Source organism: Shinella sp. M27 (assembly GCF_049199905.1).
In the GTDB taxonomy this organism is placed as follows: Bacteria; Pseudomonadota; Alphaproteobacteria; order Rhizobiales; family Rhizobiaceae; genus Shinella.
On the sequence record NZ_JBLZPK010000046.1, the window covers coordinates 70,163 to 116,009 of the forward strand.

Annotated in this window: 37 protein-coding genes; 17 read left to right on the top strand and 20 right to left on the bottom strand. The window is 64.4% G+C overall.

Features of this window, described 5'->3' with window-relative positions; translation table 11 throughout:
* Together dnaK and ACOZK4_RS18580 are read right to left on the bottom strand one after the other, a co-directional pair.
* Positions 1 to 1,789 (bottom strand): molecular chaperone DnaK (gene dnaK / locus ACOZK4_RS18575; protein ID WP_421593150.1); only part of this gene is annotated, 1,789 nt, incomplete at its 3' end.
* 247 nt (positions 1,790 to 2,036) lie between these two features.
* Positions 2,037 to 4,274, bottom strand: coding sequence for a transglycosylase domain-containing protein (locus ACOZK4_RS18580; RefSeq protein ID WP_421593151.1), 2,238 nt, complete (start codon positions 4,272 to 4,274; stop codon positions 2,037 to 2,039).
* A gap of 292 nt (positions 4,275 to 4,566) precedes the next feature.
* On the opposite strand from ACOZK4_RS18580, the gene ACOZK4_RS18585 reads away from it, so the two are divergent.
* The gene (locus ACOZK4_RS18585; protein WP_313530979.1) at positions 4,567 to 5,538 is read left to right on the top strand and encodes a flagellin; all 972 of its coding nucleotides are present in this window, start codon (positions 4,567 to 4,569) and stop codon (positions 5,536 to 5,538) included.
* A 102-nt stretch (positions 5,539 to 5,640) separates the two neighbouring features.
* Here the strand turns inward: ACOZK4_RS18585 and ACOZK4_RS18590 are convergent, their stop codons facing one another.
* The 4 genes from ACOZK4_RS18590 to ACOZK4_RS18605 all read right to left on the bottom strand — a co-directional run bounded on the left by ACOZK4_RS18590 (position 5,641) and on the right by ACOZK4_RS18605 (position 9,310).
* Positions 5,641 to 6,069 (bottom strand): BA14K family protein, encoded by a 429-nt coding sequence (locus ACOZK4_RS18590; protein ID WP_421593152.1) that lies wholly within the window; start codon positions 6,067 to 6,069, stop codon positions 5,641 to 5,643.
* A gap of 99 nt (positions 6,070 to 6,168) precedes the next feature.
* Positions 6,169 to 7,116, bottom strand: a complete 948-nt coding sequence (locus ACOZK4_RS18595) for a lysylphosphatidylglycerol synthase domain-containing protein (RefSeq protein WP_421593153.1) — start codon at positions 7,114 to 7,116, stop codon at positions 6,169 to 6,171.
* 201 nt (positions 7,117 to 7,317) lie between these two features.
* Positions 7,318 to 8,709, bottom strand: coding sequence for a M20/M25/M40 family metallo-hydrolase (locus tag ACOZK4_RS18600; protein WP_421593154.1), 1,392 nt, complete (start codon positions 8,707 to 8,709; stop codon positions 7,318 to 7,320).
* Between the two features lie 154 nt (positions 8,710 to 8,863).
* Positions 8,864 to 9,310 carry a MarR family winged helix-turn-helix transcriptional regulator gene (locus ACOZK4_RS18605; protein ID WP_421593155.1) on the bottom strand — a complete coding sequence of 149 codons (447 nt, stop codon included), beginning with the start codon at positions 9,308 to 9,310 and terminating at the stop codon, positions 8,864 to 8,866.
* 400 nt (positions 9,311 to 9,710) lie between these two features.
* Here ACOZK4_RS18605 and polA point away from each other — a divergent pair, with 400 nt between their 5' ends.
* The 8 genes from polA (at position 9,711) to ACOZK4_RS18645 (ending at position 21,277) form a co-directional block, all read left to right on the top strand.
* On the top strand, positions 9,711 to 12,698 hold the full coding sequence (polA, locus tag ACOZK4_RS18610) for a DNA polymerase I (protein WP_421593156.1): 2,988 nt from the start codon (positions 9,711 to 9,713) through the stop codon (positions 12,696 to 12,698).
* Positions 12,699 to 12,890: 192 nt separating this feature from the next.
* Complete coding sequence (locus tag ACOZK4_RS18615) at positions 12,891 to 14,090, top strand: glycosyltransferase family 4 protein (RefSeq protein WP_421593157.1); 1,200 nt, start codon at positions 12,891 to 12,893, stop codon at positions 14,088 to 14,090.
* A 62-nt stretch (positions 14,091 to 14,152) separates the two neighbouring features.
* Entirely contained in the window at positions 14,153 to 15,205 is a 1,053-nt protein-coding gene (locus ACOZK4_RS18620) for a glycoside hydrolase family 5 protein (RefSeq protein WP_421593158.1), read from the top strand.
* Positions 15,206 to 15,520: 315 nt separating this feature from the next.
* Positions 15,521 to 15,775 (top strand): acyl carrier protein, encoded by a 255-nt coding sequence (locus ACOZK4_RS18625; RefSeq protein WP_421593159.1) that lies wholly within the window; start codon positions 15,521 to 15,523, stop codon positions 15,773 to 15,775.
* Entirely contained in the window at positions 15,772 to 16,944 is a 1,173-nt protein-coding gene (locus ACOZK4_RS18630; RefSeq protein ID WP_421593160.1) for an acyl-CoA dehydrogenase family protein, read from the top strand. The genes ACOZK4_RS18625 and ACOZK4_RS18630 overlap by 4 nt, the downstream gene beginning before the upstream one ends.
* 4 nt (positions 16,945 to 16,948) lie before the next feature.
* Complete coding sequence (locus tag ACOZK4_RS18635; protein WP_421593161.1) at positions 16,949 to 17,863, top strand: amino acid--[acyl-carrier-protein] ligase; 915 nt, start codon at positions 16,949 to 16,951, stop codon at positions 17,861 to 17,863.
* Position 17,864: 1 nt separating this feature from the next.
* Entirely contained in the window at positions 17,865 to 18,818 is a 954-nt protein-coding gene (locus tag ACOZK4_RS18640; RefSeq protein ID WP_421593162.1) for a DUF1839 family protein, read from the top strand.
* Between the two features lie 11 nt (positions 18,819 to 18,829).
* Complete coding sequence (locus tag ACOZK4_RS18645) at positions 18,830 to 21,277, top strand: glycosyl hydrolase 2 galactose-binding domain-containing protein (RefSeq protein ID WP_421593163.1); 2,448 nt, start codon at positions 18,830 to 18,832, stop codon at positions 21,275 to 21,277.
* A 2-nt stretch (positions 21,278 to 21,279) separates the two neighbouring features.
* Here the strand turns inward: ACOZK4_RS18645 and ACOZK4_RS18650 are convergent, their stop codons facing one another.
* The 4 genes from ACOZK4_RS18650 to ACOZK4_RS18665 all read right to left on the bottom strand — a co-directional run bounded on the left by ACOZK4_RS18650 (position 21,280) and on the right by ACOZK4_RS18665 (position 25,955).
* Positions 21,280 to 23,043 (bottom strand): alpha/beta hydrolase, encoded by a 1,764-nt coding sequence (locus ACOZK4_RS18650; RefSeq protein ID WP_421593164.1) that lies wholly within the window; start codon positions 23,041 to 23,043, stop codon positions 21,280 to 21,282.
* A 39-nt stretch (positions 23,044 to 23,082) separates the two neighbouring features.
* Entirely contained in the window at positions 23,083 to 24,612 is a 1,530-nt protein-coding gene (locus tag ACOZK4_RS18655; RefSeq protein ID WP_421593165.1) for a lipopolysaccharide biosynthesis protein, read from the bottom strand.
* 73 nt (positions 24,613 to 24,685) lie between these two features.
* Positions 24,686 to 25,633, bottom strand: a complete 948-nt coding sequence (locus ACOZK4_RS18660) for a glycosyltransferase family 2 protein (protein ID WP_421593166.1) — start codon at positions 25,631 to 25,633, stop codon at positions 24,686 to 24,688.
* A 133-nt stretch (positions 25,634 to 25,766) separates the two neighbouring features.
* On the bottom strand, positions 25,767 to 25,955 hold the full coding sequence (locus tag ACOZK4_RS18665; protein ID WP_421593167.1) for a hypothetical protein: 189 nt from the start codon (positions 25,953 to 25,955) through the stop codon (positions 25,767 to 25,769).
* A 148-nt stretch (positions 25,956 to 26,103) separates the two neighbouring features.
* Here ACOZK4_RS18665 and ACOZK4_RS18670 point away from each other — a divergent pair, with 148 nt between their 5' ends.
* The gene (locus tag ACOZK4_RS18670; protein ID WP_421593184.1) at positions 26,104 to 26,685 is read left to right on the top strand and encodes an IMPACT family protein; all 582 of its coding nucleotides are present in this window, start codon (positions 26,104 to 26,106) and stop codon (positions 26,683 to 26,685) included.
* A gap of 257 nt (positions 26,686 to 26,942) precedes the next feature.
* On the top strand, positions 26,943 to 27,602 hold the full coding sequence (locus ACOZK4_RS18675; RefSeq protein ID WP_313532618.1) for a peroxiredoxin: 660 nt from the start codon (positions 26,943 to 26,945) through the stop codon (positions 27,600 to 27,602).
* Positions 27,603 to 27,772: 170 nt separating this feature from the next.
* Here the strand turns inward: ACOZK4_RS18675 and ACOZK4_RS18680 are convergent, their stop codons facing one another.
* From ACOZK4_RS18680 to gcl, 4 genes are all read right to left on the bottom strand, one after another.
* Positions 27,773 to 29,041, bottom strand: coding sequence for a glycerate kinase type-2 family protein (locus ACOZK4_RS18680; protein ID WP_421593168.1), 1,269 nt, complete (start codon positions 29,039 to 29,041; stop codon positions 27,773 to 27,775).
* A 165-nt stretch (positions 29,042 to 29,206) separates the two neighbouring features.
* The gene (locus tag ACOZK4_RS18685; protein WP_421593169.1) at positions 29,207 to 30,091 is read right to left on the bottom strand and encodes a 2-hydroxy-3-oxopropionate reductase; all 885 of its coding nucleotides are present in this window, start codon (positions 30,089 to 30,091) and stop codon (positions 29,207 to 29,209) included.
* A gap of 33 nt (positions 30,092 to 30,124) precedes the next feature.
* Positions 30,125 to 30,904, bottom strand: coding sequence for a hydroxypyruvate isomerase (hyi, locus tag ACOZK4_RS18690; protein ID WP_421593170.1), 780 nt, complete (start codon positions 30,902 to 30,904; stop codon positions 30,125 to 30,127).
* Between the two features lie 16 nt (positions 30,905 to 30,920).
* Complete coding sequence (gene gcl / locus ACOZK4_RS18695) at positions 30,921 to 32,708, bottom strand: glyoxylate carboligase (protein WP_421593171.1); 1,788 nt, start codon at positions 32,706 to 32,708, stop codon at positions 30,921 to 30,923.
* Between the two features lie 164 nt (positions 32,709 to 32,872).
* Between gcl and bhcR the strand changes: the two genes are divergently transcribed.
* Together bhcR and ACOZK4_RS18705 are read left to right on the top strand one after the other, a co-directional pair.
* Positions 32,873 to 33,700 carry an HTH-type transcriptional regulator BhcR gene (bhcR, locus tag ACOZK4_RS18700; protein WP_313531367.1) on the top strand — a complete coding sequence of 276 codons (828 nt, stop codon included), beginning with the start codon at positions 32,873 to 32,875 and terminating at the stop codon, positions 33,698 to 33,700.
* Between the two features lie 52 nt (positions 33,701 to 33,752).
* Complete coding sequence (locus ACOZK4_RS18705; protein ID WP_421593172.1) at positions 33,753 to 34,046, top strand: hypothetical protein; 294 nt, start codon at positions 33,753 to 33,755, stop codon at positions 34,044 to 34,046.
* On the opposite strand, the gene guaD is transcribed toward ACOZK4_RS18705, so the two are convergent.
* Together guaD and ACOZK4_RS18715 are read right to left on the bottom strand one after the other, a co-directional pair.
* Positions 34,047 to 35,387, bottom strand: coding sequence for a guanine deaminase (gene guaD / locus ACOZK4_RS18710; RefSeq protein WP_421593173.1), 1,341 nt, complete (start codon positions 35,385 to 35,387; stop codon positions 34,047 to 34,049). It lies immediately after the preceding gene.
* Entirely contained in the window at positions 35,384 to 36,625 is a 1,242-nt protein-coding gene (locus tag ACOZK4_RS18715) for a urate hydroxylase PuuD (RefSeq protein WP_313531362.1), read from the bottom strand. The genes guaD and ACOZK4_RS18715 overlap by 4 nt, the downstream gene beginning before the upstream one ends.
* A gap of 143 nt (positions 36,626 to 36,768) precedes the next feature.
* Here ACOZK4_RS18715 and ACOZK4_RS18720 point away from each other — a divergent pair, with 143 nt between their 5' ends.
* Positions 36,769 to 37,716 (top strand): LysR family transcriptional regulator, encoded by a 948-nt coding sequence (locus ACOZK4_RS18720; RefSeq protein WP_421593174.1) that lies wholly within the window; start codon positions 36,769 to 36,771, stop codon positions 37,714 to 37,716.
* Here ACOZK4_RS18720 and xdhC read toward each other — a convergent pair.
* The 4 genes from xdhC to uraH are packed head-to-tail and all read right to left on the bottom strand — an operon-like array spanning position 37,653 to position 42,755.
* Positions 37,653 to 38,537 carry a xanthine dehydrogenase accessory protein XdhC gene (gene xdhC / locus ACOZK4_RS18725; protein ID WP_421593175.1) on the bottom strand — a complete coding sequence of 295 codons (885 nt, stop codon included), beginning with the start codon at positions 38,535 to 38,537 and terminating at the stop codon, positions 37,653 to 37,655. The two genes, ACOZK4_RS18720 and xdhC, sit on opposite strands and share 64 nt — an antisense overlap.
* A 4-nt stretch (positions 38,538 to 38,541) precedes the next feature.
* Positions 38,542 to 40,896 carry a xanthine dehydrogenase molybdopterin binding subunit gene (gene xdhB, locus ACOZK4_RS18730; RefSeq protein ID WP_421593176.1) on the bottom strand — a complete coding sequence of 785 codons (2,355 nt, stop codon included), beginning with the start codon at positions 40,894 to 40,896 and terminating at the stop codon, positions 38,542 to 38,544.
* A 4-nt stretch (positions 40,897 to 40,900) separates the two neighbouring features.
* A complete protein-coding gene (xdhA, locus tag ACOZK4_RS18735) occupies positions 40,901 to 42,385 on the bottom strand; it encodes a xanthine dehydrogenase small subunit (protein WP_421593177.1) in 1,485 nt (494 codons plus the stop codon).
* 4 nt (positions 42,386 to 42,389) lie between these two features.
* Positions 42,390 to 42,755, bottom strand: a complete 366-nt coding sequence (uraH, locus tag ACOZK4_RS18740; protein ID WP_421593178.1) for a hydroxyisourate hydrolase — start codon at positions 42,753 to 42,755, stop codon at positions 42,390 to 42,392.
* A gap of 160 nt (positions 42,756 to 42,915) precedes the next feature.
* Between uraH and puuE the strand changes: the two genes are divergently transcribed.
* Genes puuE through ACOZK4_RS18755 form a run of 3 tightly spaced genes read left to right on the top strand, consistent with a single transcriptional unit; the run spans position 42,916 to position 45,835 of the window.
* Positions 42,916 to 44,334: an allantoinase PuuE gene (gene puuE, locus ACOZK4_RS18745; protein WP_421593179.1), complete on the top strand. Its 1,419-nt coding sequence runs from the start codon at positions 42,916 to 42,918 to the stop codon at positions 44,332 to 44,334.
* Between the two features lie 11 nt (positions 44,335 to 44,345).
* Positions 44,346 to 45,353 (top strand): allantoicase, encoded by a 1,008-nt coding sequence (gene alc / locus ACOZK4_RS18750; protein ID WP_313531351.1) that lies wholly within the window; start codon positions 44,346 to 44,348, stop codon positions 45,351 to 45,353.
* The gene (locus ACOZK4_RS18755; protein WP_313531349.1) at positions 45,350 to 45,835 is read left to right on the top strand and encodes an ureidoglycolate lyase; all 486 of its coding nucleotides are present in this window, start codon (positions 45,350 to 45,352) and stop codon (positions 45,833 to 45,835) included. Before alc ends, ACOZK4_RS18755 begins: the two co-directional genes overlap by 4 nt.
* The last annotated feature ends 12 nt before the right edge of the window (positions 45,836 to 45,847 follow it).

The window sequence follows — 45,847 nt, forward strand, 5'->3', positions numbered from 1 at the left end:
GACCGAGCTTCATGGAGACTTCCATGAGCGTGTTGGTCTTGGCCTTGATGTCTTCGGCGTCCGGCTCGGAGGCTTCGACGGCAGTCTTGAGGGCGGCGATGGCGTCCTCGATGGCCTTGCGGTCGTCTTCCGTAACCTTGTCGCCATATTCCTTGAGCGACTTTTCCGAGGAGTGGATCAGGCTTTCGGCCTGATTCTTCGCCTCGACGCCCTCACGGCGCTTCTTGTCGTTCTCGGCATTGGCTTCGGCATCCTTGACCATCTTCTCGATGTCGGCGTCGGAGAGGCCACCGGAAGCCTGGATGCGGATCTGGTGCTCCTTGCCGGTGCCCTTGTCCTTGGCCGAAACCTGCACGATGCCGTTGGCGTCGATGTCGAAGGTGACTTCGATCTGCGGCATGCCGCGCGGAGCCGGCGGAATGCCGACGAGGTCGAACTGGCCGAGCAGCTTGTTGTCGGCAGCCATTTCGCGCTCACCCTGCGAGACGCGGATGGTCACGGCCGACTGGTTGTCTTCGGCGGTCGAGAAGGTCTGCGACTTCTTCGTCGGGATCGTCGTGTTGCGCTCAATCAGACGGGTGAAGACGCCGCCCAGCGTTTCGATGCCGAGAGACAGAGGGGTCACGTCGAGGAGCAGAACGTCCTTGACGTCGCCCTGCAGAACGCCGGCCTGGATGGCGGCGCCCATGGCGACGACTTCATCCGGGTTCACGCCCTTGTGCGGCTCCTTGCCGAACAGCTGCTTGACGACTTCCTGCACCTTCGGCATGCGGCTCATGCCGCCAACCAGAACGACTTCGTCGATCTCGGCCGCCGTGACGCCGGCATCCTTGAGGGCTGCCTTGCACGGAGCGACGGTGCGCTGGATGAGGTCATCGACCAGAGCCTCGAACTTGGCGCGGGTCAGCTTCATCGTCAGGTGCTTCGGGCCGGACGCATCCGCCGTGATGAACGGCAGGTTGATTTCGGTCTGCTGCGAGGACGAGAGTTCGATCTTGGCCTTTTCAGCAGCTTCCTTGAGGCGCTGCAGAGCGAGCTTGTCGTTCTTCAGATCGATGCCCTGGTCCTTCTTGAACTCGGCTGCCAGGTACTCGACCAGGCGCATGTCAAAATCTTCACCGCCGAGGAAGGTGTCGCCGTTGGTCGACTTCACTTCGAAGACGCCGTCGCCGATTTCGAGAACCGAGATGTCGAAGGTGCCGCCGCCAAGGTCGTAAACGGCGATGGTCTTGCCGTCCTTCTTGTCGAGGCCGTAAGCGAGCGCGGCTGCGGTCGGCTCGTTGATGATGCGCAGGACTTCGAGACCCGCGATCTTGCCGGCATCCTTGGTTGCCTGGCGCTGCGCGTCGTTGAAGTAGGCGGGAACCGTGATGACGGCCTGCGTGACCTTTTCGCCGAGGTAGGATTCGGCGGTTTCCTTCATCTTCTGAAGGATCATCGCGGAGATCTGCGAGGGAGAATAGCCGGTGCCCTGGGCCTGGACCCAGGCGTCGCCGTTGTCGCCCTTGACGATCTTGTAGGGAACGAGACCCTTGTCCTTCTCGACGAGCTTGTCGTCGTAGCGGCGGCCGATGAGGCGCTTCACGGCGAACAGGGTGTTTTCCGGGTTGGTGACGGCCTGGCGCTTTGCCGGCTGGCCGGTCAGGCGCTCGCCATCATCGTTGAAGGCGACGATCGAAGGGGTCGTGCGCGCGCCTTCGGCATTTTCAATGACCTTCGCGTCCTTGCCGTCCATGACGGATACGCAGGAATTGGTCGTCCCGAGGTCGATACCGATTACTTTAGCCATGTCATTCTCTCCTTCAAGCGAACTGCCGGAACCCATTCAGGCATTCTGTTGGCAGCCCCTAATGGTATGGTCTTAGCGAAAGCATCGAACGGATCCGAAGCTTTGCGGGGTATATAAGGATGCCTCCAGACGACTGCAAGACATTGCCGCGCCGCAAAGCGCGCAAAATCAGCATGTCCGAGACGGATGAATGTTCCCCGGCGGCAATGTGGGGGCCTTCCTCACAGGCGTCAAGCCGGCAAGTGCGTCAGCCGCCCAGGAGAACGTCGAGAAGGGTCGTGCGCCGCGTGGCCGGCTGGCGCTGTTCGCCGACATCGGCAGGCGGCGTCATGCCGTCGTCGAGCGGGACCGAGCCGGTCTGATCGACAGCAACGGCCTGACCGTTTCCGGCGGGCCGTTCGTCCGTGCCGAGCGTGCGGGAGATGATGTCGAAGAGCTGGTCGCCTTCGGGCGCGGGCTCCGTGCCGCCGGCTGCCGGCAGCTCGACGCCGCCATTGGCCGTACCGAAAAGCGGCGAAGGCGAAAGACCGTTGTGGGCGGCGATCATGAACTGGCTGAAGGCCTTTGCCGGCAGCCCGCCGCCCGTCACCTTCTTCATCGACTTGCCGTCGTCGTTGCCGAACCAGACGCCGGTCGTCAGGTTGCTGGTATAGCCGACGAAGAGCGCGTCGCGGAACGACTGGGTCGTGCCCGACTTGCCGGCGACCGGCCAGCCGGGAACGCGGGCATTCTTGCCGGTGCCCTCGGTGATGACGCGCATCATCATGCCGTTCATCTGGGCGACGATATTTTCCGCCAGCACGCGCGGCGGGTTGTCGTAGGTATTTTCGTAGAGCACCTTGCCGTCGGCCGTGGAAATACGGCGGATGATGTGCGGCGTCGCCTTGTAGCCCCCGTTCATGAAGGGCGCATAGGCGGAGGTGAGTTCCACCAGCGTCACCTCCGACGTGCCGAGCGCGATGGAGGCGTTCGACTGCATCTCCGATTCGATGCCGAGGCGGCGGGCGAGCTTGATCACCTCGTCGGGGCCGACCTCCATGACGAGCTGGGCGGCGATGGTGTTGAGCGAATTGGCGAGCGCGGAGGCCAGCGTCACCTCGCCACGGTATTTCTGGTCGTAATTTTCCGGCGTCCACTTGCCGATCCGGACCGGCGCGTCGTTGCGGATGGAGAGCGGCGAGCGGCCGGCTTCCAATGCCGCCGCATAGACGAAGGGCTTGAAGGCAGAGCCCGGCTGGCGTTTGGCCTTGGAGGCGCGGTCGAACTGGCTTTCCGCATAGTCGCGCCCGCCGACCAGCGCGCGGATCGCGCCTGTGCCGTCGATCGAGACGAGGGCGGCCTGTGAGGCGTTCAGCTTGGCGCCTTCCTTGTCCATGACGGCGGTGATCGCCTCGTCAGCCTTCTTTTCGAGATCGAGGTCGATCGTCGTGTCGATGACGAGGTCTTCCTTGATGTCGCCGATCATGCCGGGAAGCTGGGCCATGACCATGTCGGCGGCATAATGCTGCGCGCCCGACCAGTAGCTTTTCGCCCGCGCCGGCGTCTGGGACATGGCGGTCTTGATCTCGTTTTCGGTGACGAAACCCTCTTCGCGCATCGCACCGAGCACCACCTGCGCACGGGCTTCGGCGGCGTCCGGGTCGCGCGCCGGGGACAGGCGCGACGGCGCCTTCAGGAGACCGGCGAGAAGGGCGGCCTCGCCGAGGTTCACGTCGCGCGCCGACTTGTTGAAGTAGCGCCGCGAGGCGGCCTCGACGCCGTAGGAATTCGAACCAAAGAATACGCGGTTCAGATACATCGCAAGGATCTGGTCCTTGGAGTATTTGTGCTCCAGCCAGAGCGCGAGCAGCACTTCCTGCACCTTGCGTTCCAGTGTGCGATCCGGCGAGAGGAACATGTTCTTCGCCAGCTGCTGCGTCAGCGTGGAGCCGCCCTGCACCATGCGGCCGGTGGTGATGTTGGTCAGCATGGCGCGGGCCAAACCGAGCGGGTCGATGCCGAAATGCGAATAGAACCGGCGGTCCTCGATGGCGATGACGGCCTGCGGAATATAGGGCGACATGTTTTCGAGCGACAGCGCCTCGCCGCCCGTCAGGCCGCGATTGGCGATCGTATCGCCGCTGACGGCGAGGATCTTGATGTTCGGTGGACGATCGGGTATCGACCAGCTCGTGGCGCTCGGCATGCGCGCGCCGTAATAGAGCACCAGTCCGCCGACGCCGATGGCGCCCCAGATGCCGAGCACGACACACCAATAGATGAGCCGGCGCACGAGACCGAAAAGGCCGCCACCGCCACCCGAGCCGCCGCGCCTGCGGCTTGCGCCGCGCTGGGGCTTCTCAGCCTTCTGCACCTTGCCGCGCGGCTTGCGCCCGCCGCCCCCTGCCACGCGATCACCGGCGCCGACATGAAATTCGTCGTCGTCTCGGCCCCCCGATGCCTGGAACGAGGGCTCGATGCGCTGGGATTTGCGATTGGCTGCCATGAACGGTCGGATATACCCTTGAAAACGTTGCGGTCCCTGAACCTTAAATGCGGCGATTTAAGGGGTGGTTAAGGAATGGCAAACGCCGCATCCCGGCTTTCACGCTTTCCACCGGTCCTTCGCCCGCCGCGAAAGAGCGGACATTTCAGAAAAACACACTCAAGACATCTCTAATCCATTGAGATATTTGGTAAAAATTGGGTGTTTCAGATTTCGTTAACCATAATCCCGCTTACTCGGCACGACCTTCCCGGCCCATGATGGGCACAATCCCCTTTTTGAATGATTTAATATGACCAGCATCCTGACGAATGCGGGCGCGATTTCCGCGCTCCAGACCCTTCGTGCGCTCAATTCCAGCATGATGGACGCGCAGGGCCGTGTTTCCAGCGGCCTTCGCGTGCAGACTGCCGATGACAATGCCGCCTATTGGGCCGTCGCGACCACCATGCGCTCCGACAGCATGGCGCTGGATGCGGTTTCCGATGCGCTCGGCATCAGCGAAAGCATCGTCAACACCGCCTATGCCGGCATGTCCTCAGCCATCGAGGTGATGCACCAGGTCAAGGCCAAGCTCGTGGCCGCCCATGAGGACGGCGTCGACAAGGTGAAGATCAACACCGAACTCGACCAGCTGAAGGACCAGCTGCGGTCGATCGCCTCCTCGGCCTCGTTTGCCGGCCAGAACTGGCTGCATATGACGGATCCGGCCGACCCGATGCAGAACGGTGTGAAATCGCTGCCCGCCTCCTTCGTGCGCAACGAAGCCGGCGGGGTCTCGATCACCAATATCAAGTTCGACATGACCGCCACCTTCGACACGGACCAGGTCTTCTACCTCGTCTCGGATGGCGGCTGCGACGGCATCATCACCAATTCCGGCTTTGCCACCATGCAGGGCTACAGCCAGGACTGGGTGCTGATCAGCGGCGCCAACCATGGCGGCCATCCGGAAATCACGCTGACGCCGGAGACGACGCGCGAGGAACTGGGAGAGATGACCGTGGTCGTCGATCTGATGACCGAGCGCATGGCGAAGGTCGCCTCGATGTTCGGCGCACTGGAGAGCCGAATCTCGCTGTCCTCGGCCTTCTTGGAGCATCTGAGCGACGCCATCGGACAAGGCATCGGCCGGCTCGTCGATGCCGACATGAACGAGGAATCGACCCGGCTCAAGGCCCTGGAAACCCAGCAGCAGCTGGGCATACAGACGCTTCAGATCGCCAACACCAATGCAGAAGGCGTCTTGAGGCTGTTCCAGTAAGTCCCCAGAGCAATTCCAGCAAATGTGTAAAGCGGTTTTGCATCCGGAATTGCGACCAATCCAAAGAGATCGGGCGGCCCAAAGGCCGCCCGTCTGAAAACCTTAGTAGTAAGGCGAGTAGCACTGGCGGCGGCCGCCATAGTTGGGCTGGAACGTGTTGTCGTAAGCCCGGTAGGACCGGTAGCGCGAATAGCACCATTCGGTGTGGCGCGGGTTGATGCCCTCGTAACGCGGCTCGGCATAGCTGTCATTGGCGATCGCCCCGCCGATGATCGCACCGGCACCGAAGGCAGCCAGCGGGTACCACCAGCCATCCGAATGGCGGCGATAGCCATTGCGATGGTACCGGTAGCCGCGATGACCGCCATGCCAGCCGCGGCGTTCGCGATACTGCACCTGTTCGACATCGCTCGTCTGCGATGCGCCGACCTTGGCCAGCGGCATGGCGATGGCCGGTGCCGAGACGAAGGTCGTGGCGAACATGGCGACGGCCATGGCAGCGGCAAAGCCGCTCTTGATCGTTGTCTTCATGTCGATCTCCCTTGATATCACTGTTTTACAGTGCACTAGACGGATCACACCATGAAAGAATTCGACTGAACCAGGGATGAACCAAAACTATCCGTTGTATCAGTCTTCGCCGCTGCCGAGCCGCGCGAGGAAACGCTGGCGCTCGTAGATCAGAATGACCACCAGCGCCATGATGAACGGAATGATGAGGTAGAACAGCCGGAAGACTGCAAGGGCCGCCAGAACCGTCGCCGGATCGATATCCGGCAGACCTGCGATGAAGACCAGTTCCAGAACGCCGATGCCGCCGGGCGCATGTGACAGCAGGGCAACCGAGAAGGAGGCGAGGAAGATGCCGAGCACAACGAAGAAGCCGGGATTACCCTCTGCCGGCAGCACGAAATAGATGATCGCGGCCGCGCCGATCAGTTCGATGGGCGCGATGAAAAGCTGGCGGAAGACCAGCGAGGGTTTGGGATATTCGAGCTTCAGCCAGCGCGTGTTGATCGGCCGGAAGCCGACAAGGCTGCCGATCACATAGAGCGCGACCAGCGCCAGGATGAAAATGCCGGTCGAAAAGGCCGCCTCGATCGGCAAGACATGGGAAAAGCGTGCGACGATTTCCGGCTCAAGCACCAGCACAAGCCCGAACAGCATCACCGTCCCGAGCGCGAAGGTGAACGAGCAGAAGGCGACGAGAACACCGACCTCCGAAGCCGTCAGCCCCTTCGACGTATAGGCCCGGTAGCGCACCAGCGCACCGGAAAAGACCGAGGCGCCGATATTGTGCGAGAGCGCATAGGTGGTGAAGGAGGTGATGGTGATAAACCACAACGAGATGCGGTGGCCGAGATGCTCCAGCGCCAGATGGTCATAGGCCGCCAGCGCCGCATAGGCGACGAGCGTCGCGCAGCAGGCCAGCAGCCAGCCCGAAACCGGAATGGCGTGGATGCTCGCCATGAACTCGTCGAGCGACAGGCCCCGAAGGTCCTTGTAGAGGATATAGATCGACAGAATGATGGCAGCAGTGCTGATCAACGGCCAGAAGAATTTCTTCAACCGCTTCATCCTGCCTTCCCCCGCATGCCCGGCGTCCCACCGCCGGGGCAGCAAGACTTTCCTGCATTCGCCCCGTAAAAAGCCATCTCGTTGTCCCCACCGTCCGGTCCTGTCATTCGCCCTTCGGCGACGCGGCCCTTTGTTCGGTCAGTGGACCAGCATTTCCGTTTCATCGGGTTAACGCTGGCCCAAATCGTCATCACATCTTGGTCAGCGCGCCGCGAGCGCGGAGAGAATGCGCACCCAGGAGCGGATGCCCTTCTCGAAGGAGCGCAGTTCGTATTTCTCGTTCGGCGAATGGATACGGTCATCCGAAAGCGCGAAGCCGACGAGCAGGGATTCCATACCCAGCATCTTCTGGAAATCGCCAACGATCGGGATGGAGCCGCCCATGCCGATGACGACGGCCGGCTTCGGCCACTCGTCGGACAAAGCCGACTTCGCCTTGGACAGCAGCGCCGAATCATAAGGCAGCTGGATGGCCGGCGAGCCGCCATGCGCGTGGAACGTCACCGAGCAATCCGCCGGGATTTTTGCACGCACATAGGCACGGAAGGCGTCGCGGATCTTTGCCGGATCCTGTTTGCCGACGAGGCGGAAGGAGACCTTTGCCGAGGCTTCGGCGGCGATGACCGTCTTGAAGCCCTCGCCGGTATAGCCGCCGGTAATGCCGTTCACTTCCGCCGTCGGGCGCGCCCAGGTGAGTTCCAGTACTGAACGGCCCTTTTCACCCGAAGGGATCGAAAGGCCGATCTCGCCGAGGAAGCCCTCCGCCGTCCTGCCCAGCGTTTCCCAGGCCGCCTTGATCTGCGTCGGGGTTTCCTCGACGCCCTCGTAGAAGCCGTCGAGTGTCACGCGGCCGCTCTCGTCGTGCAGGCCGGCGAGAATGGTCGAGAGGATATGGATCGGGTTGGCGGCGGCACCGCCGAAATAGCCGGAATGCAGGTCGCGATCAGCCGCCTTGATGACGACCTCCTCGCCGACGAGACCGCGCAGTCCCGCCGAAATCGCCGGCGTATCGGCATCCCACATGCTGGTATCGCAGACCAGCGCGAAATCAGCGGTCAGCTCGGCGGCATTGGCCTCGAGGAAAGGCTTCAGCGACGGCGAGCCAGATTCCTCCTCGCCTTCGAACAGGATGGAGACGCGGCAGGGTAGCGAGCCCACGGTTTCCTTGTAGGCGCGGCAGGCTTCGACGAAGGTCAAGAGTTGGCCCTTGTCGTCGGAGGTGCCGCGACCGGTGATGATGCGGCGGCCCTCGCCGGCATCGCGCACGGCCGGCTCGAAGGGATCGTGGTCCCAGAGGTTCAGGGGATCGACCGGCTGGACGTCGTAATGGCCGTAGAACAGGACATGCGGCGCATCGGGCCTGGCGCCATCGTGATGGGCCACCACCATCGGGTGGCCGGGCGTGTCACGCACCGTCGCATCGAAACCGAGCGAGCGCAGTTCCGTGACCAGCCATTCGGCTGCCCGGCGGCATTCCGGCTTGAAGGCCGGATCGGTGGAGATGGACTTGATGCGCACCAGCTCGAACAGGCGTTCGAGGCTCGCTGGAATGTCGGCGCTGGCGCGATCGAGGACGGGCAGGATGTTGGTCATGGCGAATTCCCTAAAACATGGTGCACAAAGCCGTTTGGCAGGCCTTGCGAGGACACCACGCGCAAATCAAATGACGTTCGGCGCGACATTAGACCGATCGTGTCGGGGAGGGCAAATCGTATGACGGTTGTGCGACGTCAGGCCTGATCAACGCTCAGTCCTGGAGCCGGGGATCGCGGCCGAGATTGGCCAGCACCATGCGCATATATTCGAGCAGCAGTTCGCGCTCGAAGCGCCTGAAGCCCCGAAACAGAGCATCTTCGGTTTCCGAGGCCGCCGCCATCGCCGTCTCGCGCAATGCCTTGCCGCGCGTCGTGAGATAGACGAGCTGCGCGCGCTTGTCCTTGGGGTGTTTCTTCCGCGAGATCAGCCCGTCGCGCTCCATGCGCGCCAGCGTGTTGGCCATGGTCGCCTGTTCGATGTCGAGCCTGTCGAGAAGTTCGCGCTGGGTGAGACCGTCGCCGCTCCACAGCTCCAGCAGGACCGGGAACTGGCCTGGCGCCAAGCCGCTGCCATCCGCCCGTGCCTGCAGCGCGCGGGAGGCTCCCTTCGCCAGGAGATTGGCGAGGTAGGCGGCCGAGTCCTTCCGGTCAAAATCCATGGGCGGAGGCTATGCCGGTTTTCGACAACTGGCAATGATGGATCGCAGGCAATGCAATCATCCCAAACGGGGTGCAACCACCCCAAAAGGAGAAGCCGCCGACGACAGGAGGCTTGTCGCGGCGGCTTCTCACGAAAGATGGACAAAGGCCCGGAGAGGGGGATGAGGCCTTTGTCCTTGTCTGGCGCGGCGGGGGACAGGCCGTGATGCCAGACAGCGGCTTGATCAGGTGCCGATGAGAGATATTTGTGGGTCCGAATGTGGCTTTTCAAGGGATAAGAGGCGCCGCCAGAATTACAAATTGGTAACGTTCGTGTGAGGCTTTCGAGAGCCTTGAAAGCCCTCCCCGGCCGCAATGAACGATGGACGCGGAAGGAAGCCCGCGCTATCCATTCACCCCATGAAAAAAGGTGATCATCTCTTCCTCGTCGACGGCTCCGGCTTCATCTTCCGCGCCTTCCACGCCATCCCGCCGCTCAACCGCAAATCCGACGGTTTGCCGGTCAATGCCGTCTCGGGTTTCTGCAACATGCTGTGGAAACTGCTCAAGGATGCGCGCAATACCGATGTAGGGGTCACACCGACGCATTTCGCCGTCATCTTCGACTATTCCTCTAAGACCTTCCGCAACGAACTCTACGACCAGTACAAGGCGAACCGGTCAGCACCGCCGGAAGACCTGATCCCGCAGTTCGGCCTGATCCGCCATGCGACGCGCGCCTTCAACCTGCCCTGCATCGAGAAGGAAGGTTTTGAAGCCGACGACCTGATCGCCACCTATGCCCGGCTTGCCGAGGCCGACGGCGCCGATGTCACCATCGTCTCCTCCGACAAGGACCTGATGCAACTCGTGACCGACAAGGTCTCGATGTATGACGGCATGAAGGACAAGCAGATCTCCATTCCCGAAGTGATCGAGAAATGGGGCGTGCCGCCGGAAAAGATGATCGACCTGCAATCGCTGACCGGCGATTCGACCGACAACGTGCCCGGCGTACCGGGCATCGGCCCGAAGACCGCCGCCCAGCTTCTGGAAGAATATGGCGATCTCGACACGCTTCTCGCTCGCGCCGAGGAGATCAAGCAGGTCAAGCGCCGCGAGAACATCATCGCCAACCGCGAGCTCGTGCTGCTCTCGCGCCAGCTCGTCACGCTGAAGACCGACACGCCGCTCGACACGACGCTGGACGAGCTGATCCTGCATCCGCAGGACGGCCCCAGACTCATCGCCTTCCTGAAGGCCATGGAATTCACCACGCTGACGCGCCGTGTCGCCGAGGACTGCGCCTGCGACGCCGCTGCCATCGACGCGGCAAATGTGCCTGTCGAATGGGGTGCGGAAGCGCATGGCCCGGATCTCGACAAGGGCGATGTCGCCGGCCCCGCGCTCGTGCTCGACGGCAACGAGACGGCGGCACAGGCGGCTGCGACGCTGCTGCCGACCGCCGGCGCGAATGGCGCGACACCCGCCTCGCTCGCCGGATCGCGCGCCGAGCGTTTTTCCGCCGCCCCCATCGACCATTCCACCTATGAGACGGTGCGCGATCTCGCCGCCCTCGACCGCTGGATTGCGAGCGCGCGCGACACCGGCCTCGTCGCCTTCGACACCGAGACGACCTCGCTCGATGCCATGCAGGCCGAGCTCTGCGGCTTCTCGCTCGCCATCGCCGACAATGCCAAGGACCCGACGGGCGTGAAAATCCGCGCCTGCTATGTGCCGCTCAACCACAAGACCGGTGTCGGCGATCTCCTGGGCGGCGGGCTTGCCGAGGGGCAGATCCCGATCCGTGCCGCACTGGAGCGCCTGAAGAGACTGCTGGAGGATCCGTCGGTCCTCAAGGTCGCGCAGAACCTCAAATACGATTATCTCGTCATGCGCCGCCACGGCATCACCGTGCAGAGTTTCGACGACACAATGCTGATGTCCTATGCGCTGGATGCCGGTGCCGGCACCCACGGCATGGATACACTGTCCGAACGCTGGCTCGGCCACAAGCCGATCGCCTACAAGGACGTCGCCGGTTCCGGCAAGGGCGCGCAGACCTTCGACATGGTCGATATATCCCGCGCCACGGCCTATGCCGCCGAGGACGCCGACGTAACGCTGCGCCTCTGGCACGTCCTCAAGCCCCGCCTCGCCGCAGAGCGCATGACGACCGTCTATGAACGGCTGGAACGTCCGCTGGTACCTGTTCTGGCGCGCATGGAAGAGCGCGGCATCACCATCGACCGGCAGGTCCTGTCCCGACTGTCGGGCGAACTCGCGCAGGGTGCGGCCGGCTACGAGGAGGAAATCTACGAGCTGGCCGGCGAGCGCTTCAACATCGGCTCGCCGAAACAGCTCGGCGACATTCTGTTCGGCAAGATGGGCCTGCCCGGCGCCTCCAAGACGAAGACCGGCCAGTGGTCGACCTCCGCGCAGGTGCTGGAGGATCTGGCCGCCCAGGGCATTCCGCTGCCGCGCAAGATCGTCGACTGGCGCCAGCTCACCAAGCTGAAATCCACCTATACCGACGCCCTGCCCGGCTTCGTCCATCCCGACACCAAGCGCGTGCACACGTCCTATGCGCTCGCCTCGACCACGACAGGCCGTCTGTCGTCGTCCGATCCGAATTTGCAGAACATTCCGGTCCGCACGGCGGAAGGCCGCAAGATCCGCACGGCCTTCATCTCGACGCCGGGCAACAAGCTGGTTTCGGCCGACTACAGCCAGATCGAGCTGCGCGTGCTCGCCCATGTCGCCGAAATCCCGCAGCTGAAACAGGCCTTTGCCGATGGCGTCGATATCCACGCCATGACGGCGTCCGAAATGTTCGGCGTGCCCGTCGAGGGCATGCCGTCTGAAGTCCGCCGCCGCGCCAAGGCGATCAATTTCGGCATCATCTACGGTATCTCCGCCTTCGGCCTCGCCAATCAACTGTCGATCGAGCGGTCGGAAGCGAGCGACTACATCAAGAAGTATTTCGAGCGCTTCCCCGGCATTAAAGACTACATGGATTCGACCAAGGCCTTCGCCCGCGAGCATGGCTATGTCGAAACCATCTTCGGCCGCCGCGCGCATTACCCCGAGATCAAGTCGTCCAACCCCTCGGTGCGCGCCTTCAACGAACGCGCCTCGATCAACGCGCCGATCCAGGGTTCCGCCGCCGATATCATCCGCCGTGCCATGGTGAAGATGGAACCGGCGCTCGCCACCGCGGGCCTTTCCGCCCGCATGCTGCTTCAGGTGCATGACGAACTGATCTTCGAGGTCGAGGACGGCGAGGTCGAGAAGGCTATCCCCGTCATCGTCGATGTCATGGAAAACGCCTCCATGCCGGCGCTTTCGATGAAGGTGCCGCTGAAGGTGGATGCACGCGCCGCAATGAACTGGGACGAGGCGCACTGAGCGAACCGGGCACCTCAACGCAGACGCGCGGCGGTTGCAATCTCTTAAGCCTGTTTGCGGAAGGCCGCGCGGCTTAACGCGGCCTTAACATCGCAGGCGCCTTGATCGGCGCGATTGGGCGCGATGGTGTCGCCCGGCAGCGTCGTCGCTTGAGCGGCTGCGGCGCTCGATCCCTTGCTACGGATGACCGCGATGAGCCCTGCCACCCTTGCCGCCTCGACTATTTCAGCGCCGCTGGCCGTGCAGGTCGTGCGCCAGTACATCCCGAACCGTGGCGGGCTGGAGGATGTCGTAGCGCAGCTGTCGCGCCAGCTTCTGTCGCGCGGTTTTCGCGTGCGCGTGGTCACGCTCGACCGGCTGTTTTCCGCCCCCGACAAGACCTTGCCGACGCGCGAGATCATCGATGGCGTCGAGGTCGTGCGCATCCCCTATTCCGGCAGCACGCGCTACCCGATCGCCCCGCAGGTCTTCCGCCACCTCTCGGACGCTGCGATCGTGCATGTGCATGCGATCGATTTCTTCTACGACGCGCTCGCCTGGGGCTGGCTGGCCCACCGCAAGCCGATGATCGCCACCACCCATGGCGGCTTCTTCCACACGGCGAAATTCTCCCGCCTGAAGACCGTCTGGTTCAACACGACGACGCGCCTTTCGGCACTCGCCTATCGCCGCATCATCGGCTGCAGCGCGCAGGATACCCGCACTTTCCAGGCGATTGCCGGCAGCCGTGTCGTGCGCATCGACAACGGCGCTGATACCCAAAAGTTCGGCGATGCCGGCGCCCGCGATGCCCGCCGCCGACTGATCACCGTCGGCCGCTTCTCCGTCAACAAACGCCTCGACCGGCTGATGGACGCCATGGTGCCGCTCGCCGCCGCCGACCCGGCCTGGCATCTCGACATTGCCGGCGTGCCCGGCGACCATTCCGCCGACGATCTGGCCGGCATGGTGCGCGCCCGCAGCCTCGACGCCAATGTCACCGTGCATATCGGCCTTCCCAACGAGGCTGTGCGCGGGCTGATCGGCGATACCTCGCTCTTCGCATCGGCCTCCGAATATGAGGGCTTCGGCCTCGTCGCCATCGAGGCGATGAGCGCCGGCCTCGTGCCGGTGCTGCACCCGAACGTCGCCTATACGGACCTCGCCGCCAGCCATCCGGAAATCCGGCTCTGCGATTTTGCCGACGCGCGCACGGCCGCCGACGGCATTGCAGGCGCCCATGCCATGCTGGCGCTCGATCCCGCCGGCTATCGCCGCGCGGCGATGGACGCGGCGGCAGCCTATTCCTGGGACCGCGTGGCGGATCGCTACGCAGACGTGTATCGTGCCACCCTTGGCGGGACCAAATACGGCGCGCCACACGGGCTTCTCGCGGAACGTCCCGGCGCATGACGCGTTCGGCCCCTTTGTTTTCACGCAGGTCCGGCAGCGCCAAGCCCGGAACGGAGACAGGCATGGTATCCTCGGGCCGCGCATCGGCACTCTCGAAACTGGTGGTGGCAGCCATGGTCTCGCTTGCGATCCCCGCCGAGGCGGGCGCCGCCTGCCTGCGCGGCGTCAATCTGGCTGGCGCCGAGTTCGGCAAGGGCCGCGGTACCTATGGCAAGGACTACGCCTATCCCTCCGCCGAGACGATCGCCTATTTCGCCGGCAAAGGGTTCAACGCCGTGCGCCTGCCCTTCCGGTGGGAGCGGCTGCAACCGCGCCTCAAGCGCGGCTTCGACAAGGCGGAGCGCAAGCGGCTTTCCGAGACCGTGAAGGCGCTGCGCGCCGCAGGCCAGACCGTCATCCTCGACCCGCACAACTACGCCTATTACGGCGACAACCAGATCGGCTCGGCCAAGGTGCCCGACAGCGCCTTCGCCGACTTCTGGAAGCGGCTGGCCGAAGACTACAAGAACGATGCCGGCGTGCAGTTCGGCCTGATGAACGAGCCCTATGACGTGACGGCGACGCAATGGCTCGCCTCCGCCAATGCCGCCATCGCCGCCATCCGCGCGACGGGCGCAAAAAACCTCGTGCTGGTGCCCGGCACGATCTGGACCGGGGCGCACAGCTGGGAGGCGGAGCGCGATGGCGGCGCCAACGGCACCGTCATGCTCGGCATCAAGGATCCCGCCGACAACCATGCCTACGAGGTGCACCAGTATCTCGACGGCGATTTTTCCGGCACCGCGGAAACCTGCGCGCGCCCCGACGATGCGGTGAAGGCCCTTGAAGGGTTCACCGACTGGCTGAAGCGCAACGGCAAGCGCGGCTTCCTCGGCGAGTTCGGCGGATCCGCCGACAAGGCCTGCCTCGACGGCTTGGCCCGCATGACGGCACTCGTCAACAAGGAACAGTCCGTCTGGACCGGCTGGACCTATTGGGCCGGCGGCGACTGGTGGCCGGCAACGGAAGCGCTCAATATCCAGCCGACCGCCGACGGCGACCGGCCGCAGCTCGCCGCCCTCATCGCCGGCGGCGGCCTGCCCGCAAAACCCGGCGCCTGCCCCTCCCTTCCCTGAGCTGATTTTTCAAGCCTCAACACCGGCTTTCCCACACGCTTTCAGAGTATGGCTAACGGAATGCCAACGACGCCCGCGCGTGCCATGACGATACAGGGGACGCCGCGCCGAACCCGTTGAAGAATCAGCGCTCTTCGGCCTTTCTTCACAAAGTCTGGAAAGGGACAGTTTCAGGCTGATCCGCCCCGCTTTTCCGCTTCACAAAATCTTATCCATGTCCCTTCAGCCGATCTTATCAACCGTCGGTTATGTCTTTTCCGAAGAATAAGCCGCGAGCCAGCCCACCGGCCGGCCAAGAAACCGATGGAGAAGAACATGAAGCAGAAGATCCGTGATATCCTGGGCAAACATGGCGGCCTCCCGGTTCCGGTCGAGACGCTCGCCGACGATGTCGATCTCTATGCGGCAGGCCTGTCCTCTTTCGCCTCCGTGCAGGTGATGCTCGGCATCGAGGAAGCCTTTGACGTCGAATTCCCCGACAACCTGCTCAACCGCAAATCCTTCCAGAGCGTGGACGCGATCACCCGTGCGGTTTCGAGCCTCGTCGGCAATGCGGAGGCCGCCGAATGACCCTCACCGTCGGTTCGAGCCTTGCGGAACGCGCCGAGCGCGTTTCCGCCGTGGCCGCAGCGCATGCCGACGATGTGGACGTCAAGGGCCGCTTCCCGCGGGAAGCCGTCGACGCGATGATCGCCGAACGGCTGTTGTCCATCCAGATCCCCGCCGCCCTCGGCGGCGAGGATACCTCCGTTTCGCAGATCGCGGAAGTCTGCTCGCTGCTCGGCCAGAGTTGCTCGGCGGCCGCCATGGTCTTCGCCATGCACCATATCAAGCTGTCGAGCCTCGTCTCGCACGGCGCCGGTGATGCCTGGCATTCCGGCTTCATGCGCCGCGTCTCCGACGAACAGCTGCTCCTCGCTTCGGCGACGACCGAAGGCGGCATCGGCGGCAACCTGCGCAACAGCATCTGCGCCATCGAGATCGACGGCGACACCTGCCGCCTGACGAAGGACGCCACCGTCATTTCCTACGGCGCCCACGCCGATGCGATCCTCATCACCTCGCGGGCGCACGCCGACGCTGCCTCGACCGACCAGGTCATGACCGTCTTCACCAGGGATCAGTACACGCTGGAGCAGACCCATGTCTGGGATACGCTCGGCATGCGCGGCACCTGCTCGGACGGCTGGCTGTTCAAGGGCGAGGCGCCGAAGGAACAGATCCTGCCAAAACCCTTCGCCGAGATCGCCGCGCAGTCGATGCTCGCCACCTCGCACCTGCTGTGGAGCGCGGTCTGGTACGGCATCGCCGTCAACGCGGTCGCCCGCGCCCAGGCTTTCGTCCGCGCCGCGGCCCGCAAGAGCCCCGGCCAGACACCGCCCGGCGCGCTGCGTCTCGCCGAAGCCTCCAACCTGCTGCAGCTCGTCAAGTCCAACACGATCGCCGGGCTTCGCGAATATGAAGCGGCCAAGGCGGATCCGGACCGGCTCTCCTCGATGGGCTTCGCGGTTGCGATGAACAACGTCAAGATCGCGTCTTCGGAAACGATTCTCGCCATCATCAACCAGGCCATGCTGATCGTCGGCATCATGGGCTACAAGAACGGCACGCCGTTCAGCCTCGGCCGGCACCTGCGCGATGCGCATTCCGCCCAGCTGATGATCTCCAACGACCGCATCCTCGGCAACACGTCCAACCTCCTGCTTGTTCACAAGCAGGACACCAGCCTGATCGGGTGACACCATGGATATGCAGACTTCGCTTCTCGACCGGCTCTTCGATTCGGGCCTTCTCATCGATACCGGCGTCGAAGGCCTTTATGGCCGCTCGGGCGCCTTCGAGGATGTGATCGCCCGCTTCGAGCGGCTGATCGATGCCTTCGGCGGCGCCGATGGTGCGGAAGCCATGCGCTTCCCGCCCGGCATGAACCGCGCACATTTCGAAACATCAGGCTACATGAAGAGCTTCCCGCAGCTCGCCGGCACCGTGCACAGCTTCTGCGGCGGCGACCTCGACCATATGAGCCTGCTGCAATGCATGGAAGTCGGCGGCGACTGGACGAAAGACCAGAAAGCGACCGACATCGTGCTGACGCCGGCCGCCTGCTATCCGCTCTACCCGACGATCGCCAAGCGCGGCCGCCTGCCGGCCAAGGGCGGCCTCTACGATCTGCAGTCCTACTGCTTCCGCCACGAGCCGTCGAACGACCCGGCTCGTCAGCAGCTGTTCCGCATGCGCGAATATGTCTGCATGGGCACGCAGGAGCATGTGACCGAGTTCCGCCAGACCTGGATGGATCGTGGCCTCGAAATGATGGCCAAGGTCGGCCTCGACGTGACGATGGACGTGGCGAACGACCCGTTCTTCGGTCGCGCCGGCCGCATGATGGCCAACAACCAGCGCGACCAGAACTTGAAGTTCGAGCTTCTGATCCCCGTCACCTCGGCCGCCAAGCCGACGGCCTGCATGAGCTTCAACTACCACCAGGACGCTTTTGGCGCGAAGTGGGGCCTGAACCTCGAAAACGGCGATGTCGCGCACACCGCCTGCGTCGGCTTCGGCCTGGAGCGCATCGCGCTCGCGCTGTTTTCCCGCCACGGCATGGATATCGCGCTGTGGCCGGCGGATGTCCGCAAGACCCTGGGATATCAGGACTGACATGGCTGCCGTCTTCGCCGGGGCCAATCCCGAGACCTACCGGCCGCATGCCCTGCACGACGCAGAGCGCATGTGGCCGGAGACGAATTGTTACGTCGACCTCTGGATTGAGGTGCTGAATGCGTTCGGCACGTCGCCGGAGGCCATGCTCGGCTTTTCGCTGACCCAGGATTTCGAGGGCGACCAGTTCACCTTCTTCAAGGTGCCGCTGGAAGACCTTGAAACGCTCTACGGTATCCGCGCGACGGAGCTCGCCATCTTCGACAAAGTGGAAAGCCACGTCGCGACCCAGATCGCCCGCGGCCGCCTCTGCCTTATCGAGATGGACAGTTTCTACATGCCGGACACCCGCGGCGTCGCTTACCGTCAGGAGCACGGCAAGACGACGGTCGCGATCAACCGGCTGGACCTTGAGAACAAGCAACTCGACTACTTCCACAATGCCGGCTTCTTCCGGCTGGAAGGCGAGGATTTCGACGGGCTGTTTCATCTGAACGACGCCCCCGACGATCTGCCCTTCCTGCCCTATACGGAATTCGCCAAGTTCCCGGAAAAGCGGCGTGACGAAGCGCATCTGCGCCGCGAGGCAAAACGCCTGCTCGCCTTCCATTTCGCCCGCCGCCCCCTGGAAAACCCGGTCGCGGCCTTTGCGAAGGTGTTTCCGAAGCAGGTCGAGGCGGTGGCGGATCGTCCTTTCGGCTTCTTCCACAAATACGCCTTCAACACGCTGCGCCAGCTCGGCGCCAATTTCGAGCTGGCCGGCAGCCATCTCGACTGGCTCGGTCTTGAGGGCGGCGACGCCGCGCGCAAAATCTCGGAAACGGCGAAGTCGGTGCAGTTCCAGCTCGCCCGCGCCGTGACGCGCCGGAAATTCGATCCGCTGGCGACGGCGCTCGACCCGGCAATCGAGGCGTGGGATACTCTGATGGCTGATTTGGCCACCCGCATCGACTGAAGGAAGACGAGATGTCCGAGACCGGAAAGGCGCTTTCCACCGGCTGGCGCATGGCGTTGACAGCGGCCAATGCCGCCGCCGACCCGGCCGCGCTGGAAAGCCTTTCCGATCTCCTCGACGCCCCCGTGCCCGGCACCGTCGCCGGTGCGCTGGAACGCGCCGGCCGCTTCGACCGCACCGCGCCCGAACCGCTCGATCATCTCGACGCCTGGTATGTGCTCGATCTCTCGGGCGAAGCGCCGGGTGAGGCCGTGCTGCATTTCGACGGCCTCGCGACGATCACCGAGATCTGGTGGAACGGCGCGCTGACGCACTCCTGCGACAGCATGTTCGTGCGTCACGCGCTTCCCGTCACACTGACCGGCAGCGACCGCCTCGCGCTTTGCTTCCGTGCGCTGAAGCCGCATCTGGAAAAGCGCGGCCCGCGTGCCCGCTGGCGGCCGCAGATGATCACGCCGCAGGGCCTGCGCCTCGTTCGCACCACCCTGCTCGGCCGTATGCCCGGCTGGTGCCCGGAGATTCACGCCGCAGGCCCTTGGCGACCCGTGCGCCTGTCACGGCCGACGCCCGCTGTTCCCTCCGATATCCGTCTCTCCGCCCGGCTTCTCGAAAGCGGGAAAGGCCAACTCGAAATCGGCTTCACGCTCGACAGTGCGACCGCACCGGTCGTGGAATGTGCCGGCGTTTCCGTCGAAGCGATCCCGAACGGCGACCACAGTTTCAGCGCCAGCCTCACCATCCCCGGCGTCGAGGCCTGGTGGCCGCGCACCCATGGGACGCCGGTCCTGCACGACATCTGGCTCATGGTGGACGGCACGCGTCAAAAGCTCGGCCGCACCGGCTTCCGCCGCATCGAGATCGACCGCGGCGCAGATGGCCGGGACTTTGCCCTGCACGTCAACGGCTCGAAGATTTTCTGCCGTGGTGCGGTCTGGACCAATGCCGATATCGTCGACCTGCCGGGCACGCGCGAGCGCTACGAACCGCTGCTGAAACTCGCCGCCGACGCCCATATGAACATGCTGCGCATCGGCGGCACCATGGCCTATGAGACGCCGGATTTCTTCGCGCTGTGCGACGAACTCGGCATCCTCGTCTGGCAGGACTTCCAGTTCGCCAATTTCGATTACCCGGCAAACGATCCGGCCTTCGTCGCGAATGTGCAGCAGGAAGTTTCGCAATTCCTCGACGCAACCGCCGCATCCCCATCGCTCGCCGTGCTCTGCGGCGGCAGCGAGATCGACCAGCAGGCGGCGATGCTCGGCCTGCCGGAAACCACCTGGGCCGGGCCGCTGACGCTCGACGTCCTGCCGGCGCTCGTTGCGTTGCACCGACCCGATGTGCCCTATGTCGAGAATTCGCCCAGCGGTGGGGCCATGCCCTTCGCGCCGAATGCCGGCGTCACGCATTATTACGGCGTCGGCGCCTATTGCCGGCCGCTTGAGGACGCGCGCCGCGCCGAGGTGCGTTTTGCCGCCGAAAGCCTCGCCTTCGCCAATGTGCCGGAGCAGGAAACGCTCGACGCACATCTGCCCGTGCCCGCCGTGCACGATCCGCGCTGGAAGGCCCGCGTGCCGCGCGACCGCGGCGCCTCCTGGGATTTCGAGGATGTGCGCGATCATTATCTCGGCCTGCTCTATGAGGAAGAGCCGGCCCGCCTGCGCCGCGAAGACGCGTCACGCTATCTCGATCTCTCCCGCGCTGCCGTCGCCGAGGTGATGGAAGCGACCTTTGCCGAATGGCGGCGCGAACGATCGACCTGCAACGGCGCGCTGGTCTGGACCTATCAGGACCTGCTGCCCGGCGCCGGCTGGGGCATCGTCGATGCGACGGGCCTGCCGAAATCCGCCTGGCATGCGCTGCGTCGCGCTTTCCGCCCCATGCAGGTCACGCTGTCCGACGAGGGCACGAACGGTCTCGACGTGCATGTGCGCAACGACAGCGCCCACGAACAGCAACTGACACTGGAGCTCGCCTGCCTGCGCCACGGCCGGCAGACCGTCGTCTCCGGCAAGCGCGACATGGTACTTGCCCCACATTCCGCCCTGACGCTGCCGGCGACCGACCTCTTCGGTGCCTTCTTCGACACGACCTACGCCTTCCGCTTCGGCCCGCCCGCCCATGACGTCACGGTCGCCCGGCTGGTCAATGGCGAGGGGCGAACGGTGGCCGAAGCCTTCCATTTCCCGCGCGGCCGGGCGAAGGCGATGGCGCCGTCGCTGCTTTCGGCGGAGCTGCGGCAGGATGCGGAGGGCTGGCTGCTCGATCTCTCGACGGATCGTTTCGTCCAGTCCGTCGCCATCGAGGCAGAGGGCTTTCTGGCCTGCGACAGCTGGTTCCATCTGGCGCCGGGCAGGATCAAGTCTATCAGGCTCTCACCGCGCACAGGCACTGACCCCGCGGCAAAGCCGCAGGGTACCGTCCGCGGCATCGGCGCGGAAACTGTCCTTTCCTTCTGAGATCAGCCGGCCTTCAGGGCCGCGTCTAGCAGCAGCGCGCGATAGGTCGCCTGCGCCTGTGGCGGCGACAGGTTGTGATCGGCGTCAGGGATCGTCTCGACCGTGACATTGCCGTGGTGCGAGAGACCCCGGCGTCCGAAATCGAGTTTTAAACGCTCCAGCCCGACATCGCCTTCGCTGTAGATCAGCAGGACGGGAACTTTGCGGACTGCGAGATCGTGGAAATCGCCATGCGCCGCCAGGCTCAGTCGGCCGGCGCGGGTGAAGCGGCCGAAAAGACCGGGGGCAAGCGCGACAAGCCGGCGAAGGATCTGTAGGCCGACATTGGAAAGCGCCCGGCCGAGATTGATCTCTCCGGCGAAAAGCCGGCGGAAGGTCGCGGGATCGAACAGGCGCTGGCGATAATCGTCGAGCGAGCGCGGATTGACCTTGAGCGCCTCATCCACCGACATGTCCGGATCCCAGCGGAACGTATAGGCATTGACCGGCACGACGGCGGCCACGCGACGGTCATCGACGGCGGTGCGGAAGGCAAGATACGCGCCGCTGCACCGCCCCGCCGCCACGACCGGCCCGAGACCCCGCGCGGCGAGAAGATCGAGCGCGGCGCGGGCGTCGGCAAGCTGCGTGTCGCTGTACTGCACCTGTTCGGGTGCGGCGGGCGCCGGCGGGCTGTCGCCGACATTCGCGGCATCGAAGCGCAGCGAGGCAATACCGTTTGCGGCAAGGCGCCGCGCCGTTTCCGTCACGCCCCGCGCCCAGCCGGCCTGCCGGTCATAGGCGGTGCCGAACAGTAGGACCGTAGCGCCGCGCCGCGGACCGTCCGGCAGGCAGAGCGTGCCGAACAGCCGGGTCTTGTCGCCGAACCGCAGCGGCTCCTCGATGAAACCGTCGCCGGCCAGATGGACCGCGCCCGGCAAAGGCTCCGATGCCTCCGCATTCGCGCCCTTGTAGGCGAGCTGCGCAAGCCATTCCGCAACGCCCTCGATCACCGCCAGCGGCTGGTGCGCCAGCGTGGGGTTGGAAACGAGATCGTCATAGCCGGAATAATCCAAACGGGAGACCGTGGTGCCCAGCGTGGCGAGATGAGTGGCGAATGCCGCATCCTTATCCCGCCCTGGCCGCTCCACGACGAGCGCCCTGGCGAAAGGCTGGGATTCCAGCCGCTCGAGATTGAGGCCGCGCACGGTCTCGGCGATCTTTTCCGGCAGCACGAGGCCGGCAATGGCGGTGCCCGTCGTAATACGCTGCTCCTGCCGCAGGCCCAGGCCTTCATCGACCATCTTCGACCAGGCGGAGAGTTCACGCAGGTAGAACCGGCCGCTGACGACCGGTGCCATCAGCACGGCGGCATCGGCGCCGAGCACCGTGCCCAGCCGTTCGGCAAAGGTGGCGCCGAGACCATGGCCGATCAGCACCAGCCGGCGGGCGCCGGAGAAGCGGCGCAGCGTGCGGGCGGCCTCGACGATGCTGTCATCCCAGGTGGCGAGACCGGCCGGCTCGACAAGATCGAGCGCGTCGCCGGTACCCGGATAATCGAAGCGCAGGCTGGCGAGGCCGAGCGCTGCTGCGCGTTCGGCGAGCAGGCGCCAGAGTTTGCGCGTGCACATCTCCTCGAAACCCCAGGGGCTGAGAAACAGCACGGCGGCATCCGAGAGCAGGCTACCGGCAGCCGGCGGCGTGTAGAGGCCGACGGTTCCGCCGAAGACGACGGGATGCGCCGCCTCACCGGAATGCCAGGCGGATCTGGTGACCTGCTCAGCCATTGCCTCGCTGTTCTCCTCGCTCCGATACATGCGTCCCCCTCATTCCCCCGCTGGCTGGGCGGCCGGTATCGGCACCACGAAGGCCAGCAGCCGGCGCGCGATGCGGCCGGGTTTCATCGGCAACGATTTCAGCATGCCGTCGATGACCGCGCCATCCTCCGGCGGCACGGCGCGCAGCAGGCGCAGCAGCGCCGCATAGGCGACGGCGCCGGCCAGAATGCCGGCAGCCACGCCGACAAAGCCGCCGATCTCCTCGGCGACCGGCCAGGCGGCGAGGCCGCAGCCCGCCCCCGCCAGCGCCACCTTGATCAGCACGCCCGGCAGCTGCGCCGACATGGCGCCGCGGCCGACGCCGGTCAGAAGCAGCACGGCGATGACGGCAAAGACCACGCCGCGCACGGTCGCCGCCCCCGCCCCGCCCCAGGTCGGCACGACGAGAAGGCAGCCCACGACCATCAGCGTGGCGCCGATGCCCGAGGCGGCAAGCCGGATTTTCACCCGGTCCATGGAATAGAGATATTGCGTGATGAGCTGGCCGAGCACATAGGCCGGAGACCCCGCCGCGAGGATCGCGACGACCAGCCCGGCCTCGGCAAAGGGCGCGCCATAGACCGCCGTCACCAGCGGATGGGCGATGGCCGCAAGGCCGAAGCATAGCGGAAAGGTGATATAGGCGAAGCTGCGAACCACGCCGTCGAACACGGCGACGTGCACCATGCCGCCCGAGGCTTCGCGCCGCTCGGCATAGTAGGGCAGCAGACTGCCCGTCAGCTGCACGGGGAGCTGCAGCGCCAGATTGGCGAGCGACAGCGCCACGGCATAATAGCCGACCTCGCCGAGCGAGCGGAAATGCTGCAGGAAGAACAGTTCCGGCCGGCTCAAAAAGATGGCGCTGACGACATATTCGAAGAACAGCACCGCCGAGGTGGCGAGCAGATAGCGGCGGCGGTAGCCGGCATTGTCTCGGCGCACGCCGAACAGGCCGAGCGTGTAGAGGAACTGCACGCACTGGCCGGCAATGTAACCGAACAGAGCCCCATCGATGCCGTAGAAGGCGGCACCGGCGATGACGAAGCTCATCTGAAGCAGGGAGGAGAGCGCCGTGATGCGGAAGAAGGTGCCGACGCGCTGTTCGCCGATCAGGAAATTCTTGGAAAACGATCCGATCGACTGGATGAGCAGTAGGGCGGCCGTGAGCACGACGATGCCGGTCGTGACATCCGTGCCGTATAGCAGCGGGGTCTTGAAGGAGAGACCGAAATAAAGCGCGACGAGCAGCAGCGTGGAGGCGATGACCGGCAGCGCGAGATAGGCTGCAAAGCCGCGCCGGCCCACCTCATCGACGCCGCGCGCCTTGAGTTGCGGCAGGAGGCGGAGAAGCAGCACGCCCGTGCCGAGCTCGGCGACCAGCGCGCCAGTGGCGCCGATCCACAGCGCAAACGCAATCGTGCCGTTCGCCTCCGGCCCGAGCAGGCGCGCCACGAGAATCGAACAGGCAAAGCCCGTCACCAGCAGCAGCATTCCCGCCGCCGCGTTCATGATCGAATTGGACATAATGCCCTTACTCATCGGTCGTTCCATCCGCCGCATGCGACCGCGGAAACGCCGCGGTTCTTCAGCGGGGAACCCTAGGACGAAACCCTTAAGATATCGTCGTTCCCGAGGGTGCCGAGCGCCAGCCGGACCAGCGTCCGGCGAGGATTTCCCGCGAGCGGCGGGCACGCGCGGAACGGCCGGTCAGCGCAAAAACCGCCATGCCGGCGATGGGGCGCAGGAGATGGGGCAGGTAGTCCACAAAGCGGTAACCATGTTTGCGCATGACATAGCCGAGGCCGGCGCCGTAGATGCGCATCTTGCGCGCACCGTCGGGCGTTTCGGCAAGCAGGCGGTCGTCAGGGTGGTGGCCGGCGAGCGCGGGGTCGTAGCGGCCCTTCGCACCGTTCGACAGGAGGTTCAGGGCAAGGTCCTGCACCTCATAGGCCCCCCAGGGCGTGCCGGAGCCGGGGCCGATGCGCGCATCGAAGCCGCCCGCCCTGGCGAAGGCTTCGCGGCGGACGAACAGCATCCATTCGATCAGCGTCGTCCAGACATTGTCCCGCACGATCGGCTGCGGCTCCAGCGAAAACCGCCCCATGATGGTCTCGCCTTCGGCATTGACGGCACGGCCGCAATAGAAATCCGCAGGTTCCGCGGCAGAGATGGCATCGAAACGCTTCAGGAGATCGGCAGGATACCAGCAGTCGTCGTCGGGAAAAATCAGCCATGTGCCGCGCGCCTCGGCGGCACCCAGATTGCGGGCGCGGCAGACGCCGGGACGGTCGGTCCTGAGATGGCGGATCATCAAGCGGTCGGCCCAGGCGGCAACGATGGGAACGAGCCGGTCGTCCTTGTTCTGATCGACGAGGATGACCTCGAAATCGCGCCGGCCGAAGGCGGCAAGCGAGGCGAAAAGTGCGTCCAGTTCACTGGAACGGCCGAGCGTGGCGACAACCATCGACAGGAGGAAAACCGGATCGTCCGGAAACATGAGCAGGCCTTGCAAACGGTCGATGATGGCGCCGACGGGGCGGTCTTCCGCCGTCTCACGCAATTTGTCTACAAAACCTTAACGCAGGATGAACGCTACTGGCGAAAGCCGGCCGATGCGTTCCGTTCCCGATCGGGTCGGCAAAACCCGACTACAGGAAATCATCCATCATTTCCTGTAGTCGGGTATTTGGCCGTCAGAAGAAGACATGCAGCGGCCACTGCACCGGGCGGCGGGCGGAGGAAAGGCGGCTGCCCTCAAGCGGCAGGCGCTCCTCGGTGATGTTACCGGCCGTCTCGGCCTGTGCGGATTGTTCATCCTTCGGCTGGAAGCCGACCGGATAGAGGTTGAAATAGCCAAGCGTCACGCCGCCGAGATACATCATGTGCAATTCCCGTTTTTAACGTCCCGGCAAGCATCATGGCGAAATCGTGGCGACTGTCAATAGTCTATAGAATTAGTGCATTATTCTGCGCTTGCCGGCGAGGCCTCCGAACGGCTAGGAGGCGGTAACCCGAATGGACGCCGCCCCCTTGTACACGCTGGACCAGACCGAGCATTTCGAGCAGGAGATCCGCAAGAGCCGGTTCCTGGCAATCGCCTGCCCGGTCGAGAGCGAGGTCGAGGCGAAAGCGCGGCTGACGGAAGTTTCCGACCTTTCGGCAAACCACAATTGCTGGGCCTGGCGCATCGGCCAGGCCTATCGGTTCAGCGACGACGGCGAGCCGAGCGGCACGGCGGGCAAGCCGATCCTGCAGGCCATCGATGGCCAGGCGCTCGATCGCACGCTGGTCGTCGTCACGCGCCGGTTCGGCGGCATTCTTCTCGGCAGCGGCGGGCTGATGCGCGCCTATGGCGGCACGGCATCCCTTTGCCTGCGGGCGGCGGCCAAAACGGAATATGTCGAGCGCGCGGCGCTCTCCGTCTCGCTCGGCTTTTCCGATCTGGCACTGGTCAAGGCACGGCTTGCGGCGCTGCCGGGCTTGATGATCGACGACGAGGTTTTCCATGACAGCGGTGCGCGTCTGTTCTTCCGCATTCCCTCGGAGCGGGCGGAAGAGACACTGCGGCTGATCGTCGATCTGACAAGCGGACGCGCCGAAATCGGCGAATAGGGCCGTTTTGCCTGTCCGGTAAAATAAAATCGCCTTTCCACCCGGAGGCGGCTTGGCGGAACGGTTTGGCGCAGAGCGCGGGACTTGCCGAAAGCCGTGTTTGCGGCAGCGAGAACGGCGCAAAGATGCGCTCGCCGGTCCCCAGCGGCGGCACCCTGCCGCTATAGGCAAGCCGGGATTTTCGGTCTATCTAACCGCCCGGATACACGTTTCGCGGGCTCTGCCTGCGGCCCCGCACGACAGAGAGGACCACCCCCATGAGCCTTCGCATCAACGACATCGCTCCTGATTTCACCGCCGAAACCACCGCCGGCACGATCAATTTCCATGAGTGGATCGGCAATGGCTGGGCCGTGCTCTTCTCGCACCCCAAGAACTTCACTCCGGTCTGCACCACCGAGCTCGGCGCCATGGCCGGCCTCGAAGGCGAGTTCCGCAAGCGCGGCGTCAAGATCATCGGCATCTCGGTCGATCCGGTCGAAAGCCACGGCAAGTGGAAGGCCGACATCCGCACCGCCACCGGCTTCGACGTCGACTATCCGCTGATCGGCGACAAGGACCTCGCGGTCGCCAAGCTCTACGACATGCTGCCGGCCGCTGCCGGTGATAGCTCGGAAGGCCGCACGCCCGCCGACAACGCCACGGTTCGCTCCGTCTTCGTCATCGGCCCGGACAAGAAGATCAAGCTGATCCTCACCTATCCGATGACCACGGGCCGCAACTTCGCAGAAATCCTGCGCGCGATCGATTCGATCCAGCTCACCAGCAAGCACCAGGTCGCCACGCCGGCCAACTGGCAACAGGGCGACGACGTCATCATCACGGCCGCCGTTTCCAACGAGGACGCCATCGCCCGCTTCGGCTCGTTCGATACGGTGTTGCCTTACCTGCGCAAGACCAAGCAGCCGGCCGCTTAAAGTTCACGCCTTCTCCTCCGTCATGCTCGGGCTTGACCCGAGCATCCGCCCGCTGCGGGTGGGGCGTCGATCCTCGCGTCAAGCCCGAGGATGACGTTGGTGGGAGGCAACGGAAAAGGGAAAACATCAAAACAAAACAGCCCCGGCAAGCCGGGGCTGTTTTGTTTGGGCTATTGAATGAGGATCGCCCTGAAGTCGTTGACATTCGTCCCGGTCGGCCCCGGCACGAAGAGGTCACCGAGCGTGTCGAAAACCGTCCAGCTGTCATTGCGCGAGAGGTACTCGGCGGCGTCCTTGCCCTTGTCGGCGAGGCGCGCGACGGTGGTGCCATCGGCGAAGGCGCCGGCATTGTCTTCCGAACCGTCGATACCATCCGTATCGGCAGCAAGGGCGTAAAGTCCTTCGAGGCCGTCGGCCGCGCAGGCGAAGGACAGCAGGAACTCGCCGTTGCGGCCGCCCTTGCCCTTGCCCTTGATCGTCACGGTGGTTTCGCCGCCCGAGAGAATGACGACGGGCTTCGTGAACGGCCGGTCGCGGCGCACCACTTCGGCAGCGATAGCGGCATGCACGCGGCCAACTTCGGAGGCCTCGCCCTCGATGGCATCGGAGAGGATGACAGCCTCGACGCCGGCCTTGCGGGCGGCTTCGGCGGCGGCTTCGAGCGACACGGCGGCGGAGGCGACCAGCTTCACCTCGTTGCGGGCAAAACACGCGTCGCTCGGCAGCGGCGGCTCGTCCTTGCCGTCGCGGATATGGCGCATGATGGCTTCGGGCAGGTCAAGGCGGTAGCGCTCGATGAGGCGCAGCGCGTCGGCGCGTGTGGTTGCGTCGGCAATGGTCGGGCCGGAGGCAACGAGCGCCGGGTTGTCGCCGGGAATATCGGAAACGACCAGCGAAACGACGCGCGCCGGGTGCGCAAGGGCGGCAAGCCGGCCGCCCTTGATACGCGAGACCTGCTTGCGCACGGCGTTCATGGCGCTGATCGGCGCACCGGAGGCCAAGAGCGCCTTGTTGACGGCGATCTCGTCGGCCAGCGTCAGGTCACCGGCGGGTGCGGGCAGCAGGGCCGAGCCGCCGCCGCAGACCAGCGCGACGACGAGGTCGTCTTCGGTGAGGCCACGCACGGCGGCCATCAGCCGGCCGGAGGCGAGCAGGCCGCTGTCGTCAGGCACCGGATGGGCAGCTTCCAGAACCTCGATGCGTTCGCAGGGCACGGCATAGCCGTAACGCGTGACGATCACGCCGGTCAGCGGCGCATCCCACAGGCGCTCGAAGGCCCGGGCCATCTGCGCGGCACCCTTGCCGGCACCGATCACCACCGTGCGGCCCTTCGGCTTTTCCGGCAGATTGGCAGCCAGAACCTTGTCCGGATCGGCCGCGGCGACGGCAACGGAAAACAGGGTTTCGAGAAAGGCGCGCGGGTCTGCGATAGCGGGCATCGGTTCCTCCAAATCTGCGGTGCGCAGGTCTTATAAAACATAACCCCTCATCCGCAAGCCGGCGCCGTCCCTCGAATGAGTAACGACGCGGCGGGATGAGGGGCCATGTCTCCTCCTCCAGAAAGGGTGACCGGGCGGGGCTCCCCTCCCCGCCCGGTCAGGCCGTCATGCGACGGCGTGGTTCGCCATGCGCTCCAGCGCCGTGACGAGACCTGAGTGATCGAGGCCGGCATCGCCATGGGCGGCGCACTGGTTGAAGAGTTCCTGCGTCGAGGCGGTGTTGGGCAGCGAAACGCCCAGCGCCTTGGCGCCCTGGAGAGCCAGGTTGAGGTCCTTCTGGTGCAGCGAGATGCGGAAGCCAGGATCGAAAGTACGCTTGACCATGCGGTCGCCATGCACTTCGAGAATGCGCGAGGAGGCAAAGCCGCCCATCAGCGCTTCACGGACGCGGGCCGGATCGGCACCGGCCTTGGACGCGAAGACGAGGGCTTCGGCAACGGCTTCGATGGTGAGAGCGACGATGATCTGGTTGGCGACCTTGGTCACCTGGCCGTCGCCGCAATCGCCGACGAGCGTGATGTTCTTGCCCATCAGCTGGAAGAGCGGAAGCGCGCGGTCGAAGCTTTCCTGCGAACCGCCGGCCATGATGGAGAGCGAAGCATTCTTGGCGCCGACTTCGCCGCCCGAAACCGGACCGTCGACATATTCGGCACCGGTTTCACGGACCTTTTTGGCGAATTCCTTGGTGGCGATCGGCGAGATCGAGCTCATGTCGATGACGAGTTTGCCGGCCTTGAGGCCGAGGGCGACGCCGTTTTCGCCGAACAGAACGTCCTGCACTTCCGGGGTGTCGGGCAGCATGAGGATGATCGTGTCGACGGTCTCGGCCAGCGCCTTCGGGCTGTCGACGATCTTGAGGCCGTTATCGACGAGATCCTTGTGCGGCGGGATGAAGAACTTCGAGGTGATGACCGTGTGGCCGGCATTCTGCAGGTGGCGCGCCATGGGGGTGCCCATGATACCGAGGCCGATGAAACCGATATTTGCCATGATTTTGTCTCCCAATCTAAAAGTATTGCTTGTTCAGCGACCGACTTCAGCGAGCCAGCCGAGGCCTTCCTCGGTGGTCGTGCGCGGCTTGTATTCGCAGCCGATCCAGCCGTCGTAGCCGAGCGCGTCAAGCGTCTTGAACACGAAGGGATAGGCGATCTCGCCGGTACCCGGCTCGTTGCGGCCGGGATTGTCGGCAAGCTGCACGTGGACGATCTTCGCCTGGTGCTTCTTGAACGTGCCGATCAGTTCGCCCTCGGTGCGCTGCTGGTGGTAGAGGTCGTACTGGATATAGAGGTTGTCGGAACCGACTTCCGCGATGATCGAGGCCGCCTGGTCCGGGGTGTTCAGGTAGAAGCCCGGAATGTCGAAGTGGTTGATCGGCTCGATCAAGAGCTTGATGCCGTGCTTGCCGAGTTCGGCGGCCGCCAGCTTCAGGTTGGCGACGAAGGTGGCGCGCAGCACGCTGTCAGATACGCCGGCCGGCGCGATGCCCGACAGGCAGTTGATCTGCCTGCAGCCGAGCGTCGTCGCGTAATCGATCGCCTTGGCCACACCTTCACGGAACTCGTCAACGCGGTCGGGCAGGACGGCGATGCCGCGTTCGCCACCGGCCCAGTTGCCGGCCGGCAGATTGTGCAGCACCTGCGTCAGGCCATGTTTGTCGAGTTCGGCGCGGATCGCGTCCTTGTCGAAATCGTAGGGGAAGAGATATTCGACGCCCTCGAAGCCGGCCTTGGCGGCAAGCGCGAAACGCTCCATGAAGGGCGCCTCGTTGAAGAGCATGGTCAGGTTGGCCGCAAATTTCGGCATTTTCTTCTCCCTAAAATCAATCGAGCAGTGCGGCAAGCGTCGCGGTCGGCGCATCTTCACCGCGTTCGGCCAGTTCCTCGAACTCCACGACGGCGTTGATGTCAGCGCCCATGGCGATGTTGGTGACGCGCTCGAGGATGAACTCGATGACGACGGGAACCTGGTGTTCCTTCATCAGCTTCTCAGCCGTGTTGAAGGCTTCCTGGAACTCGTTGGCGCTGCGGACACGGATCGCCTTGCAGCCGAGACCTTCGGCAACCGCGACGTGGTCGACGCCGTAGCCGGCTTCCGAATCGCCCGTCGCATTGATGTTGTCGAAGGCGAGCGAGACCTCGAAGTCCATGTTGAAGCCGCGCTGGGCCTGGCGGATGAGGCCGAGATACGAGTTGTTCACGACGACATGCAGGTAGGGCAGCTTGTGCTGGGCGCCGACGGCCAGTTCCTCGATCATGAACTGGAAGTCGTAGTCGCCCGACAGAGCGACGATCTTGCGGTCCGGATCGGCGGCGCGGACACCGAGCGCTGCCGGCAGCGTCCAGCCGAGCGGGCCGGCCTGGCCGCAGTTGATCCAGTTGCGCGGCTTGTAGACGTGCAGGAACTGCGCGCCGGCGATCTGGGAAAGACCGATGGTCGAGACGTAGCAGGTGTCGCGGTCGAAGGCCTTGTTCATCTCTTCATAGACGCGCTGCGGCTTCAGCGGCATCTGGTCGAAATGCGTCTTGCGCAGCATGGTGCGCTTGCGGTCCTGGCACTCGCCGGCCCAGTTGGACCAGTCGCGCAGCTTGCCGGCAGCCTTCCATTCGGTCGCAACCTCGACGAAGACCTGCAGGGCAGCACCCGCATCCGAGACGATGCCGAAGTCGGGCGTGAAGACGCGGCCGATCTGGGTCGGCTCGATGTCGACGTGAACGAACTTGCGCCCTTCCGTGTAGGTCGGGATGTTGCCGGTGTGGCGGTTGGCCCAGCGGTTGCCGATGCCTAAGACGAAGTCCGAGGCGAGCAGCGTCGCATTGCCGTAGCGGTGCGAGGTCTGCAGGCCGCACATGCCGGCCATCAGCGGGTGGTCGTCCGGGATCGTGCCCCAGCCCATCAGGGTCGGGATGACGGGGACGCCGGTGATTTCGGCAAGCTCGACCAAGAGGTCGGAGGCATTGGCATTGATGATACCGCCGCCAGCGACGATCAGCGGACGCTCGGATGCGTTGAGCATCGTCAGGGCCTTTTCGGCCTGGGCGCGGGTCGCGGCCGGCTTGTAGGGCGTCAGCGGCTCGTAGGCGTCGATGTCGAACTCGATCTCGGCGAGCTGGACGTCGATCGGCAGATCGACCAGAACGGGACCGGGACGGCCCGACCGCATGGTGTGGAAGGCCTTCTGGAAGACATAGGGAACGAGGCCCGGCTCCATGACCGTGACGGCCCACTTGGTGACGGGGGCTGCGATCTTGGCGATATCGACCGCCTGGAAATCTTCCTTGTCGAGGCGCGCGCGCGGCGCCTGGCCGGTGACGCAGAGGATCGGGATCGAGTCGGCCTGGGCCGAATAGAGGCCGGTGATCATGTCGGTGCCGGCGGGACCGGAGGTGCCGATGCACAGGCCGATATTGCCGGCGCGGGCACGGGTATAGCCTTCGGCCATATGGCTTGCGCCTTCGACGTGGCGGGCAAGGATGTGGCGGACCGAGCCGCGGGCCTTCAGCGCCGAATAGAAGGGATTGATTGCAGCCCCCGGAACGCCGAAGGCGCAATCGATGCCTTCCTTCTCCAGAACCAGAACCGCTGCATCGACAGCACGCATTTTTGCCATGGGTTTTTCCTCCGTCTCTTGGGATGGAAGGTAGCGAATTCCGTTCGACGCGCAATCACAAAATGGAAATCAATCCCATCAGATGGAAATAAACATTTTCAACGAATCTGGAACAATCACCGCGAGCCAGATATGGAATGATGCGGCGACGAGGGAGAATGGCTATGGCGGAGCATCAGGAAAAGACACGCGGGCGGCCCGGCCGAAAACCGGCGGCAGATGCCGCACCGTCCTCCGTGCAGGTGCTGGATAGAAGCCTGAAGCTGCTGGACCTGGTGGCGCAGGCCGATGGCGCAGGCCTGACCGACCTTGCCGACCAGTCCGGCATGGCGCCCTCCACGGTACACCGTCTGCTGACCTCGCTTGCCCAGCACGGCATGGTGACCCATGACGGCGAGACCGGCGCCTGGACGATCGGCGTCAAGGCCTTCGAGATCGGCACCGCCTATCTGCGCTTCCGCAAGCTCGGCACGATCAGCCGTCCCTTCCTCAAACAATTGATGGAGGGCTGCGGCGAGACCGCCAATATCGCCATCGAGGACGACGGCGATGTGGTCTTCATCTCGCAGGTGGAAAGCCATGCGCCGATGCGCGCCTTTTTCCGTCCCGGCCGGCGCGGGCCGATCCATGCCTCGGGCATCGGAAAAGCGATCCTTTCCACCTGGCAGGATGCCCGCATCGAAGCGCTGCTGGCCGGCCGCACGCTCGCCCATTTCACCGACAAGACCCGCGACAGCGTGCCCTTGCTGCTCGCGGATATCGAAAAAATTCGCGCCCGCGGCTTCTCCATCGATGACGAGGAACACACGCTCGGCATGCGCTGCGTCGCCGCGCCGATCTTCGACGAATATGGCGAGGCCGTGGCCGGCATTTCCGTCTCCGGGCCGGCGGTGCGCCTGCCCGACAGCAAGGTCGATGCGCTCGGCCCGGTCGTGCGGGCGGCGGCGGAAGGATTGACGAAGGCGATGGGCGGGCGGGTGAAACGCGCTTGACTTCACCGGCACGAGTGCCAGTCTTGCGGCGATATCACGAAAGGATTTGCCGATGACCAAAGCCCGTTTTGCCGTTGCCGCCGCAGCGCTGTTTGTTGCAAGCCCGGCTTTCGCGAAAATCCCGCTCGTCAATGCCACTTGCCCCGGCAATATCGAGGTGCATGCCGACGAGGGCGGGCCGATCTATATCAATGGCAAGGAAGCGAAACTTCACGTCTTCAACGACAATTACTACGAGGCCAAGGGCCACGGGGTGACGGTCTCGCTCTCCATCAACCCGGATGGTTCGGCCGCCGTCTCCTATACGGGACACGGCGGCGCGAATGGTGTCTGCACCGTCAAATAATCAGGTGTTTTCGAGCAACCGGCTTGCCGCCGCTGCGCGCTTGCCCTTGCCCTTCATCGGCTTGCCGGCAATGTAGACCTCGGCGACGCAGCGGTCGTCGCCCATCGTCTGAAGGATGAACAGCTCCTCCAGCAGCGATTTCGCCGTGCGCATGCGGTATTCCATCGCCGACTTGCCGCTGGAATCCAGCACGACGATATCCGCGTCCGCGCCCGCATGCAGCGAACCGATCTCGTTCTCCAGGCCGAGCGCGCGGGCATTGCCGAGCGTCATGCGATAGAAGGAATTGAACGGCGTGAGCTTCTGGCCCCGGAGGTGCAGCACCTTGTAGGCCTCGTCCATCGTTTCCAGCATGGAAAAGCTGGTGCCGGCGCCGACATCGGTCGCGACCGACCAGCGGGCACCGGCCTTGTCGAACCGGTCGCGGTCGAACAGGCCCGAACCGAGGAACAGGTTCGAGGTCGGGCAGAAAACACCGACGCTGCGGGTTTCGGCAAGGACACCGATTTCGCGGTCGCTCAAATGGATGCAGTGGCCGAGCAGCATGCGCTCGTTCAGAAGGCCATAGCGGGCATAGATGTCCGTATAGTCCTTGGCCTTCGGATAGAGCGAGGTCGCGAAGGCGATCTCGTCGTGGTTCTCCGAAAGATGGGTCTGGACGTAGCAGGTCGGATGCTCGGCGACGAGCGCCTGGCTCATCTCCATCTGCTCCGGCGTCGAGGTGATGGCGAAGCGCGGGCTGATGGCGTAGAGCGCCCGGCCGCGGCCGTGCCACTTTTCGATCAGCGCCTTGGTCTCGTCATAACCCTGTTGCGGCGTGTCGCGCAGCGCTTCCGGCGCGTTGCGATCCATCATCACCTTGCCGCCGATCATGCGCATGCCGCGCGCTTCGGCCGCCGTGAAATAGGCGTCGACGCTTTCGGGATGCACCGAACAATAGGCGACGGCCGTGGTGGTGCCGTTCGACAAGAGTTCGTCCATGAAGCGGTCCGCCACGGCTGCCGCATGGGCGGCCTGGGCGAACTTCTGCTCCTCGACGAAGATATAGGTGTTCAGCCATTCGAGGAGCTGCGCACCGTAGGAGGCGATTGCCTGGGTCTGCGGGAAGTGCAAATGCGTATCGATAAGGCCCGGCAGAACGAGGTTCGGCCGGTGATCGGCCACCTCGACATCCGCGCCGGCAAGCTTGCTGATGTCAGCATAATCGCCTGCGTCCACCACCTTGCCGCCACGCACGAAGACGGCGCCGTCCTCGAAGTAGCGATAGGAGGCCGTGTCGTCGATGCCCTGAGGCTCGGCGACGAAGGTCAGCACCCGTCCGCGGATCAGGCGCTCGGTCATTGGGTCTTCTCCCCGCTAACCGCACTTTCATACCAGGCGACGAAGAGCTTGCGCTCCTCGTCCGAGACCTGGGTCACATTGGCCGGCGGCATTGCATGCGAACGGCCGGCCTGGAGATAGATTTCGCGGGCATGCTTGGCGATATCGCCGTCGGTTTCCAGCGTCACGCCCTTCGGCGGCGTGACCATACCTTCCCAGCCCGGCTCCTTGGCGTGGCACATGGCGCAGCGGCCCGCGATCGTATCGCGCACCTTCGGGAAGGCTTCCGCCGTCACGAAGGGCTGCTGGGCGGCCGAGAGCTTAGCATCGGCCGCTTCACCGGTCAGGATCTTCGGCACCGTGGAAAGCCACATGATGGCGACGAAGAGCAGGGCGGTGACGAGCCAGGTCCAGGTCGGATTGCCCGTGCCGGCGTGGGTCGTGTTGAAGTAGTGGCGGATCGTGACGCCCATCAGGAAGACCAGCGAGGCGATGATCCAGTTGAACTCCGTGCCGAAGGCCAGCGGATAGTGGTTCGACAGCATCAGGAACAGCACGGGCAGCGTCAGGTAGTTGTTGTGCGTGGAGCGCTGCTTGGCGATCTTGCCGTATTTCGGATCGGGCGTGCGGCCGGCGATGAGGTCGGCGACGACGATGCGCTGGTTCGGCATGATGATGAAGAACACGTTCGCCGACATGATCGTGGCCGTGAAAGCGCCGAGATGCAGGAATGCGGCGCGGCCGGTGAAGAGCTGCGTATAACCCCAGGCGACGACGACGAGGATGAAATACAGCGCCACCATCAGGCGCGTGTTGTCGTTGCCGAAGGGCGACTTGCAGATCAGGTCGTACATGATCCAGCCGAAGGCGAGCGAACCGAGCGAGATGGCGATGGCCACCGGCTTGGATACATTCAGCACGTTCGGATCGATGAGGTAGAGGTCCGCACCCGCATAATAGACGAGACAGAGCATCGCGAAGCCCGAGAGCCAGGTGGCATAGCTTTCCCACTTGAACCACACGAGATGTTCCGGCATCGCGGCGGGTGCCACGAGGTACTTCTGGATGTGGTAGAAACCACCGCCGTGCACCTGCCATTCCTCGCCATGCGCACCCGCCGGCAGGCCGGGATGCTTCTTCAGGCCGAGGTCGAGCGCCACGAAATAAAACGATGAACCAATCCAGGCGATGGCCGTGATGACATGCAGCCAGCGCACCGCGAACATGACCCAATCCCAGGCAATGGCGTATTCGTACATGGGGATACCCTCCTCCCGATCTTCACGGAAATGAATGCCATCAAGTCATTTTCTAGAAAATCCCGGTGAATCACTAACACTTTCAAAAAAAACTAAAAGATGACCCCCACTTTGCTCCGCACACCGATGTGGTAGAAAGGGCCATGTCCTATCTCGATAATGTGCGCGTCTTCGTTCGCGTGGTCGAACTCGGTACCCTCTCGGCGGCGGGGCGCGACCAGCGCGTCACCCCCGCGGTCGCCAGCAATCGCATTAAGGAACTCGAACGCCATCTCGGCGTGCGGCTGTTCAACCGCACCACGCGCAAGCTGTCGCCGACCGAGCACGGCCGGGTGTTCTACGAAGGCGCGGTGAAGATCATCGAGGCCGTCAACGAGGCGGAAGCCGCCATCGCCGACCTCTCGCGCAACCCGAAGGGGTCGCTGCGCATCACCGCCCCGCTCGGCATCGGCCGCCGGCTGATCGCCTCCGGCATTCCGGAATTCCACGACAAGTATCCGGATATCGAGGTGCGCGTGCGCTTGTCGGACCACAATGTCGATATCCTCGCCGAGGGCGTCGATGTCGCCTTCAAGCTGGGCGTGCTCGAGGATTCCAACCTGCGCATGCGCGGTATCCTCAAATGCGAGCGCGTGCTCTGCGCCTCGCCGGACTATCTTGCCCGCCGCGGCACACCGAAGAACGCCGATGCGCTGATCGCCGACAAGCACGAATGTCTCCTGCTGCGCTATCCCGGCTCGAAGGAATACTATTGGACGCTCGTCACCGCAGACGGTCCGCGCAAATTCGAGGTCGGCGGCCCCTATGACAGCGACGACGGCGACGTGCTGACGCAATGGGCGCTGGAGGGTCGCGGCATCATCAACAAGCCACTGTTCGAGGTGAAGGCGCATCTGACCGACGGCCGTCTGGTGGAGATCCTCAAGGAAACCCCGCCCGCCTCCGCCCAGCTCGCCGCCATCTACCCGCACAAGCGGTTTCAGGACCCGAAAGTGCGCCTGATGATCGACTTCATGGCCGAGCGATGTCAGCGGCTGATCGGCAAGCTGCTTGGCGAGGAGCCGGCGGTTGAAACGGCCGACGAGGACTGAGCCCCTTTTGCCGACCATGTCAGCGCCGCCGTCATGATCTCCGACGCGGCAAGCGTCGCGATGACGGCCGGGCGCTTGTCCTTTACCGCCGTGCCGCCGATCGGGCAGACGAGGTTTTCGAACAGATCGGGATGGCCGATTTCGCGCGACAGCCAGTTGCGGAATGTGGCGCGTTTGGTCTTCGAGCCGATCATGCCGACATAGGCGGCATCCGGGCGCTTCAGCGCTTCGGCGGCGATCAGGAAATCCAGTGCGTGGTCATGAGTCAGGATCACGAAACTGCTGCCGGCAGGCGCGTCGCGCACCACGGCCTCGGGCATCGCCGTCAGGCACGTCTCGATGCGCGGCACCGTCGAGGCGATGAGTTCGTCCTCGCGGGTATCCACCAGAATGACGCGGAGCGGCGCCAGCGACAGCGCCATGGCGAGCGCATCGCCGACATGGCCGGCACCGAAGACATAGACATGCGGGCGCGAGGCCATTTCGCGATCGCTGCGGGCAATGAGGTCACGCGCAATCAGCGGCGTCACCGCCGTGAAGGTCAATCCGACCCGGCCGCCGCAGCACTGGCCGATTTCCGGGCCGAGCGGCACGTTCATCGGCTCGGCGGCGACGTTGAAGCGCAGCGCCCGCCGCGCATGGTCGATCGCCATATATTCGAGCTGCCCGCCGCCGATCGTCGCGAAGATGCCGCGTTCCGACACCAGCATGAAGGCATCCGTGTCGCGCGGCGTCGAGCCCGCCGCGCCCGTCACTTCCACCAGGATCGAAGCCTGCGCCCGGCGCAGAAAGTCCCTGATATCTTCGCGCGCGGCGGGCATGGTCTCACCCTTTCTTCTGGGCCTTGAGCCGCTCGATGGCCATCAGCACGCATTCGGGCGTCGCCGGCGCATCGAGTTGCGGGCAGATCTTGTGATCGGCCACAGCCGCCACCGCGTCCGACAGCGCATGCAGCACGGCAAGGCCGAGCGGCAGCGGCGGCTCACCGACCGCCTTCGAGCGATGGACCGTCGGCTCGTAGGCCTCCGACCAGTCGGTGAGGTTGACGTTGAAGATTTTCGGGCGATCCGAGGCGAGCGGGATCTTGTAGGTGGAGGGCGCGTGCGTGCGCAGCCGCCCCTTGCCGTCCCACCACAGTTCCTCCGTCGTCAGCCATCCCATGCCCTGGATGAAGCCGCCCTCGATCTGGCCGATATCGATGATCTTGTTCAGCGAACGGCCGGTATCGTGCAGGATATCGGTGCGCTCGACGACATATTCACCAGTCAGCGTATCGACGGAGACTTCCGAACAGGCCGCGCCATAGGCGTAGTAGTAGAAGGCGTGGCCGCGACCCTTCGAGCGGTCCCAGTGGATCTTCGGCGTCTTGTAGAAGCCTGCCGCCGAGAGCTGGATACGCGCCATATAGGCCTGCTTGACGAGATCGTTGAACGCGATCTCGGCATTGCCGATGCGCACGCGGTTGGGCAGGAAGACCACCTGATCGCGCGGGATCTGGTATTTTTCCGCCGCGAAATCGATCAGCCGGTCCTTGATCTGGCGGGCGGCATCCTGTGCCGCCATGCCGTTCAGGTCAGCACCCGAGGAGGCGGCGGTCGGCGAGGTGTTCGGCACCTTGGCCGTCGTCGTGGCGGTGATCTTCACGCGGTCGAGATCGATCTGGAACTCTTCCGCCACCACCTGCGCCACCTTCAGGTGCAGGCCCTGGCCCATTTCCGTGCCGCCGTGGTTCATGTGCACGGAACCGTCCGTATAGACATGCACCAGCGCGCCGGCCTGGTTGGATTCCGTCTTGGTGAAGGAGATGCCGAATTTCACCGGCGTCAGCGCCAGGCCGCGCTTGACGAAGCGGCTGTTGGCGTTGAATTCCCGGATCGACTTGCGGCGGCCGGCATAGTCGGCGCTCTCTTCCAGCTCGGCGACGATGCGCTGGATGATGCAGTCCTCGACCTTCTGGTGATAGGGCGTGAGGTTACGCTCACCCTCCACGCCCATGGCGTCATAAAAATTCAGCTTGCGGATATCGAGCGGGTCCTTGCCGACGGCGAAGGCCACTTCATCGATGACGCGTTCCGCGCCGACCATGCCCTGGGGACCGCCGAAACCGCGGAATGCGGTGTTCGAGACCGTGTTTGTATGCAAGAGCGACGACTTGGCATGCACATGCGGGAAGAAATAGGCGTTGTCGCAGTGGAACAGCGCCCGGTCGCCCACCGGACCGGAGAGGTCGGCCGAGAAACCGGCCCTGAGCGCGAAGGTGTAGTCGATGCCGAGGATGCGACCCTCGTCGTCGAAACCGACATCGTAGTCGATGGCGAAATCGTGCCGCTTGCCGGTCGCGACCATGTCTTCATCGCGGTCGAGGCGAACCTTGACGGCGCGGTTGAGCTTCTTGGCGGCGATGGCGGCGAGTGCGGCGCACTGGTTGGCCTGCGTCTCCTTGCCGCCGAAACCGCCGCCCATGCGGCGCACTTCCACCGCAACCGCATTGCTCGGCACGCCGAGCGCATGGGCGATCATGTGCTGCGTCTCGCTCGGACCCTGCGTCGAGCAATGGACGAGAACCTCGTCATCCTCGCCGGGTATGGCGAGCGACACCTGCCCCTCAAGATAGAAATGGTCCTGCCCGCCGAGCCGCATGCGGCCCTTCACCCGGCGCGGCGCGCTTTCGAGTGCCGCGGCCGCATCACCGCGCTGCAGCGTCAGCGGCGGGAAGACCTGGGGATGCGTCGTCTGGTCGAGATCCCAGATATCGATATTGGCCGGCAGTTCCTCATATTCGATCCTGGCGAGCCGAGCGGCGCGACGTGCCTCCTCGCGGGTTTCCGCGATGACGCAGAAGATCGGCTGGCCGTGGAACTGGACCTTGCCTTCCGCCAGAACCGGGTCGTCATGCATGCCCGAGGGCGAGATGTCGTTGACGCCGGGAATGTCTTCATAGGTCAAAACGTCGACGACGCCGGGGGCAGCGCGGACGGCCGAGAGATCGACGGATTTCAGGAGGCCGTGCGCGACGGTCGAGAGGCCGAGGCCCGCATGCAGCGTGCCGGCCGGCTCGGTGATGTCGTCGATATAGACGGCGGTTCCGGCGACATGCTTGTGCGCGGAATCGTGGCGCACGCTCGCATGGACGCCGCCTTCGATTTTCTCGGCCTTGAGATCGGGGGTGTGCTTGTTCATGGGCTCACGCAGCCTCGTATCTGGACACTTGCGCGGTCGCCGCGCCTGACGTCGTTTCCGTGTAGAACCGCAGCAGCAGGTTTTTCGCCACCAGAGCGCGGTATTCCGCAGTGGCGCGCATGTCGGTCAGCGGGGTGTAATCCTCCGCATATTTCTCCATGGCCGCTTCCACCGTCGCCTCGGTCCATTTCTGACCGAGAAGCGCCTTTTCCACGGCGAAGGCACGCTTCGGCGTCGCCGCCATGCCGCCGTAAGCGATGGTGATGCCGGTGACGGTGCCATCGGCCGAAAGCGCCAGGCGGAAGGCGCCGAGCGATGCCGTGATGTCCTCGTCGCGGCGCTTCGTCACCTTATAGACGGCGAACTTTTCACCCGAAGCGGGCGCGGGCACATGCACCGCTTCCACGAATTCGCCCGGCTGGCGGTCCTGCTTGCCATAGGCGATGAAGTAGTCCTCGAGGCGAATGGTGCGCCGCGCCGTGCCTTTGCGCAAGGTCAGCTTCGCATCGAGCGCGATCAGCGCCGGCGGCGTGTCGCCGATCGGCGAGCCGTTGGCGATGTTGCCGCCGATCGTGCCCATGTTGCGCACCTGCTGGCCGCCGATGCGCTCGATGAGCGGACCGAGCGCCGGCACATGTCCGGAGAGCGTCTTCAGCGCTTCCGTATAGGTGACGCCGGCACCGATGGTGACCGTGTCGCCCGCAACCGAAATGGATTTCAACCCGTCCAGCCCGGCGATGAAGACGACGGGCGAGATGTCGCGCATATGCTTGGTGACCCAGAGGCCGACATCGGTGGAGCCGGCAACGACGGTCGCGGCAGGCGAGGCCTCCAGCACGGCGGCGAAATCGTCGAGATCGGCGGGAACGACGAAGCGGCTCTTGCCGTCGCCGATCTCGACGCGGGCGCCGTCCTTCAGTGCCTTGAGGCGTGCGATCATCTCGTCGCGCTCGACGAGCAGCGGGTCCTTGTCGGTCCCACCATAGCTGGAAATGGCCCGCGCCGCGCGCAGGATCGGCTCATAGCCGGTGCAGCGACAGAGATTGCCCTGCAGCGCCGTCTCGATCTCTCGGTCGCTCGGGTTCGGCGTCTGCATCCACAGCGCATAGAGCGAGATGACGAAGCCGGGCGTGCAGAAACCGCACTGCGAACCGTGATAATCGACCATCGCCTGCTGCACCGGATGCAGCTTGCCGTCGCGGGCGGCGACATGCTCGACCGTCACGACATGACAGCCGTCGAGCGAGCCCATAAAGCGGATGCAGGCATTGACGCCCTCATAGACGAGGCCGCCCGCGGGAGTGAGCCGGCCGACGAGCACGGTGCAGGCGCCGCAGTCGCCTTCGGCGCAGCCTTCCTTGGTGCCCTTGAGCAGTTTGGAGAGGCGTAGCCAGTCGAGCAGTGTCTGGTCGGGCGCGACGTCGTGCAGCGACACGTCCTGCCCGTTGAGGATGAAGCGCAGTTCGGATCGGATTTTTGGGGCCGCCATGGCATTAGCTCCCGCGGTAAGTGGAATAGCTGAAGGGCGAGACGAGCAGCGGCACATGGTAATGCGCCCCCTCGTCGGCAAGGCCGAAACGGATCGGGATAATATCGAGGAACAGCGGGCCATCGCCGGTGCGGCCGAGATAGTCGCCGGCATGGAAACGCAGTTCGTAGGTGCCGGATTTCATGGTCTCACCAGCGAGAAGCGGCGCGTCGCAACGGCCGTCGTCATTCGTCTGTGTGGTCTTGATCAGGTGGAAGGTTTCGCCTTCGACCCGGTAGAGATCGATGCGCAGGCCTTCCGCAGGCTTGCCGCGCGCCGTATCCAGAACGTGGGTCGTGAGCCGCCCGGCTCCCTGGCTATGAGACTGCATGTTTTCCTCCCGAGCACACTACGCCTGCCATCACTATCCGTCACCCTTTATCCACTGAAAAGCGGTGAGATCGTTCGAGACTTTCAAATTTTCCTGAGGAATGTAACGCGCAAATTTCAGGTTAGCATTTGGCAATCGAAAGCGTTTGGAGGAGCGTTCCATGCGATATTGCCGCGACATGCACGGATATGGTCAGACCCCGCCGAAGGCTCAGTGGCCCGGTGATGCGCGCATCGCCGTCCAGTTCGTCCTAAACTATGAAGAAGGCGGCGAGAACTGCGTGCTGCATGGCGACGCGGCTTCCGAAGCCTTCCTGTCGGAGATCGTCGGCGCCGCCCAATGGCCGGGCCAGCGCCACTGGAACATGGAATCGATCTACGAATACGGCGCCCGCGCCGGCTTCTGGCGCCTGCACCGGCTGCTGACGGAAAAGAACGTGCCCGTCACGGTCTATGGCGTGGCAACCGCACTGCAACGCTCGCCGGCGCAGGTCGCCGCGATGATCGAGGCCGGCTGGGAAATCGCCTCACACGGCCTGAAATGGGTCGAGCACAAGGACATGAGCCCCGAGGACGAGCGCGCGGCCATCGCCGAGGCGATCCGCCTGCACACGCTGGTGACGGGCGAACGCCCGCGCGGCTGGTATACCGGCCGCTGTTCGGTCAACACGGTGGACCTCGTCGCGGAGGCCGGTGGCTTCGACTATATTTCCGACACCTATGCCGACGACCTGCCCTACTGGTACGAGCACAACGGCAAGCAGCAGCTGATCATTCCCTATACGCTCGACGCCAATGACATGCGTTTCGCCACGCCGCAGGGCTTCAACAGCGGCGACCAGTTCTTCACCTATCTGAAGGATTCGTTCGACGCGCTCTATGCCGAAGGCAAGGCGGGTCACCCGAAGATGATGAGCATCGGCCTGCATTGCCGCCTGATGGGCCGTCCCGGCCGCGTCATGGCGCTCGCCCGCTTCATCCACTACATCCAGAGCCACGAGAAGGTCTGGATCCCCCGGCGCGTCGATATTGCCGAGCACTGGGCCAGGAACCATCCGCCGCAGCCGCAGGCCGAGCGCCCCTCGCAGATGCCGGAGGACGTTTTCGTCAAGCGCTACGGCGATATCTACGAACATTCCCCGTGGATCGCCGAGCGCGCCTGGGCGGGTGAACTTTCGCCGGCTAACGATACGGTGGTGGGGCTTGCCGCCGCGCTCGCCTTCCAGTTCCGTGCCGCAAGCGAAGAGGAACGGCTCGGCGTTCTCGTCGCCCACCCGGATCTCGCCGGCAAGCTGGCGCAGGCCAAGCGCCTGACGGCGAGCTCAACCGACGAGCAGGCCTCCGCCGGTCTCGACGCCCTGACGGACGAGGAGCGCGCTCGTTTTACCGATCTCAACGACCGCTATGTGAAGACGTTCGGCTTTCCCTTCATCATCGCCGTGCGCGACAACACCAAGGCAAGCATCCTCGCCGCCTTCGAAAAACGCATCGCCCATGGCCGCGACACCGAATTCGCCACCGCCTGCAAGCAGGTGGAACGCATCGGCTACCTGCGGCTCAAGGCGCTGCTGCCGGACTGAGAGATACGACCATGTCGACCGCCGCCCTGCCCGCCTTCGCACGCGGAACGATCAATCTTGCCTCAGCGGGTCTCGGGGCGAAGGGGCTTTGCGCGACGGACGAGTTCTTCGGCCCGCTGGCGCGTCTGCTCTCCGACGAGCCAGCGGTCTATCATCCCGGCGTCTATGACGCGCATGGCAAATGGATGGACGGCTGGGAAACCCGGCGGCGGCGCGGGCCGGGCCATGATCACGCCGTGATCGCGTTGGCGACCGCAGGCCGCATCCGCGGCTTCGATGTCGATACGGCTTTCTTCACCGGCAACTACCCGACGGCTTGCGCCATCGAGGGCTGTCTGGCGCCCGACGGCCCTAACGAAGCGTCGGAATGGGTGGAGCTTCTGGCACCGAGCCCGCTCGGGCCGAGCGCCCAACATTTCTTCGACTGCGCCGTGGACGGCCTCATCAGCCATGTCCGGTTGCGGATCTATCCCGATGGCGGGGTGGCGCGGCTGCGGGTCTATGGTATTCCCGCGCTGGCGCCCGCCGAAGGGCCGATCGATCTCGCTTCCGCGCTTTCGGGCGGGCAGGTCGTTGCATTTTCCAACGGTCACTACGGCCATCAGCGCTTGCTCGCGCCCGGCCGTGGCGTCAATATGGGCGATGGCTGGGAAACCAGCCGCCGCCGGCAGCCGGGTCACGAGTGGATCGTGGTCAAGCTTGCGGCACGCGCGACGGTCGAAAGCATCGTCGTCGATACCGCCCATTTCAAGGGCAACTACCCGGACGCCTGCTCCATGCAGGCCGCCGATCTGACGGGCACGACGGGGGACCTCCCCACCCTTGTCACCGCCGCGTCGATGTTCTGGCAGGAAGTCCTGCCCGAGCAGAAATTGGCCGCCGACCGTATCCATACGTTCGATGGCCATCTCGTGAAGCAGGCGGGTGCCGTGACGCATGTCCGCCTGAACATTCATCCGGACGGCGGCATCAGCCGTCTGAGGGTTTTTGGCCACACGGCCGAGGGAGGAAAGACATGAAGACCATCGAAATCAGAGAGCTGACCCGCGAGGCCTTCGCGCCCTTCGGCCAGGTCATCGAACAGGACGGCGCGCACAATTTCCCGATCAATGCGGGCAAGTGCACGCGCTTCCACGACCTCGCCAACATCGAGACGACGGGCGAGAAAGCTCGCCCGATGATCAGCCTGCTGCGCGGCGAACCCTATCCGCTGCCGCTGGAACTGAAGATGGTGGAGCGCCATCCGCTCGGCAGCCAGGCCTTCATTCCGCTTGGTGACGCCTCCTTCCTCGTCGTCGTCGCCGAGGAAACGGAAACCGGCCCGGCCGAGCCCATCGCCTTCCGCACCGCCCCCGGCCAGGGCGTCAATATCGGCCGCAACGTCTGGCACGGCATCCTGACGCCGCTCGACAAGACCTCGGATTTCGCCGTGGTCGATCGCGGCGGCGAGGGCGTCAACCTCGAGGAACATTTCTACCAGGAAACCTTCCTGGTCCGCTGATCCACCACCGGG

What these genes read in the sequence shown, in the direction of transcription:
- ACOZK4_RS18580 (WP_421593151.1), bottom strand. Translation starts at nt 4,274, where the DNA reads ATGGCAGCCAATCGCAAATCCCAGCGCATCGAGCCCTCGTTCCAGGCA.
- ACOZK4_RS18585 (WP_313530979.1), top strand. Translation starts at nt 4,567, where the DNA reads ATGACCAGCATCCTGACGAATGCGGGCGCGATTTCCGCGCTCCAGACC.
- ACOZK4_RS18590 (WP_421593152.1), bottom strand. Translation starts at nt 6,069, where the DNA reads ATGAAGACAACGATCAAGAGCGGCTTTGCCGCTGCCATGGCCGTCGCC.
- ACOZK4_RS18595 (WP_421593153.1), bottom strand. Translation starts at nt 7,116, where the DNA reads ATGAAGCGGTTGAAGAAATTCTTCTGGCCGTTGATCAGCACTGCTGCC.
- ACOZK4_RS18600 (WP_421593154.1), bottom strand. Translation starts at nt 8,709, where the DNA reads ATGACCAACATCCTGCCCGTCCTCGATCGCGCCAGCGCCGACATTCCA.
- ACOZK4_RS18605 (WP_421593155.1), bottom strand. Translation starts at nt 9,310, where the DNA reads ATGGATTTTGACCGGAAGGACTCGGCCGCCTACCTCGCCAATCTCCTG.
- polA (WP_421593156.1), top strand. Translation starts at nt 9,711, where the DNA reads ATGAAAAAAGGTGATCATCTCTTCCTCGTCGACGGCTCCGGCTTCATC.
- ACOZK4_RS18615 (WP_421593157.1), top strand. Translation starts at nt 12,891, where the DNA reads ATGAGCCCTGCCACCCTTGCCGCCTCGACTATTTCAGCGCCGCTGGCC.
- ACOZK4_RS18620 (WP_421593158.1), top strand. Translation starts at nt 14,153, where the DNA reads ATGGTATCCTCGGGCCGCGCATCGGCACTCTCGAAACTGGTGGTGGCA.
- ACOZK4_RS18625 (WP_421593159.1), top strand. Translation starts at nt 15,521, where the DNA reads ATGAAGCAGAAGATCCGTGATATCCTGGGCAAACATGGCGGCCTCCCG.
- ACOZK4_RS18630 (WP_421593160.1), top strand. Translation starts at nt 15,772, where the DNA reads ATGACCCTCACCGTCGGTTCGAGCCTTGCGGAACGCGCCGAGCGCGTT.
- ACOZK4_RS18635 (WP_421593161.1), top strand. Translation starts at nt 16,949, where the DNA reads ATGGATATGCAGACTTCGCTTCTCGACCGGCTCTTCGATTCGGGCCTT.
- ACOZK4_RS18640 (WP_421593162.1), top strand. Translation starts at nt 17,865, where the DNA reads ATGGCTGCCGTCTTCGCCGGGGCCAATCCCGAGACCTACCGGCCGCAT.
- ACOZK4_RS18645 (WP_421593163.1), top strand. Translation starts at nt 18,830, where the DNA reads ATGTCCGAGACCGGAAAGGCGCTTTCCACCGGCTGGCGCATGGCGTTG.
- ACOZK4_RS18650 (WP_421593164.1), bottom strand. Translation starts at nt 23,043, where the DNA reads ATGGCTGAGCAGGTCACCAGATCCGCCTGGCATTCCGGTGAGGCGGCG.
- ACOZK4_RS18655 (WP_421593165.1), bottom strand. Translation starts at nt 24,612, where the DNA reads ATGAGTAAGGGCATTATGTCCAATTCGATCATGAACGCGGCGGCGGGA.
- ACOZK4_RS18665 (WP_421593167.1), bottom strand. Translation starts at nt 25,955, where the DNA reads ATGATGTATCTCGGCGGCGTGACGCTTGGCTATTTCAACCTCTATCCG.
- ACOZK4_RS18675 (WP_313532618.1), top strand. Translation starts at nt 26,943, where the DNA reads ATGAGCCTTCGCATCAACGACATCGCTCCTGATTTCACCGCCGAAACC.
- ACOZK4_RS18680 (WP_421593168.1), bottom strand. Translation starts at nt 29,041, where the DNA reads ATGCCCGCTATCGCAGACCCGCGCGCCTTTCTCGAAACCCTGTTTTCC.
- ACOZK4_RS18685 (WP_421593169.1), bottom strand. Translation starts at nt 30,091, where the DNA reads ATGGCAAATATCGGTTTCATCGGCCTCGGTATCATGGGCACCCCCATG.
- hyi (WP_421593170.1), bottom strand. Translation starts at nt 30,904, where the DNA reads ATGCCGAAATTTGCGGCCAACCTGACCATGCTCTTCAACGAGGCGCCC.
- gcl (WP_421593171.1), bottom strand. Translation starts at nt 32,708, where the DNA reads ATGGCAAAAATGCGTGCTGTCGATGCAGCGGTTCTGGTTCTGGAGAAG.
- bhcR (WP_313531367.1), top strand. Translation starts at nt 32,873, where the DNA reads ATGGCGGAGCATCAGGAAAAGACACGCGGGCGGCCCGGCCGAAAACCG.
- ACOZK4_RS18705 (WP_421593172.1), top strand. Translation starts at nt 33,753, where the DNA reads ATGACCAAAGCCCGTTTTGCCGTTGCCGCCGCAGCGCTGTTTGTTGCA.
- guaD (WP_421593173.1), bottom strand. Translation starts at nt 35,387, where the DNA reads ATGACCGAGCGCCTGATCCGCGGACGGGTGCTGACCTTCGTCGCCGAG.
- ACOZK4_RS18715 (WP_313531362.1), bottom strand. Translation starts at nt 36,625, where the DNA reads ATGTACGAATACGCCATTGCCTGGGATTGGGTCATGTTCGCGGTGCGC.
- ACOZK4_RS18720 (WP_421593174.1), top strand. Translation starts at nt 36,769, where the DNA reads ATGTCCTATCTCGATAATGTGCGCGTCTTCGTTCGCGTGGTCGAACTC.
- xdhC (WP_421593175.1), bottom strand. Translation starts at nt 38,537, where the DNA reads ATGCCCGCCGCGCGCGAAGATATCAGGGACTTTCTGCGCCGGGCGCAG.
- xdhB (WP_421593176.1), bottom strand. Translation starts at nt 40,896, where the DNA reads ATGAACAAGCACACCCCCGATCTCAAGGCCGAGAAAATCGAAGGCGGC.
- xdhA (WP_421593177.1), bottom strand. Translation starts at nt 42,385, where the DNA reads ATGGCGGCCCCAAAAATCCGATCCGAACTGCGCTTCATCCTCAACGGG.
- uraH (WP_421593178.1), bottom strand. Translation starts at nt 42,755, where the DNA reads ATGCAGTCTCATAGCCAGGGAGCCGGGCGGCTCACGACCCACGTTCTG.
- puuE (WP_421593179.1), top strand. Translation starts at nt 42,916, where the DNA reads ATGCGATATTGCCGCGACATGCACGGATATGGTCAGACCCCGCCGAAG.
- alc (WP_313531351.1), top strand. Translation starts at nt 44,346, where the DNA reads ATGTCGACCGCCGCCCTGCCCGCCTTCGCACGCGGAACGATCAATCTT.
- ACOZK4_RS18755 (WP_313531349.1), top strand. Translation starts at nt 45,350, where the DNA reads ATGAAGACCATCGAAATCAGAGAGCTGACCCGCGAGGCCTTCGCGCCC.